This is a genomic window from Streptomyces sp. NPDC055962 (assembly GCF_042270185.1).
Lineage (GTDB): Bacteria > Actinomycetota > Actinomycetes > Streptomycetales > Streptomycetaceae > Streptomyces.
The window spans coordinates 507318-564988 of the sequence record NZ_JBHJYN010000004.1 but is presented as its reverse complement, the minus strand read 5'-3'; the positions used below and the strand labels follow the sequence as shown (position 1 = coordinate 564988).

39 protein-coding genes and 2 pseudogenes (2 of these 41 cut by a window edge) are annotated in these 57671 nt (G+C 71.3%); 14 read left to right on the top strand and 27 right to left on the bottom strand.

Annotated features, from left to right (window positions below):
- The 4 genes from ACFC51_RS16115 to ACFC51_RS16100 all read left to right on the top strand — a co-directional run.
- Positions 1–368, top strand: partial view of a cytochrome P450 gene (locus tag ACFC51_RS16115; RefSeq protein ID WP_376529211.1) — the 3' portion only. Its footprint begins 1000 nt before the window's first position; only the last 368 of its 1368 coding nucleotides appear in the window; its start codon lies beyond the left edge, outside the window; it ends in the stop codon at positions 366–368.
- A 95-nt stretch (positions 369–463) separates the two neighbouring features.
- Positions 464–2356, top strand: a complete 1893-nt coding sequence (locus ACFC51_RS16110; protein WP_376529208.1) for an ABC transporter ATP-binding protein — start codon at positions 464–466, stop codon at positions 2354–2356.
- Positions 2357–2420: 64 nt separating this feature from the next.
- On the top strand, positions 2421–2855 hold the full coding sequence (locus tag ACFC51_RS16105; RefSeq protein ID WP_376370174.1) for a VOC family protein: 435 nt from the start codon (positions 2421–2423) through the stop codon (positions 2853–2855).
- A 171-nt stretch (positions 2856–3026) separates the two neighbouring features.
- A complete protein-coding gene (locus ACFC51_RS16100) occupies positions 3027–4226 on the top strand; it encodes a low temperature requirement protein A (RefSeq protein ID WP_376529206.1) in 1200 nt (399 codons plus the stop codon).
- Between the two features lie 175 nt (positions 4227–4401).
- Here the strand turns inward: ACFC51_RS16100 and ACFC51_RS16095 are convergent, their stop codons facing one another.
- Complete coding sequence (locus ACFC51_RS16095) at positions 4402–6582, bottom strand: MMPL family transporter (RefSeq protein ID WP_376529205.1); 2181 nt, start codon at positions 6580–6582, stop codon at positions 4402–4404.
- A gap of 3 nt (positions 6583–6585) precedes the next feature.
- Positions 6586–6801 carry a hypothetical protein gene (locus tag ACFC51_RS16090; protein ID WP_376370169.1) on the bottom strand — a complete coding sequence of 72 codons (216 nt, stop codon included), beginning with the start codon at positions 6799–6801 and terminating at the stop codon, positions 6586–6588.
- A 180-nt stretch (positions 6802–6981) separates the two neighbouring features.
- Between ACFC51_RS16090 and ACFC51_RS16085 the strand changes: the two genes are divergently transcribed.
- Both ACFC51_RS16085 and ACFC51_RS16080 read left to right on the top strand, forming a co-directional pair.
- Positions 6982–8151, top strand: a complete 1170-nt coding sequence (locus ACFC51_RS16085; RefSeq protein WP_376529202.1) for a sensor histidine kinase — start codon at positions 6982–6984, stop codon at positions 8149–8151.
- A pseudogene (locus tag ACFC51_RS16080) lies at positions 8126–8793 on the top strand (response regulator). Before ACFC51_RS16085 ends, ACFC51_RS16080 begins: the two are co-directional and overlap by 26 nt.
- A 214-nt stretch (positions 8794–9007) precedes the next feature.
- On the opposite strand, the gene ACFC51_RS16075 reads toward ACFC51_RS16080, so the two are convergent.
- The 10 genes from ACFC51_RS16075 to ACFC51_RS16030 form a co-directional block, all read right to left on the bottom strand.
- Positions 9008–10342, bottom strand: a complete 1335-nt coding sequence (locus tag ACFC51_RS16075; RefSeq protein WP_376529200.1) for an FtsX-like permease family protein — start codon at positions 10340–10342, stop codon at positions 9008–9010.
- Positions 10332–11072 carry an ABC transporter ATP-binding protein gene (locus ACFC51_RS16070; RefSeq protein WP_376370164.1) on the bottom strand — a complete coding sequence of 247 codons (741 nt, stop codon included), beginning with the start codon at positions 11070–11072 and terminating at the stop codon, positions 10332–10334. The genes ACFC51_RS16075 and ACFC51_RS16070 overlap by 11 nt, the downstream gene beginning before the upstream one ends.
- A complete protein-coding gene (locus tag ACFC51_RS16065; RefSeq protein WP_376370163.1) occupies positions 11069–11638 on the bottom strand; it encodes a PadR family transcriptional regulator in 570 nt (189 codons plus the stop codon). The genes ACFC51_RS16070 and ACFC51_RS16065 overlap by 4 nt, the downstream gene beginning before the upstream one ends.
- Positions 11639–11811: 173 nt before the next feature.
- Complete coding sequence (locus ACFC51_RS16060) at positions 11812–12795, bottom strand: ABC transporter substrate-binding protein (RefSeq protein WP_376370161.1); 984 nt, start codon at positions 12793–12795, stop codon at positions 11812–11814.
- 1 nt (position 12796) lies between these two features.
- Complete coding sequence (locus ACFC51_RS16055; protein WP_376529197.1) at positions 12797–14779, bottom strand: ABC transporter permease; 1983 nt, start codon at positions 14777–14779, stop codon at positions 12797–12799.
- Positions 14779–15837, bottom strand: coding sequence for a glycine betaine/L-proline ABC transporter ATP-binding protein (locus tag ACFC51_RS16050; RefSeq protein WP_376370158.1), 1059 nt, complete (start codon positions 15835–15837; stop codon positions 14779–14781). Before ACFC51_RS16050 ends, ACFC51_RS16055 begins: the two co-directional genes overlap by 1 nt.
- Positions 15834–17405: a GMC family oxidoreductase gene (locus tag ACFC51_RS16045; protein WP_376370157.1), complete on the bottom strand. Its 1572-nt coding sequence runs from the start codon at positions 17403–17405 to the stop codon at positions 15834–15836. Before ACFC51_RS16045 ends, ACFC51_RS16050 begins: the two co-directional genes overlap by 4 nt.
- A gap of 77 nt (positions 17406–17482) precedes the next feature.
- Complete coding sequence (locus ACFC51_RS16040; RefSeq protein WP_376370156.1) at positions 17483–19015, bottom strand: aldehyde dehydrogenase family protein; 1533 nt, start codon at positions 19013–19015, stop codon at positions 17483–17485.
- A 951-nt stretch (positions 19016–19966) separates the two neighbouring features.
- Complete coding sequence (yicI, locus tag ACFC51_RS16035; RefSeq protein ID WP_376529194.1) at positions 19967–22231, bottom strand: alpha-xylosidase; 2265 nt, start codon at positions 22229–22231, stop codon at positions 19967–19969.
- Entirely contained in the window at positions 22228–25113 is a 2886-nt protein-coding gene (locus tag ACFC51_RS16030) for a glycoside hydrolase family 3 C-terminal domain-containing protein (RefSeq protein ID WP_376529191.1), read from the bottom strand. Before ACFC51_RS16030 ends, yicI begins: the two co-directional genes overlap by 4 nt.
- Positions 25114–25525: 412 nt before the next feature.
- On the opposite strand from ACFC51_RS16030, the gene ACFC51_RS16025 reads away from it, so the two are divergent.
- Genes ACFC51_RS16025 through ACFC51_RS15995 form a run of 7 tightly spaced genes read left to right on the top strand, consistent with a single transcriptional unit; the run spans position 25526 to position 36389 of the window.
- A complete protein-coding gene (locus tag ACFC51_RS16025; protein ID WP_376370151.1) occupies positions 25526–27199 on the top strand; it encodes an extracellular solute-binding protein in 1674 nt (557 codons plus the stop codon).
- Position 27200: 1 nt separating this feature from the next.
- On the top strand, positions 27201–28211 hold the full coding sequence (locus ACFC51_RS16020) for an ABC transporter permease (protein ID WP_376529188.1): 1011 nt from the start codon (positions 27201–27203) through the stop codon (positions 28209–28211).
- A complete protein-coding gene (locus ACFC51_RS16015) occupies positions 28208–29152 on the top strand; it encodes a carbohydrate ABC transporter permease (protein WP_376370147.1) in 945 nt (314 codons plus the stop codon). The genes ACFC51_RS16020 and ACFC51_RS16015 overlap by 4 nt, the downstream gene beginning before the upstream one ends.
- A 53-nt stretch (positions 29153–29205) precedes the next feature.
- On the top strand, positions 29206–31443 hold the full coding sequence (locus tag ACFC51_RS16010; protein ID WP_376529185.1) for a 1,4-beta-glucanase: 2238 nt from the start codon (positions 29206–29208) through the stop codon (positions 31441–31443).
- 15 nt (positions 31444–31458) lie between these two features.
- Complete coding sequence (locus tag ACFC51_RS16005; protein WP_376529182.1) at positions 31459–33435, top strand: beta-galactosidase; 1977 nt, start codon at positions 31459–31461, stop codon at positions 33433–33435.
- Entirely contained in the window at positions 33432–35651 is a 2220-nt protein-coding gene (locus ACFC51_RS16000) for a glycoside hydrolase N-terminal domain-containing protein (protein ID WP_376370142.1), read from the top strand. The genes ACFC51_RS16005 and ACFC51_RS16000 overlap by 4 nt, the downstream gene beginning before the upstream one ends.
- Before the next feature lie 33 nt (positions 35652–35684).
- Positions 35685–36389: a hypothetical protein gene (locus tag ACFC51_RS15995; protein ID WP_376370140.1), complete on the top strand. Its 705-nt coding sequence runs from the start codon at positions 35685–35687 to the stop codon at positions 36387–36389.
- A gap of 69 nt (positions 36390–36458) precedes the next feature.
- Here the strand turns inward: ACFC51_RS15995 and ACFC51_RS15990 are convergent, their stop codons facing one another.
- The 14 genes and pseudogenes from ACFC51_RS15990 to ACFC51_RS15925 all read right to left on the bottom strand — a co-directional run bounded on the left by ACFC51_RS15990 (position 36459) and on the right by ACFC51_RS15925 (position 56730).
- Positions 36459–38228: an HEXXH motif domain-containing protein gene (locus ACFC51_RS15990; RefSeq protein ID WP_376529179.1), complete on the bottom strand. Its 1770-nt coding sequence runs from the start codon at positions 38226–38228 to the stop codon at positions 36459–36461.
- 39 nt (positions 38229–38267) lie between these two features.
- On the bottom strand, positions 38268–38456 hold the full coding sequence (locus tag ACFC51_RS15985; RefSeq protein WP_376529177.1) for an aldo/keto reductase: 189 nt from the start codon (positions 38454–38456) through the stop codon (positions 38268–38270).
- 101 nt (positions 38457–38557) lie between these two features.
- Positions 38558–39664, bottom strand: coding sequence for a caspase family protein (locus ACFC51_RS15980; protein WP_376529174.1), 1107 nt, complete (start codon positions 39662–39664; stop codon positions 38558–38560).
- Entirely contained in the window at positions 39661–40827 is a 1167-nt protein-coding gene (locus tag ACFC51_RS15975) for a hypothetical protein (protein ID WP_376529172.1), read from the bottom strand. Before ACFC51_RS15975 ends, ACFC51_RS15980 begins: the two co-directional genes overlap by 4 nt.
- Before the next feature lie 80 nt (positions 40828–40907).
- Positions 40908–45230, bottom strand: coding sequence for an FxSxx-COOH system tetratricopeptide repeat protein (gene fxsT, locus ACFC51_RS15970; protein WP_376529169.1), 4323 nt, complete (start codon positions 45228–45230; stop codon positions 40908–40910).
- The gene (locus ACFC51_RS15965) at positions 45230–46279 is read right to left on the bottom strand and encodes an AAA family ATPase (RefSeq protein WP_376529167.1); all 1050 of its coding nucleotides are present in this window, start codon (positions 46277–46279) and stop codon (positions 45230–45232) included. The genes fxsT and ACFC51_RS15965 overlap by 1 nt, the downstream gene beginning before the upstream one ends.
- The gene (locus tag ACFC51_RS15960; RefSeq protein ID WP_376529166.1) at positions 46276–47733 is read right to left on the bottom strand and encodes a hypothetical protein; all 1458 of its coding nucleotides are present in this window, start codon (positions 47731–47733) and stop codon (positions 46276–46278) included. Before ACFC51_RS15960 ends, ACFC51_RS15965 begins: the two co-directional genes overlap by 4 nt.
- A 227-nt stretch (positions 47734–47960) precedes the next feature.
- Entirely contained in the window at positions 47961–48968 is a 1008-nt protein-coding gene (locus ACFC51_RS15955; RefSeq protein WP_376370125.1) for a LacI family DNA-binding transcriptional regulator, read from the bottom strand.
- 227 nt (positions 48969–49195) lie between these two features.
- Positions 49196–50167 (bottom strand): annotated as a pseudogene (locus ACFC51_RS15950) (pectinesterase family protein); the annotation flags it as partial.
- Between the two features lie 372 nt (positions 50168–50539).
- Positions 50540–51334: an ATP-grasp domain-containing protein gene (locus ACFC51_RS15945; protein ID WP_376529163.1), complete on the bottom strand. Its 795-nt coding sequence runs from the start codon at positions 51332–51334 to the stop codon at positions 50540–50542.
- A 162-nt stretch (positions 51335–51496) separates the two neighbouring features.
- Positions 51497–52951, bottom strand: coding sequence for a family 43 glycosylhydrolase (locus ACFC51_RS15940; protein ID WP_376529160.1), 1455 nt, complete (start codon positions 52949–52951; stop codon positions 51497–51499).
- On the bottom strand, positions 52933–53904 hold the full coding sequence (locus ACFC51_RS15935) for a family 43 glycosylhydrolase (RefSeq protein ID WP_376529157.1): 972 nt from the start codon (positions 53902–53904) through the stop codon (positions 52933–52935). The genes ACFC51_RS15940 and ACFC51_RS15935 overlap by 19 nt, the downstream gene beginning before the upstream one ends.
- 325 nt (positions 53905–54229) lie before the next feature.
- Positions 54230–55417: a cytochrome P450 gene (locus tag ACFC51_RS15930; protein WP_376370187.1), complete on the bottom strand. Its 1188-nt coding sequence runs from the start codon at positions 55415–55417 to the stop codon at positions 54230–54232.
- Positions 55418–55449: 32 nt separating this feature from the next.
- Entirely contained in the window at positions 55450–56730 is a 1281-nt protein-coding gene (locus tag ACFC51_RS15925) for a cytochrome P450 (RefSeq protein ID WP_376529155.1), read from the bottom strand.
- Between the two features lie 267 nt (positions 56731–56997).
- Between ACFC51_RS15925 and ACFC51_RS15920 the strand changes: the two genes are divergently transcribed.
- Positions 56998–57249, top strand: a complete 252-nt coding sequence (locus tag ACFC51_RS15920; protein WP_376370118.1) for a hypothetical protein — start codon at positions 56998–57000, stop codon at positions 57247–57249.
- Positions 57250–57480: 231 nt separating this feature from the next.
- Here ACFC51_RS15920 and ACFC51_RS15915 read toward each other — a convergent pair whose 3' ends face one another.
- Positions 57481–57671 carry the 3' end of a hypothetical protein gene (locus ACFC51_RS15915; RefSeq protein WP_376529152.1) on the bottom strand. The gene runs 505 nt beyond the window's last position, so only the last 191 of its 696 coding nucleotides appear in the window; its start codon lies off the right edge, out of view — the gene reads right to left on this strand; its stop codon occupies positions 57481–57483.

Sequence of the window (57671 nt, the reverse complement as noted above, 5' to 3'; positions counted from 1 at the left end):
TGGTCACGGGGATCGCCAAGGAGGGGGCCCGGCTCGGCGGGGTGCCGATACCGGAGGGCACGCGGGTGTGGAGCAGCCAGTGGGCGACGCACCGGGACGAGCGGTGGTTCCCCGAGCCCGAGGCGTTCCGCCCCGAGCGCTGGGACGAGGAGGACGGGGACGAGATCCCGGAGTACGCCTGGTACCCGTTCGGCGGTGGCCCCCGGGTCTGCCTGGGTACCCGCTTCGCGATGGTCGAGGCGGTGCTGATCCTGGCCGTCCTGGCGCGCCGCTTCGAGCTGGAGGTCGACCCGGGCACCGTCGATCCCGTGCCGACGCTGACCCTGCAGCCGGACCGGGAGGTCATGGCGACCGTTCGGGCACGCTGAACGCGCCGACGGGTGAAGCCGGCCGGGAACGTTTGACCTCAACTTCACTCGAGGTCCTAACGTTCCCCGCACACCGACCGACCCCGGAGGACCGCATGGACATGGAAGTCACGGCGTGGCACGCGCTGCACAGCACGGTGAACGCGCAGACGGACCGCAGGCCCTTCTCCAGAGCCACACTGCACCGCATCGGAGCCTTCGCCCGGCCGCACCGGGGCAGGATCGTCCGCTTCCTGCTCCTCAGCGTGGTCACCGCCCTCCTGGCGGTGGCCACGCCCGTACTGGCCGGCTGGGTCGTCGACGCGATCGTGGAGGGCCGGGACCCCGGCACGGTCGTCCGGTACGCCCTGCTCATCGCCCTGATCGCGCTGGCGGAGGCGGGGCTCGGCCTCCTCGTCCGATGGCTCTCCGCCACCCTCGGCGAGGGGCTGATCCTCGATCTGCGGACAGCCGTCTTCGACCACGTCCAGCGAATGCCCGTCGCCTTCTTCACCCGTACCAGGACCGGTGCACTGGTCAGCCGGCTCAACAACGATGTGATCGGCGCGCAGCGGGCGTTCAGCAACACGCTCTCCGGCGTCGTCTCCAACGTCGTCACCCTGCTGCTGACCCTGGCCGTGATGCTGACGATCTCGTGGCAGATCACGCTGCTCGCCCTGGTGCTGCTGCCGGTGTTCGTCGTCCCCGCCCGCCGCATGGGCACACGGATGGCCGACCTCCAGCGGGAGGCCGCCGGCCACAACGCCACCATGGGCACGCAGATGACCGAACGCTTCTCCGCGCCGGGCGCGACGCTCATCAAGCTCTTCGGCCGCCCCGCGGACGAGTCCGCCGCATTCGCGGCCCGCGCGGGACGGGTACGTGACATCGGCGTCCGCACGGCGATGTTGCAGTCCACCTTCATCACGGCACTCACCCTGGTGTCGGCCCTCGCCCTCGCCCTCGTCTACGGCCTCGGCGGTCACTACGCGCTGCGCGGCACCCTGGAACCCGGGGCCGTCGTCGCCCTGGCCCTGCTGCTCACCCGGCTCTACGCGCCCCTGACGGCCCTGGCCGGAGCCCGGGTCGAAGTGATGAGCGCCCTGGTCAGCTTCGAGCGGGTCTTCGAGATCCTCGACCTGAAACCGCTGATCGCGGAGAAGCCCGACGCCCGCCGGGTGCCGGACGGACCGGTGTCCGTCGAGTTCGACGGGGTCTCCTTCGGCTACCCGTCCGCCGACAAGGTCTCGCTCGCCTCCCTCGAAGAGGTCGCCACGCTCGATCGGGGCGACGGCTCGCAGGTGCTGCACGACGTCTCCTTCACGGCCGAACCCGGCCGCATGGTCGCCCTCGTGGGATCGTCCGGAGCCGGGAAGTCGACCATCGCGCAGCTGCTCCCCCGGCTGTACGACGCCGACGCCGGCACCGTACGGCTGAACGGCGTCGACGTACGCGACCTGACGTCCGACTCGATCCGGGAGACCCTCGGCATGGTCACCCAGGACGGGCACCTCTTCCACGAGTCGGTCCGCGCCAACCTGCTGCTCGCCGGCCCGCAGGCCACCGAGGAGGAGATCTGGGACGCGTTGCGCCGCTCCCGCCTGGACGGGCTGGTGGCCTCGCTCCCCGACGGGCTGGACACGGTGGTCGGCGAACGCGGCTACCGGCTCTCCGGAGGCGAACGCCAGCGGCTCACCATCGCCCGGCTGCTGCTGGCCCGTCAGCGCGTGGTGATCCTGGACGAGGCGACCGCGCACCTGGACTCCACCTCGGAGGCCGCCGTCCAGGAGGCGCTGGCCGAGGCCCTGGAAGGCCGCACGGCCGTGGTGATCGCCCACCGGCTCTCGACCGTGCGCTCCGCGGACCTCATCCTGGTCGTGGAGGGCGGGCGCATCGTCGAACGGGGCACGCACGAGGAGCTGCTGGCCGCCGGAGGACGGTACGAGGAGCTGCACCGCACCCAGTTCGAACGTCCGGAGGCGGACGAGGCGGCCCGGGCGACCGGTTGACCGTCTCCCGGCCTGGTCGCGGGCCCGGGGGACGGGCGCGGACCCCCGCCTCTACGATGGTCCGATGGCATCGATCAGGCAGGTCCAGATCACCTTCGACTGCGCGGAGCCCCGGCGCGTCGCCCGCTTCTGGTGCGAGGTGCTGGGGTACGTCCTCCAGCCGCCGCCGGAGGGCTTCGACACCTGGGAGGACTTCGACCGCGCGCAGCCGCCCGGGAACGGGGACGCCTGGGCCGTCTGCAAGGACCCCTCGGGTGCGGGCCCGCGCATGTACTTCCAGCGCGTCCCCGAGGGCAAGGCCGTCAAGAACCGGGTCCATCTCGACGTGCGGGTCGGCACCGGCCTCGTGGGCGAGGAGCGCCTCGCGGCACTGGAGGCCGAGTGCGCCCGGCTGCTGCCGCTCGGCGCGGTGCGCGGACAGCTGCTGCTCGCGGACGAGGAGAACGAGTCGTGCCTCAACATGCAGGACCCCGAGGGCAACGAGTTCTGTCTCGACTGAGCGCCCGCCGTGGCCTGTCGGCGTTGCACGTCCTCCGACGGCCCTCGTAACGTGACCGGTGTCCGTCGAGCCGACCGACCCGGCCGGTGGCCTGCACGGTCGGCGCCGGACGGCCCGGCCGCCTGGTACGGCCGGGCCGTGAGAGCCCTCCGACCGTGAAACCTGGTACGCATGAGTCAGTCACCGTCCGCCCTCGGGGCATGGCACCGGCCGATGGTCGCCCGTCTCGCGGGCGAGGAGAACCGCACGGCGACCGCGCTGGAGCTCTTCTTCGACCTGTGCTTCGTCACCGCCGTCGCCCAGGCGTCGGGAGCCTTCGAGCACGAACTCGCCGAGGGACACGTCGGGGACGGGGTCCTGGGCTACGCGATGGTGTTCTTCGCGATCTGGTGGGCCTGGATGAACTTCACCTGGTTCGCCTCCGCCTACGACACCGACGACGTCCCGTACCGGCTCCTCACCCTGGTCCAGATCACGGGTGCCCTGATCCTGGCCGCGGGCGCGGCGGACGCCCTCTCGCACGAGGACTTCACCGTCATCACCTGGGGATACGTCGTCATGCGGCTCGCCATGGCCACCCAGTGGCTGCGCGCCGCACGCTCCGACCCGGAACGCCGGCGCTCCTGCCTGCGCTACGCGGCCGGCATCCTGATCGTGCAGGTCGGCTGGGTCGCGAGGCTGGCGCTGCCGGAGGACTGGGGCCTGCCGCTGTTCGCGGTCCTGGTCCTGGCCGAGATCGCCGTCCCCGTCTGGGCCGAGAGCCCGGCGAAGACCACCTGGCATCCCCATCACATCGCCGAGCGGTACGGGCTGTTCACCCTCATCGTCCTCGGTGAGACCATCACCGCGGCCACCGCCGCCGTCCGCACCGCGCTCGACGGCGAGACGGCCCTCGGCGACATCGCGACCCTGGTCGTCGGCGGCGTACTGACGGTGTTCGCCCTGTGGTGGCTCTACTTCGCGCAGAACGCCCCCCAGCGGCTCACCGGCTTCAGGGCGGCGATCCTCTGGGGCTACGGCCACTACGCCGTCTTCGCCTCGGCCGCGGCGGTCGGCGCCGGACTGGCGGTCAACGTGGCCCACGCCGGCGGTCACGGTCACCTCTCGGACCGTGCCGCCGCAGCGGCGTTCACCATCCCGGTGGCCGTCTTCATCACCCTGGTGTGGCTGCTCCACCACCGGGCGGAGGAACTCCGCAGCCGCAACGACCTCATCCACCCCGTCGCCGTCCTCGCCGTCCTGGCCACGACGTTCCTCCCGGTCCCGGTGCTCGTCACCGGCATCCTCACCGCCGCACTCGTCGCGGCGACACTCGTCGTGGCGGCGCGCCCGGGCGGCGGGGCGGACACCGCCGAGGCGGGAACGGCATGACGCGGACCGAGGACCCTGGTAGTGCCTCGTCAGGTTCTGGGTCCGCTTCGGCTGCGGGCGGTTGCGGGTGGTGCAGGTGCCGGTCCAGCACTTCGGCAGGTCGTCGAGGAGGTCCCGGACCTGGTAGGGAACCAGGTCCTGGACCGCAGCCGACCAGGCTGAGCCGGGCCGCGGGTCAGTTCTGCCCGGGACTCTCGACCGACACCCTGGGCAGCTTTCGGTCCAGCCATGCGGGCAGCCACCAGGCCCGCTTGCCGAGCATCTGCATGACGGCGGGGACGATCAGGCAGCGGATGACCACTGCGTCGAGCAGGATCGCGACGGCCAGACCGAGACCGAACTGCTGGAGCATCCCGTCCGAGCTGAGGACGAACGCACCGAAGACGAACATCATGATGGCCGCGGCCGCGGTGATGACCTTGCCGGTCGAGGCCAGTCCCTCCCGCACGGACTGCGCCGGATCCTTGGTGCGCATCCATTCCTCGTGGATACGGGAGACGAGGAAGACCTCGTAGTCCATGGAGAGCCCGAAGACGATCGCGAAGATCAGCGCGGGAATGAACGCCTCGACGGGGCCCGGCTGTGCTCCGAACCAGCCGTGCTGGAACACCAGGGTGATCATGCCGAGTGCGGCGGAGATGGACAGCAGGTTCAGGACCGCCGCCTTGACGGGGATACAGATCGACCGGAAGACCAGCAGGAGCAGGAGCGAGGAGACGCCGACGACCACGGCGACGAACAGCGGCAGCCGGTCGGCGAGCGTCTCGGAGACGTCCTGGGAGGCAGCCGTGGCACCGCCGACCAGTACCTCGGCACCGGTGGCGTGTTCGAGGGGCGGGGCCATGTCGTCACGCAGGTGATGGACGAGGTCCACGGTTCCCACTGCCTGCGGGGAGGTCGTCGGGTAGACGAATACCGTGGACAGAGCACCGTCCGGCGAGGGCATCGCGGGACTGGCCTCGGCGACGCCGTCGGTGGTGGCGAGCTTCACCTGGACGGCCTTCCCGGCGCTCCGGTCGCCCTTCACCAGCACGATGAGCGGACCGTTGAAGCCGGGACCGAAGCCTTCGGCGAGCAGGTCGTACGCATGCCGGGCTGTCGAGCTCTTCGGGGCGTTGCCGGAGTCGGCGAAGCCCAGGCGCATGCCGAGAGCCGGTGCGGACAGGGCCAGGAGGGCGATCACACCGGCCAGCAGGGTCGGGAGGGGGCGGCGCTGCACGGCGCGGGCCATGGCGCGCCAGCGGTCGCCCTCGGTCCTGCCCTGCAGCCTGGCCCTGGCCTGCTGCTTGAGGACATGGCGCTGGATGCGCCCGCCGAACAGGGCGAGGAGGGCGGGCAGCAGTACCAGGGAAGCGGCCATCGTGACCAGGACGGTGATGGCCACCGCGAGGGCGATGCCCTGCAGGGAGCCGAGTCCGAGGGCGACCAGGCCGAGGAGGGCGACGATGACCGTGCATCCGGCGAAGAAGACGGTGCGGCCTGCGGAGTCGAGGGCCTTGCGGCCTGCCTCCGCAGACCGCACGCCGGCGAGGAGTTCGTGGCGGTAGCGGTAGAAGATCAGCAGGGCGTAGTCGACGCCGACGCCGAGACCTACGAGCATCAGGATGGGCGGGGTGAAGTCCGCGACGGTGAGGATGTGCGAGGCCAGGGCGATCAGGCCGACGGCGCCGCCCACCGCGAACAGCGCCGTGATCAGCGGCAGCGAGGCCGCGAGCAGCGAGCCGAAGAGCAGCACCAGGATGACCAGCGCGGCCACGATCCCGGCGAGTTCGGCGGTCGGCGGATCCCGGTCCTGCGCGTTGCGCGCGGCCTCGCCGCCCACCTCGACCTGGAGGTCGTCGGTGGCGATGTGCTGTGCGACATCGATCACCTGGGCGACGTCCTCCCAGGGAACCTCCTCGGTCCTGCCGTCGAGCGTGACGGACGCGTAGGCGATCGTTCCGTCCTTCGAGACCGCCGAGACGTCGGAGAAGGGGCTGCGCACGTCGGCGATGCCCGGCATCTGCTTCACCTCGGCCAGCATCGGCTCGATGCGGGCCTTCGCGCGCTCGACGCCTGCGGCGTCCTTGAAGACGATCTCGATGCTGTCGCCCGCCTGGTCGCTTCCGTGCTTCTTGAACAGGTCGGTGGCGCTCTGGGAATCGGTGCCGGGCAGCGTGAAGTCGTTCCTGTATGCGGATCCTGCCGCGGTGGAGCCCAGCGTGATGGCGGCGAGGACGGCCGCCCACAGGGCGAGAGCGGCCCAGCGATGACGTTGCGCCCAGCCCGCCAGGGCACCGAACCGGCCGACAGGCGCGGACGGCGTACCGGACGGGGGCGGAGCAAGGGACGCGGCGGAGCCGCGGGGGGAAGACATGTGCTACCTCGAATTCGAGCGAGTGCTGTCTGGAGCCGTCGCCATGCCCACGACCGCCCCGGCCGGTGCGAGGACACCGAGTGCGAGCCCGGCGAACACACCGCTGGCCGTGACCGAGAACGTTCCGGCGGCGGTGATCAGCAGAATTCCGGCCGCGGTACCCACCAGCGCGCCGACGAGGGCGGCACCGGTCCGGGTGGGAGCAATGGACGACGACATACCCTCGATCTTGCGCGGGCCCCCGGGACCCGGGCGTCGGCCCACGGCAGACACTTGGCCGCGACAGCTGTACCCCAGCGGATGTACATCCCGGACCGGCGCGTACTCCTCCGGCAGGCCCCCGTCTCGTGTCCGCACACAAGCCGTCGTGCGGCATCGCGCTCCGGGCAGAATGAAGCAGTGTTCCACCTCGATGCCACCCGCTTCCGTCTGCCCACAGGGCTCCACGCCGACCTGGCGCTCGCCGGGGTCGTGCTCGTGCTGTGCGGGGTGGCCGAGGGGCAGCGGCTCGGCGCGCAGTGGAACGCGACCGCCTCCCTGATCATCTCCTGGCTCCTGGCGGTGCTGGTGTGCGCGGCACTGCCGCTGCGTCGCCGTCATCCGGTGGCGGTGGGTGTGTGCACCGTGCTCGGCACCGGCGTCTACCACCTGCTGAGCACGGTCGACGGCCCGCTGGTCATCGTCCCGATCGCTGCGCTGTACGCGCTGGCGGCACGGGGACGGATCCAGGTGTCGGTCGCCCTGGCCGCGGTCATGGTCATCGGTGTGGGTGCGGGCGCGCTCGTCGGCACCGGCGATGTCACCGGCACGGCGGTCTTCATGCTGACCGGCTGGCTGATCGCGGTGCTGGCGTTGGGCGCGATGCGCCACGGCCGGCTCGCCTACGCCGAGGAACACGGCAGACTGCGCGCCACCCAGGAACGACTGCGTATCGCCCGCGAACTGCACGACGTCATCGGCCACACCATGTCGACGATCCATGTGCAGGCGTCCTCCACCCTGCACCGTTTGCCGAAGAACCCCGATCTGGCGAAGGAGGCGCTGACCGCCATCAAGCGGAGCAGCAAGGACGGCCTCCAGGAAGTGCGCGCCACCCTCGGTGTTCTACGTCAGGCCGACGAGGCAGCTCCGACCACCCCCTCACCGGGGCTCTCCCGGATCGGAGAGCTGATCTCCTCGGCGACTCGGGCGGGCCTGGATGTACACATCGAGCGCCACGGCACTCCCGCGCTGCTGCCCGCAGCGGTGGACCTCGCCGCCTACCGCATCGTGCAGGAGTCCCTGACCAACGCGGTCCGGCACAGCGGCGCCCGGCACGTCGTCGTCGACCTCCGCCATGGCGAGCGGGAAGTGACACTCCACGTCACCGACGACGGCCACGGCGCGGTCCGCCGGCCACCTGGCAGCGGCATCGCCGGCATGACGGAGCGAGCACGCGCCCTGGGCGGAACGCTGAGCGCCGGTGCCGGCCCTGCGGGCGGATTCACCGTCCGGGCACGGCTACCGTTCCCGGACCACCACGAGCCGATCGACGGAGCAGCTGATGATCCAGATTCTGCTGGCGGATGACCAGCGCCTCGTACGCGCGGGGATCCGCGGCATTCTCGACGACGAGGACGACCTGCACGTGGTTGCCGAAGCCTCCGACGGGCACACCGCCCTTGCCGCGTGCCGTGAACTGCTCCCCGACGTGGTCCTGATGGACATCCGCATGCCCGGCATGGACGGACTCGAAGCCGCCCGCCGCATCGCCGCCGATCAGCAGCTGTCGGCCGTGAAGGTGGTGATGCTGACCACGTTCGACCTCGACGAGTACGTGTACGGCGCGCTGCGCTCCGGCGCCACAGGCTTCCTCCTCAAGGACACCGAACCGGACGAACTCCTGCGCGCGGTCCGCGTCGCCGCGAGGGGCGAGGCACTCATCAGCCCCTCCGTCACCCGTCGCCTCATCGCGGAATTCGCCGACCGCCCCGTCAACGCCCGCGAACCCGACCAACGCCTCGATGCCCTGACCAGCCGCGAACGCGAGGTCATGCGGCTGATCGCCGCCGGCCGCACCAACGAGGAAATCGCCACGCGGCTGGTGGTCTCCCCGTTGACCGCGAAGACTCACGTCAGCCGCATCATGGCCAAACTCGGCGCCCGGGGTCCCAGGTCGTGGTCATGGCCTACGAATACCGCATGGTCAGCCCCGGCTGGCTGGAGGACTAGATCGACACCGGCAGCGGTCAGCGTGCTGCGGACGTGACGTGTCGCGACGGCTCGGAAGCGCTTCAGCCGGTTGCCGGCCCGTTCGGTGTTCCACTTCTTGTACCGCTACCGAGCGCGGGTCCTGGACCTCCTCCAGGACCCGCTGAAGAGCTGGACCGGCCCCTGCACCATCCGCGACCGCCCCTGCCCCGCAACCGAACCTGACGAAGCACCACTAGGTGAACCGGAGCTCCGACGGATGGGCCACGCGCCGCAGGAGCGGGAGGGACGTCGCGGCGGCAAGCAGACAGGCGGCTAGGACCAACGGCGGGACGAGCAGCGGCAGCAGCGGCACGAACCCGTTGTTCACGACGGCGGCATACCCCATGTACACCACCGTTCCTCCGGCCCCGGCGAGCAGGAGCGCGGGGGCCAGGGGGATCGCGGTCTCCAGAATCGTCGCCGCGGCGAGGACCCGGTACGGAACTCCGGCCGCCGCCTGGGCGGCCAGTCCCCTGCGACGGGTGGCGAGCGACTCGGCGGCGCCCACCGCGAGGCCGCAGAGACTGATGGCCAGGGCGACCAGCACGGCGGAACCGGCGAGGTCGATACCGGTGGTGTAGAAGGCCAGGCCCTCCGGTTCATGGCCGGGCCCCCGCAGCTCGGCGAGCAGGACACCGCGCACACCCACGAAGCCCACCCCGACGACGGTGACCAGCAGCAGCGCGGCATGCGTGCGCGCGGCGGCCCACGGATCGTGCGCGAGGCGGCTCGCGGCGATGAGCACCGCCGGGCGCTTGGCCCGGAGGGTGAGTCTGCGGCCCATGTACGCCGCCGATGCCTTCGCCACCCAGATCGCGCCCGCCCCGGTGAGGACCACCACGGCCAGGACCAGCGACACGAGCGGCGCAGCGCCCGCGCGCGCCGGGAACATCAGGAGCAGTGCCGACGAGGCGATCAGCACAGCCGCGAGCGCGAAGCCGAGCGCCCCCCTGCGTTGCGGGTCCGGCCCCGTCCTGCGCAGGTGGTCGAGGGGTGCTGCCAGCACGTTGCGCAGGACGAAGGCGCTCACGAGTGCCGCGACCACGGGAACGAGAAGGACGACCGCCGCGAAGCCCGCCCAGGCACCGGGTCCGGGTGAGTGCCCCACCACGGCGAGGAGCGCGACGAACGCGGCGGCTCCGGCCGTCGAACCGGCCAGGCAGACGAACCCGGACTCCACGGCGGCGATTCTCCGCACCTGGGCGGGGGACGCTCCGGCGAGCCGCATCCCGGCCATCCGCCGATGGCGGTGCACGGCGCCGATGCGGGCGCACTGGCCGAGGAAGCCCAGCACGGGGATCAGCAGGAGCACGAGCGCGAGCGCCACTCCCGCGCGCTGGCCGGGCTGGTTCAGCAACCCGTGTGCGTACGGGATCGACACCTGCCCCGGTACGGCGGCCGTGGTCACGGCCGCGAGGGAGAAGCCCGTGGCGAGCAGGGCGCCGAGGAGGGTGAGTGAGAGCCTCCACCACTCGCGGCGCTCCGAGCCCCGTGCGAGGATCCAGGCGATGCGGAGGTCAGTTCTCACGGCGGACCGCCCCCTGACCGGCGGCCTCGGCGGAGCCGGCGTCGAAGGCGCCGTCCCGCAGGGTGACCTCACGGTCCGCGTACGCGGCGATCTGCGCGTCATGGGTGATCAGGAGCACCGCCGTGGCGGTCTCCCGCGCGGTATGGACGAGAGCGGTCATCACCTGTTCCCCGGAGAGCGCGTCGAGCGCCCCGGTCGGCTCGTCCGCGAAGACCGCCCTGGGCTCGGTGACCAACGCCCGTGCCAGCGCGACCCGTTGGGACTGTCCGCCGCTCATGCCACCGGGACGGAGGTCGGCCTGGCCACGCACACCGAAGCGCTCAAGCCACTCCCCCGCCCGCCGGGCGGCGCGGTCGCGCGGGATCCCCGCCAGGAGCAGCGGCAGCGCCACGTTGTCGAGCGCGGTGAGTTCGGGGATCAGCTGCCCGAACTGGAACACCACGCCGAAGTCGTCGCGCCGCAGGCGGCTGAGCCGGTCCTCGGGGAGCCCGCCGAGCTCCTCGCCGCCGTACATCACGGTGCCTTCGTCGGGCCGGACAATCCCTGAAAGGCAGTGCAGCAGAGTCGACTTGCCGCTGCCGCTCGTGCCGGTGACGGCGAGGATCTCGCCCGCGTGGAGATCGAGGGAGGCGCCACGCAGCGCCTCGGTCCGTCCGTACGATTTCTTCAGACCGTGCGCCGAGATCAGCGCCGGGGCCTCCCGGGAGGCCTGTTCGTCCCGTGTGCTCATGCTGAGTTGACCTCCGCGGTCAAGGTGTCGATCCGGGCCGCGGTGGTGGCCATCCACCGTAGGTCGGCATCGAGATGGGCAAGGGCGTAGTCCGCCGAGAGCACCGTGCTGAGATCGGCTTCCGGCGTGGTCTTCAGTGCGGTGAGCTCGCGCATCCGCTCCATGTGGGCGGCGCGCTGGGCCCGCAGGTGGGCGGCCGCGTCCGGCGTCCGCCCGTCCCGGCCCGCCCGGTGGCCGGCCGCCTCGACGAGGATCGAGACCACGACCTTGGAGAAGATCTCGTTCGTCACGAAGGGGGCCGGCGGGGTGATCTCCTCGGCCCAGCGGTCGAGTTCGCGTGATCCCTCGTCCGTGGACCGGTAGAGGGTGCGTTCGGGGCCGCCGTCGGAGTCGGTGCCGTCGACCGCGGCCAGCCCGTCACGCACCAGGCGCTGGAGCGTCGTGTAGACCTGCCCGTAGGCGAGCGGGCGGGCCTGCGGGAAGCGTGCGTCGTACTGCCGCTTCAGGTCGTAGCCGTGGCAGGGACCCGCTGCGAGCAGGCCCAGGAGGACATGGCGGGTGCTCATGCGACCGACTCTACCCTCAGTACATGTACTGAGTGAATAGTGAGTTTCGGACGACCTCGGCCGGAAACAGCCGGAGCGGCCCGGAACGCCGTCAGCCGCCGCAGCTGATGCCGCGGCGGCTGACGGTGGGACGCGGGTCCGGGTCTGGTGGGACGGGTCCGGGCCCGGTCAGATCACCGGTCCAGCCACTTCTTCCAGGTGCCGGGGTGCTTCTCGATCCAGCGCTCCGCGGCCTCGTCGGGTGACAGCCGCTCGGAGGCGATCATCTCGGAGACCTCGTTCTGGTCCTTCTCCGACCAGTGGAACTTCTTCAGGAACGCGGCCGCGTCCCCGCCGCGCTTCGAGAAGTCCGCGTTGAGGTACTTCTGGAGCGGGGTCGTCGGGTACGCGCAGTCGATGTCCGCCGGGGCCTTCGCCGCGCAGGCGTCGGAGTGGGCGGGGAGCTTCACCTCGACCATCGGCACCTCGTTGAACAGCCACTGGGGCTGGTACCAGTAGCTGAGGAAGGGCTTCTTCTCCTTGGCGAACTGCTGCATCTGGGTGATCTGGGCGGCCTCGGAGCCGGCGAAGACGACCTTGTAGTCGAGGCCGAGATTCTTCACCAGCGCCTGGTCGTTGGTGACGTAGGACGGCGAACCGTCCATCAGCTGGCCCTTGTCACCGCTCTCGGCGGTGCGCAGTTCGTCGGCGTACTTGTCGAGGTTCTTCCAGTTCGTGACGTCGGGGTGCTCGTCCGCCCAGTACTTGGGGACGTACCAGCCGATGTGGCCGGTGACGCCGAGGTCGCCGCCGGGGACGATCGTCTTCTTGTCCTCGACGTACAGCTTCTCCTGGTCCGGGTGGCCCCAGTCCTCCAGCATGGCGTCCACGCGGCCCTGGCTGAGGGCGTCCCAGGCGGGCACCTCGTCGGTCTGCACGAGGTCGACGCGGTAGCCGAGCTCGTCCTGAAGGATCTTCTGGGCGACGGCCACGTTGGCCTGTGCACCGACCCAGGACTGGACGGACAGGGTGACGGTCTTGATGTCCGCCGGGGCTGCGAACGGGGACGCCTGCTTGGTCATGTCGGCCGCGCCGCAGCCGGTGACGGCCAGCAGGGCGCCGGCCGAGGCGACGATCGCGGACGTACGGAGGCGGGCACGGGTACGGGTGCGAGCCATGTCAGCTCTCCTTCCGCTGGCGACGGGCGGTGGGCTGGGTGACGCGGTCCAGCATCAGCCCCAGGCAGACGATGGCGGCGCCCGCGACGAGACCGGTGGCCAGATCGCCCTGCGCCAGGCCGAAGACGACCTCGTAACCGAGCGCCCCCGAGCCGACGAGGCCGCCGATGATGACCACGGCGAGGACCAGGACGACGCCCTGGTTGACGGCGAGCAGCAGCGCGGGCCTGGCCAGCGGGATCTGGACCTGGCGCAGTTGCTGGCCGCTGGTGGCGCCGAGGGAACGGGCGCACTCCATGGCGGCGGGGTCGACGCCGCGCAGCCCCTGGGTCGTGATGCGTACGACGGCGGGGAGCGCGTAGACGACGGCCGCCGCGGCGGCGGGGGCACGGCCGACGCCGAACAGGGCGACGACGGGGATGAGGTAGACGAACTGCGGCATCGTCTGGAAGACGTCAAGGACGGGGCGCAGCAGGCGTTCGAGCCGCCGGCTGCGGGCGGCGCCGACGGCGATGCCGAAGCCGAGGACCAGGGTGACGGCGACGGCCGCGATGACCTGGCTGAGCGTGTCCATCGACAGGTCCCAGACGCCGAGGACGCCGATGGCGGCCATGGCCAGGACGGCGGTGAGCGCGGTCCTCCAGGTGCCGATGGTCCAGGCGAGGGCGGCGACGATCAGCAGGACGGACCACCAGGGCAGGCCCTGGAGTCCGCTGCGGAGCGGGTTGAGGACCCAGCTGGTGAAGTGGGCGGCCCAGTCGGCGGTTCCGCCGATGACGGGGATGCCGGTGTAGAGGTGGTCGACCATCCAGTCCTTGGCGGTGTTGACCGGACCCGCGATGGCCACGATCCCGCCCTCGGGCCAGATGCGGCCGCCGGTGAAGCGGCCCACGACGGCGACCGCGGCGGCGGCCAGAGCGGCGAGGCCCCATCCGCGTGCTCCGCGCAGGGCGGCGGGACCGGTGGGCTCCGTGCCGATCTTCCGGCCGGCCGCCTCGGTCGTACGGTCCAGGACGACGGCCAGCAGCACGATCGGGATGCCCGCGGCGAGGGCCGCGCCGACGTCGACGGAGGAGAGCGCCTGGTAGACGCGGTCACCGAGGCCGCCTGCTCCGATGACGGAGGCGATGACGGCCATGGACAGCGCCATCATGATGGTCTGGTTGAGGCCGAGGAGCAGTTCCTTGCGGGCCAGCGGGAGCCGGGCGCTCAGGAGGCGCTGCCGGCCGGTCGCTCCGAGCGAGGCGACGGCCTCCATGACACCGGCGTCGGCGCCGCGCAGTCCGAGTGCGGTGAGCCGGGCCATCGGCGGCGCCGCGTAGACGACGGTGGCGAGGACCGCGCCGGGCACCCCGATGCCGAAGATCAGCACGACGGGCAGCAGGTAGGCGAAGGCGGGGAGCACCTGCATGGTGTCCAGGACGGGGCGCAGGACCCGGAAGACGCGGTCCGAGAGCCCGCCGGCCAGCCCGAGGAGCAGGCCCAGCACCACGGAGGCCAGGACCGCGACGACCATCAGGGCGAGGGTCTGCATGGTCGGCACCCACATGCCGAGCAGCCCGCAGACGAGGAAGGACGCTCCGGCGGTCAGCGCGAGGCGCCACCCGGCCGTGCGCCAGGCGACGAGCGCGGCAAGGGCGGTGACACCGGCCCAGCCGAGGGCGAGCAGCGCCAGGTAGACGCCGCGCACGGAGAGGACGACGGCGTTGCTGATGTGGCCGAAGAAGTAGAGGAACAGCGGGTGGCTGTCGCGGTTTCCGATGATCCAGTCGTTGACGTCGCCGAGCGGCCCGCTCAGGTCGACGGTCAGGGCGCCGGGCCAGACCCCGCCGCCCCAGCGCGCGTGCACGAGGGGGACGGCGACGGCGGCGATCACGAGCAGCGAGAGGATCTTGGCGAGGGCGGGCCGTGCGCGCAGCGCGGCGAGCGGGGCGCCGCCCGGGGGTCCGGAGGCCGTACGGGTGGCGGCCTGGGCGGTGGCCATCAGACGGTCACCTCACGGGCTCCGGTGCCCGCCCCCGCCACGACCTCGAGCAGGCAGGCGTGGTCGACGACCCCGAGCAGCCGGCCGTTCTCCATCACCCGGGCGACCGGGTCACCGGAGCGGGCGACGGCCTCGATGGCTTCGGAGACGGTGGCGCCGGGGCGGACGGCCGGGCCGTCGGTGCTCTCACCGGGGGCCGGGGGACGCATGGCGGTGGCGACGGTGAGGACCTGCTCGCGCGGCACGTCCTGGACGAACTCGCGGACGTAGTCGTCGGCCGGCGCGCCGACGATCTCCTCGGGGGTGCCCAGCTGGACGATGCCGCCGTCACGCATCAGTGCGATGCGGGTGCCCAGGCGGAGCGCCTCGCTGAGGTCGTGGGTGATGAAGACCATGGTGCGGCCCTCCTCGCGGTGGAGCCGGACCACCTCGTCCTGCATCTCGCGCCGGATCAGCGGGTCGAGCGCGCTGAACGGCTCGTCGAAGAGGAGGACGGACGGGTCGACGGCGAGCGCGCGGGCCAGGCCGACGCGCTGCTGCTGACCGCCGGAGAGCTGGGCGGGGCGGCGGTCCTCGAGGCCGGCGAGGCCGACCTTCTCGACCAGTTCGGCCGCCTTGGCGCGCCGTTCGGCCTTGCCGAGGCCCTGGATCTCCAGGCCGTAGGCGACGTTGTCGAGGACGGTGCGGTGCGGGAGCAGCCCGAAGTGCTGGAAGACCATCGCGGCCCGGTGGCGGCGCAGTTCGCGCAGACGGGTGGTGTCCATGGCCAGGACGTCCTCGCCGTCGATGGCGAGGGTGCCGCTGGTGGGCTCGATGAGCCGGGTCAGACAGCGGACCAGGGTGGACTTGCCGGAGCCCGACAGGCCCATGACGACGAAGACTTCGCCCTTCTCCACGTCGAAGGACACGTCCCGCACGGCGGCGGTGCACCCGGTGCGCTCGCGCAGTTCCGCCGGAGGCAGGGCGGCGAACTCGCTCCCGGGGACGCGGTCGGCCTTGGGCCCGAAGACCTTCCACAGGTTCCGGACGCTGAAAACAGGGGTACCGGCTTCACTCATCGGACATCGCCTCCGGTGGTCGGGGTCGCTCGGAGCAGTTCGGCGCACTTCTCGCCCACCATCAGGACACCGATCATGGGGTTCACGGCGGGCATGGTCGGGAAGACGGAGGCGTCGGCGATGCGGATGCCCTCCAGGCCCTGGATCCGCAGCTGCGGGTCCACGACCGCCATCGGGTCGCCGGCCGCCCCCATCCGGCAGGTGCCCGCCGGGTGGTAGACCGTGTGGGCGACCTTGCGGGCGTACTCGCTGATGTCCTCGTCGGACGTGACCTCGGGTCCGGGGCACACCTCGCGCTTGAGCCAGTGGGCCAGCGGCTCGGTCCTCGCTATCTCGCGGGCGAGCTTGATGCCGTCGACGAGGGTGCGGCCGTCGTAGTCGTCCTCGTCGGTGAAGTAGCGGAAGTCCAGGGCCGGTTTGACCTCGGGGTCGGCGCTGGTGAGGGAGAGCCGGCCGCGGCTGCGCGGCTTGGGGATGTTCGGGGTCATCGACACGCCGTGCTCGGGCCTCTCGTAGCCGAGGCGCTCCGGGTTGTCGGTGAAGGGGATCTGGTAGAAGTGGAACATCAGGTCGGGGCCCCGGGATCCGGGGTCGCGGCGTACGAAGAGGCCCGCGTCGGAGTCCATCGCGGAGTTCTCCGGGATGGGCCCGTCGGTCTCCCAGACGATGACCGACTCGGGGTGGTCGAGCAGGTTCTCGCCGACGCCCGGGGCGTCGTGGACGACGGGGATGCCGAGCGCGGTGAGGTCCTCCGCCGGTCCGACGCCCGAGTGCATCAGCAGCCGGGGGGTGTCCACCGCTCCCGCGCAGACGATGACCTCACGGGCGGCGCGCAGGAGGATCTCCTCGCCGTCCTTCGTCCGGACGTGCACCCCGGTGGCCCGGTCGCCCTCGAACTCCAGGCGGTACGCCCATGTCTCCAGCAGGATCGACAGGTTGGGGCGGTCGCCCGCCTCGATGTGCGGGTGGAGGTAGGCGACGGACGCGGAGGAGCGCTTGTTGTTCTCCGGGTGGTACGCCAGGTCGAAGAAGCCGGCGCCCTCGTGGAAGGGCTTCTTGTTGAAGCTGTCGACACGGGGGACTCCGGCGGCCGCCTGGGCGGCGTCGACGAAGTCGCGGGCGATGGCGTTCCGGTCCTTCTCGTCGACCGGCACGATGTGGTTGCGCAGCCGGGCGAAGTACGGGTCCATGGCGGCGGCGTCCCAGCCGTCGGCCCCGGCCTCGGCCCATTCGTCCCAGTCACCGGGCAGCGGCTTGAAGCTGATCAGCGTGTTGTGCGACGAGCAGCCGCCGAGGACGCGGGCACGGCTGTGCCGGATGTGGGAGTTGCCCCGGGGCTGCTCGGTGGTGGGGTAGTCGTAGTCCAGGTCGCCGCCGAGGAGGCCGAGCCACCGGCGAAGCGTGAGGACGTCCTCGCGGTCGATGTCGGTGGGCCCGCCCTCGACGACGGTGACGGTGACACCGGCGTCCTCGGTGAGGCGGGAGGCGATGACCGAGCCGGCGGTGCCGCCTCCGACGATCACGTAGTCAACCGGTTCGGGGCGTGCGGTGCTGGGGGACGGGGGCATCGGTCACTGCTCCTTCTGCAAGGTTCTGACGTGTGCGTGGTACTGCGAACAGCCGGGCGGGAAGGTGCCGGTCGTCCTCAGCCGGCGAACCAGCGCTGCGGGCGCGGGTTGAGGTTCTGGTAGATGTGCTTGGACTCGCGGTACTCGGCGAGCCCGGTCGGACCGAGTTCACGGCCCGTGCCGGACTTTCCGAAGCCTCCCCATTCGGCCTGCGGTAGGTAGGGGTGGTAGTCGTTGATCCAGACGGTGCCGTGCCGGAGCCGGCCCGCGACGCGCCGGGCCCGGCCCGCGTCGGTGGTCCACACGGCGCCCGCGAGGCCGTAGTCCGTGTCGTTGGCCAGGGTGACGGCCTCCTCCTCGGTGCGGAAGGTCTCCACGGTGAGGATCGGGCCGAAGGTCTCCTCACGGACCACCTTCATCTCCCGGTGGCAGCCGTCCAGGACGGTCGGCCGGTAGAAGTAGCCGCTCGCGGGCCGGATGTCGGTGGGCTCGGGGCGGGCGCCGCCGGAGCGGACCACCGCACCCTCCTCGCGGGCGGACGCCACGTACGCCTCGACCTTGGCGAGCTGCTGCGCGGAGACGAGCGGGCCGCATTCGACGCCGTCCACGGTGCCCCGGCCGAGCCGGATCGCGTCGGCGCGCCGGGCGAGCTCGGTGACGAAGCGCTCGCTGACGCACTCCTCGACGATGAGGCGGGCACCGGCGGAGCAGACCTGGCCGCTGTGGAAGAACGCGGCGTTCAGGGCCTGGTCGACGGCGGTGTCGAAGCCGTCGTCGGTGGCGCAGGCGTCGGCGAACACGACGTTGGGGTTCTTGCCGCCGAGCTCCAGGGCGACCTTCTTGACGGTGGGGGCGGCGGCCCGGGCGACCTTCGTGCCGCTGGCGAGTCCGCCGGTGAAGGAGACCAGGTCGACGTCCGGGTGCTCGGAGAGCCGGGCACCGACGGGGTCGCCCGCGCCCGTGACGAGGTTGGCGGCGCCGTCGGGGAGTCCGGCCTCCGCGAGCAGGCGGATCAGGTGCACGGTGGAGAGCGGGGTGACCTCGCTGGGCTTGAGCACGAAGGTGTTGCCAGCGGCGAGGGCCGGAGCGATCTTCCAGCTGGCCTGGAGCAGCGGGTAGTTCCACGGGGCGATCAGGGCGCAGACGCCGACCGGCTCGTGCACGACGACGCTGTGCACGTCGGGGTCGCCGGCGTCGACGACCCGGCCGCCGCTCTCGTTCATGACGAGGTCGGCGAAGTAGCGGAAGGCGTTGGTGACGTCGTCGACGTCGACGCGGCCCTCCTCCAGGGTCTTGCCGGTGTCGCGGCTCTCGATGATCGCGATCTCCTCGCGGTCCCGCTGGAGGAGCCCGGCGACCCGGCGCAGCAGCTCGGCTCGCTCGCCGACCGGGCGGTGCGGCCAGGGGCCGTCGTCGAAGGCGCGGCGCGCGGCGGCCACGGCCGCGTCGGTGTCCTCGGTGCCGCCCTCGGCGACGAGCGCCAGGACGGTGGCGTCGGCGGGGTCGAGGACCTCGCGTGTCGCGCCCGAGGCGGCCGCCTTCCACACGCCGTCGATGTGGAGGGTGTCCAGGGCGGCCGTGGAGGGGGCCGACGAGGGGTGAGCCGACATGTAGTGGTCTGCCTTCCGTGCCTGAATTGCTCCGCACCGGTCCGGCCGAGCACTGTTCCGCGCCGGTGGACCGGGATGGGGGCACACCAGCAGCCCGGACACCTCTCCGGTCCGGCGGAATGTATGCCGAAGAATTCACCCTGGGTGACATGACTCACTGGTGGGTCCGCCACGGGACGCAGCGGCAGGCTCCCGCACCGTTCGATCTTCATGCAGACGACCGGCCGGCGGATGGCCGCTCGGGCGGAAACGGGCCCTACGCCCCGGGCCCGCCCTGGACGGAAACGGCCGGACGGCGCCCCGTGCCGCCGCCCGGCCCGGCCCTCGACGGCGTACACGTGCCGACCACCACCGGGGGCGTCCGCAGGCGGCCCGGCCGGGACCGGCCGGTGGACCGGGACGGCGAACACCTGGGGACCGATCCGGTGATCACCGGCCGGGGGCGCCGGCCCGCTCCCCGGTGCCTCGGCCGACGGTCGCCAGGGGCGCGCCCGGACCGGAGCCGCCGACGGACGGCTCTCCGCTCCCACCGGGGCAGCGGGCCGGAAGGAGGTCATCCGTCCTCCGAGGCGGCCGGCAGCGGCCGTGTAGATGGCGCCCGGCCGCCCGTCACAGGCGTACGGGTACAGCGGCGACCACAGCATCTCCGCCGCACCGCCCGCACCTGCGGCGCGCACGGCTCGCAGCAGGTCCTGGGCCCGCGAGAACCGCGCCGGCCCGCCGGTGCGGCGCCTGCCGGCGCTCCGGCCCTTCAGAGCCGGCACCTGCTGATGACGGGCGGCGCGACGATCGCCTCCTGGCGGGTGCGGGCACCGGGAGCCGTGCTCCCTCGCCGAATGCACAGGGCCAGGAGGCGGTGACCACTCCGCCCCCTGACCCCTGGGCCGGGCGACGGTGACCACTCCGCCCCCCGGCCTGGGCGACGGTGACCACTCCGTCGCCCGGTGCGGGTCAGACGACGACCGCTCCCGTCCCCTCACCCGCGGAACCGGACTCCTCGACCGTCACCCGGTACGGCCGGTCCGTGCCCTCCGCCGTGACGTGGACCCCGTCCGGGTGCCGTACGACGCGGAACACGGCAGCCGGGCTGCCGGTCAGGTCCGGCACGGTGACGGTCCGCTCGCCGGTGTCCGATCCGAACACCCGCAGGGTGAGCCCGTCGAGCCAGTCGCCGTCCGGACGCTGGTCGTCGGCGCCCCACGGGAGGACGGCGCCGTCCCTGACCAGCAGGGGCAGGCTGTCGAAGTCGTGCGTCTCGTGCCGCCAGCCGGGGCCGGTGACGCGCTCGCCGGTGAGCAGCGAGGTCCAGGTGCCCTCGGGCACGTAGTACTCGACCGCGCCGTCCTCCGTGAAGACCGGGGCGACCAGCAGGTCCGGGCCGAGCATGTACTGCCGGTCCAGGGTGCGCGAGGCGGGGTCTCCGGGGAACTCCGCCAGCATCGGCCGCATCATCGGGACACCCGTACGGTGCGCCTCGGCGGCCACCCCGTAGAGGTAGGGCATGAGCCGGTGCTTGAGCAGGGTGAACGTCCGCGCGACGTCGACGGCTTCCTCACCGAACTCCCACGGGACCCGGTAGGAGACGTTGCCGTGGAGCCGGCTGTGCGAGGAGAGCAGTCCGAAGGCGAGCCAGCGCTTGAAGACCGCCGGGTCGGGGGTGCCCTCGAAGCCGCCGATGTCGTGGCTCCAGAAGCCGAAGCCGGACAGGGACAGCGATAGGCCGCCGCGCAGGGACTCCGCCATCGCCGTGAACGAGGCGAAGCAGTCGCCGCCCCAGTGCACCGGGAACTGCTGCCCGCCGGCCGTCGCGGAGCGGGCGAAGAGCACCGCCTCCCCGGTGCCGCGCTCCTTCTCCAGGAGGTCGAAGACGGTGCGGTTGTAGATCTGTGCGTAGTAGTTGTGCATGCGCTGCGGGTCGGAGCCGTCGTGCCAGACGACGTCCGTGGGGATGCGCTCGCCGAAGTCGGTCTTGAAGCAGTCGACCCCCTGGTCGAGCAGGACGCGCAGCTTGTCGTCGTACCAGGCGCGGGCGGCCGGGTTGGTGAAGTCGACCAGCGCCATACCGGGCTGCCACAGGTCCCACTGCCAGATGTCGCCGTTGGGCCGGCGCACCAGGTAGCCGTGCTCGGCGCCCTCCGCGAACAGGGACGACTTCTGGGCGATGTAGGGGTTGATCCACATGCTGATGCGGAGGCCGCGCTCCTTGAGGCGGGCCAGCATGCCCTCCGGGTCGGGGAAGACCTCGGGGTCCCAGAGGAAGTCCGACCACTGGTACTCGCGCATCCAGAAGCAGTCGAAGTGGAAGACGCTCAACGGGATCCCCCGCTCGGCCATGCCGTCGACGAAGGAGGTGACGGTGGCCTCGTCGTACGAGGTGCAGAACGAGGTGGTCAGCCAGAGGCCGAACGACCAGGCCGGGGGCAGCGCGGGGCGGCCGGTGAGGGCCGTGTACCGGGACAGGACGTCCTTCGGGGTCGGGCCCGCGACGATGTAGTACTCCAGCGACTGGTCCTCGACGCTGAACTGCACCTGTCCGACGGACTCCGAGCCGACCTCGAAGGAGACCTTGCCGGGGTGGTTGACGAAGACGCCGTAGCCGCGCGAGGAGAGGTAGAAGGGGATGTTCTTGTAGGCCAGTTCGCTGCTGGTGCCGCCGTCGGCCTGCCAGATGTCGACGGTCTGGCCGTTCTTCACGAACGGGGTGAAGCGCTCGCCGAGGCCGTAGACGTTCTCTCCCACCTCCAGGGCGAGCTGGGCGATCATGTGGTGGGCCCCGTCGGGCGTGGAGGCGAAGGCCGTCCCCTTCGGGTCCACCCCGGTGAGCCGCCGGCCCTCGCCGTCGAGGAAGGTGATCCCCCAGGGGCCGTCCCCGTCCATGCGCAACGTCAGGGGACCGCTGGTGAGTTCGGTGACCGCGCCGTCCCGGCGGGTACGGGCGGTGGGGGCCGCGGTGTCGTCCGCGAGGATCGTGAAGTCCGGCCCCCGCCGGGCCCTGCCCGCGTGATGGGTGGTGCGGACGCCGATGACGCCCTCGGCCGGGGAGAAGCATTCGACCGTGATCAGCGGGGTGTTGAGCGTGTCGCCGCGTGCCGCGACGCGCTTGACCGCCGCGTACGCGGTGAAGCGGTCGGCTTCCACACGCAGGTCACGGATCTCGGTCGCGTAGGAGGCGCGGACGCCTTCACGCATGAGCCAGAAGCCGTCGGTGAACTTCATGCGGACTCCTTGCCGGTGACGACGTCGATGCGGGCGAGACGCACGGACCCGTTGAGCCCGATGTGCAGGTCCTGCACGCCGCCGAGGCCGAGCGTGGCCTCGACGGTGCGGTAGTCGTAGGGACCGTCGGTGCCGGGGAGCAGGACCTCCAGGCTGTGCCCGTCCACACCCACGACGATGCTTCCCTTCCCCGACACCAGCAGAGCCAGCCCGTCCACGCCGTCCCCGAAGTCACACGCGGTGTAAAGGAGTCGCCCTTCCACTCCGGAGGCGGCGGGCGCGACGGCGTCACCGTCGGCCTTCGCGCGGTCGACGATCTCCGTGTCGCGCTGGCTGTCGAAGTCGGCCGCCTCCAGGCCCCGCGCCGCCACCGGGCGCGGTCCCGCCGCCTCCCCGTCGACCACCGCCGTGGCGGTGAGCCGGATGTCGGCGCTGGACGCGCCCGCGAGGATCTCGTACGCACCCGGCTCGACGGTCCACCGGCCGTGCGCCACGTTCCAGTGGCCCAGTTCCGCCACGGGAACGAAGAACTCGACACGCTCCGCGGCGCCCGGAGCGAGGTGCAGCCTGCGGTGCCCGACCAGCTTGCGCCGCGGCAGGTCCGGGGTCTCGTCCGGCCCGGCCGCGCGGACGTAGAGCTGGGTCACCTCGTCGGCTGCGGTCCCGCCCTCGTTGGCCACGGTCCAGGACACGCGTAGCCGCTGCCCCTCCCTCTCCGTGCGCAGCCCGGTGTAGGTGAAGTCGGCGTAGGCCAGGCCGTGTCCGAACGGGAAGAGCGGAGTGCCGTCGAAATAGAGGTAGGTCTGCCGTGAGCCGATGATGTCGTAGTCGAAGAGGCCGGGAAGGTCGTCGTCGCCCGCGTACCAGGTCTGCGGGAGCCGGCCGGCCGGGGACACGTCGCCGGCGAGCACCCGTGCCAGCGCCGCGCCCGTGGCCTGGCCGCCGTGCGCCGTCCACAGCAGGGCCGGCAGGCTGTCCGCCGCGTCGCCGACGGCGTACGGGTAGGCCGAGGCCAGGACCAGGACGGTACGCGGGTTGGCGGCGTGCGCGGCGCGCCACAGCCGGTCCTGCTGGGCCGGCAGGGCGAGGGTCGTGCGGTCCTCGGTCTCGCGCCCGTTGATGTGGGGGTCGTTCCCGGCGACGACGATCACGGTGTCGGCCGCCGCGGCGGCCCTGGCCACGGCGTCGGCGCCGTGCTCGACGGTCTCCAGCGCGAAGACGGTGGCGTCGTCGCCGGAGATCTTCTCACCGGAGACGGCAACCTTCGCGCCGTCGGCGGCGACAGACACGTATCCACCCGTCCCGATGTGCAGAAGGCGGTGCCCGCCGTCGTGTCCCTCCACCGCTTCCAGGCGGAACGTCTCCTGGACGACCCAGCCGCCCGGCTCGTCGGCGGACGCCCTGACGTATCCGTCGTCGGCGACCGAGAGGTACAGCCCCTCGTCGGTCCGCAGGGTGAGGACGCCGTCGCCCCAGTCGACGAGGGCCAGTTCGGTGGCTTCCCCGCCGCAGGTCAGCGGAGGCAGATCGGTGCGGCCGGCCAGGAGCGCCGGGTCGAGGGCACCCTCGGCGCCGCGGGCCCCACCGCCCGCCGCACTCCCGGCCTCGGGCACCCGGAGCCAGCCGTCGGAGCTCTTCAGCCGGATCCGGTCCACGCCCTCCGCGTACAGGACGGCGTCCGCTCCGTAGCGTTCGCGGATCCCGTCGAGCGGCGTCGAGCGGTGCATGAGCGTGCCGCTGTACCAGTCGAGCTTGCAGGCGTCGCCGAGAAGTCCGACCACCGCGACGGTGCGCCCGCTCCTCGGCTCCAGCGGCAGCAGGCCGTCGTTCTTCAGCAGGACGACGGCCTGTTCGGCGGCCTCCAGGGCGAGTGCGCGGTGCTCCTCGGTGTCCAGGGCCTCCACCCCCGCGTACGGATCGAGCCCGGGGTCGAACTCGCCGAGCGCGAGGCGCATGGAGAGCAGCCGGTGGACCGCTGTGTCGATGTCGCTCTCTTCGACGAGGCCCTTCGCGAGCGCGTCGCGGATGCGGCCGGTCATGATGCCGGAGTCCGTGCCGTGGTCGGTGAAGCTGTCGACCCCCGCCTTCAGGGAGGCGGCGGTGGCCTCCTCGTGGGTGTCGAAGTAATGCTCGGAGTCGACCAGGTTGGAGGGCGCGCCCGCGTCCGAGCAGACGACGAGCGGCTGGTCGGTCCAGCTCCGCAGGTGCTGCTCCAGGAGCGGGGAGACGTGGTTCGGACGGCCGTTGACGAGGTTGTAGGCGGGCATGACCCCGGCCACCGCTCCCGCGCTCACGGCGTCACGGAAGGCGCGCAGGTCGTACTCGTGGAGGACCCGCGGCCGGACCGAGGAGGACGCGGTGTCCCGGTCGGTCTCGTTGTTGTGCGCGAGCCAGTGCTTGAGCACGGGGGCGGTGCGCCAGTACTGCGGGTGGTCGCCGCGCAGCCCCCGGGTGTAGGCGACGGCGATGGCAGAGGTCAGCGCCGGGTCCTCGGAGTACCCCTCCTCGCCGCGGCCCCACAGCGGGTGGCGCAGCAGATTGACCGTCGGGGCCCAGACGTTGAGTCCGACGCGGTCGTCCTGGGCGCGCTTGGCCCGCACCTCGTTGCCGACGGCCTCGCCGATGCGGCGGACGAGGTCGTCGTTCCAGGTGGCGCCGAGCCCGACGGCCTGCGGGAAGACGGTGGCGGGCCCCATCCAGGCGACCCCGTGGAGAGCCTCCTGCCCGGTACGGAACGGGCCGACGCCCAGCCGCTCCACCGCGGGGGCGAACTGATGCAGCATCGCGATCCGCTCGTCGAGCGTGAGCCGCCCGAGCAGATCGTCGGCGCGCAGGGAGAAGGACAGCTGCGGGTCGCGAAAGGGAAACGGATGGTCCGTCACGTGCGGGTCCCCTTGGAGAGGTGGGAGGTCTTCCGGGTCTGCGGGAGTCGAAGAGTTCCTCGATGTGAGGCGATGATCCTTCGAAGCGCTTCGATGCTCTGCGGCCAACCCCGCACGTGTCAAGGGTGCTACCGCCTCAAAGGCGCCCTTACGGACGCATCAAAGCCGTTTCACACCAGGAAACGGTTCGGAAACAGGTCGGAGGAATATCGAAACGAACTCTTGTGTGACCGGAACCGTTCACTTAATCTCGCTGCAACATCGAAGCGCTTCGACGAGGCAGCCCGTTGACCGCTTCAGCTCAGCCGGCGCAGTGCCGCCGGCTCGGCCGGTAACGCCCCTACCTCAGACACAGGGCCGAGCGGCAGTCGCCGCCGCGGGCCGTCCTGTTGCACCACGAAGGGTTGACGCAATGACGCCGAACTCCCCCTCCGCTCCCAGCCGGAGACGATTCCTCGCCTCCTCCGTGGTCGTCGCGGCAGCCGTGGGCGGCGGGATGCCGCTCCTCGCCGCCTGCGGCGGTGGTTCCGGCGGTTCGAAGAACGAGGGCACGACCACGGGCAAGAAGCTGAAGGACATCCTTCCGGCCTTCGTGCCGTCCAAGGCTGTCACCGGGGACATCCCCGCGAAGAACGGCTCCGCCGTCGGCTTCACCACCGCGCTCCCGGCCGCTCAACTGGCCGTGTCCGTACCCAAGAAGCTGGGCAAGGGCAGCGAGCTGAGCATCATGGCGCCGCTGTGGGGCACCTCGCCCGGCGAGGGCAACCCGTACTGGACCGCCATGGACGAGGCGGTCGGCGTCAAGGTCACGTGGCAGAACCAGGACGGCAACGTCTACGGCCAGAAGCTCGGCGCGGTGCTCGCCTCCAGCAGCATCCCGGACGCCGTCGTCATCCCCGGCTGGGAGCTGGGCGGCAAGATCCCCAGCGCCATCGCCAACAAGTTCGCCGACCTCGGCCCCTACCTCTCGGGCGACAAGGTCAAGGACTACCCGAACCTCGCGGCCATCCCCACGGGCGCCTGGCAGCGCGGCGTCTTCGCCGAGAAACTGCGCGGCCTGCCCATGCCCGCCGAGTCGACGCCCAACATCACCCCCTTCTACCGCGCGGACATCTTCGAGGAGAAGGGGTACGAGGTCCCGACCACCACGCAGGAGTTCTACGACCTCTGCAAGGAGATCAACGCCCCGAAGAGCAAGGTGTGGGCGTGCAGCGACATGACGTGGTCGGCCTTCGTCTTCTTCGGGGTGCTGCCGGAGAAGCCGTACTACTGGAAGCTCGTCGACGGCAAGCTGGTCAACCGCTACGAGACCCCGGAGTACCTCGAGGCGCTGGAGTGGTCGCGTTCGCTGTACTCGGCGGGCTTCGTCCACCCGGACGCCAAGGCCGAGACGGGTGACATGCGCACCACGTTCTCCTCCGGCAACGCCCTCATGTACAACGCGGACATCTCCGACTGGTACGCCGCGACCGCGATCCAGCGGCTGGACAAGCCGGAGTTCCGGATGGGCGCGATGGACTTCTTCGCCCACGACGGCGGCGACCCGGTGATCTACGAGGCCGCGCCCTCGAACATCTGGTGCTTCGTCAACAAGAACGCGGACAAGAAGACGATCGAGGACATCCTCGCCCTCGCCAACTACACCGCGGCCCCGTACGGCACCAAGGAGCAGCGTCTGAAGGCGTACGGGATCGAGGGCACCCACCACACCCTCAAGGACGGCGTCCTCGTCAAGACGGAGCAGGGCAACAACCAGGTCTTCGCCACCTACGAGTACGTGGCCTCCCCCGCCCCCTTCCGCGCCTACCCCGACCACCCGGACGTGGTGAAGGGCGTCATCGAATGGCAGCAGCGCCAGGGCGCGCACCTGAGGAAGCCGCTCTTCCACGGCATGCAGATCCAGGAGCCCACCCGCTACACCGAGCTCAACGCGCAGTTCGAGGACCTGGAGAAGGACATCGTGCGCGGCCGCAAGAAGGTGAGCGACATGCAGCAGGCGGTCTCCGACTGGAAGACCAAGGGCGGCGACAGGCTTCGCGACTGGTACGAGAAGCTGCTCGACGAGACCGGTGAGTCGGCCTCCTGACATGTCACTGAGCACAGACGACCGGCGCGTGCAGGAGACGCCGCCGGTCACGACACGGGCGGGCGGCGGACGGCCGGTGACCGCGCGCATGCCGCTGCGCCACCGGCTGCGCCGGGACCGCACCCTCCTGCTGATGACGCTGCCGGCGATGCTGCTGCTGCTGGTCTTCGCGTACATCCCGCTGGCCGGCAACGTCGTCGCCTTCCAGGACTACGACCCGTACGTCGCGGACAACGCCTTCGACGCGATCGCGCAGAGTCCCTGGGTCGGGTTCGAGTGGTTCCAGCAGATGGTGAACGACCGGCTGTTCTGGTCGGCGCTGCGGAACACACTGACGATCTTCCTCCTCCAGCTGACGCTGTTCTTCCCGGTGCCGGTCCTGCTCGCGCTGTTCATCAACAGCTTCGTGCGTCCCCGGGTGCGGGCGGTGGCGCAGGCGATCCTCTACCTGCCCCACTTCTTCTCCTGGGTCCTGGTCGTCACCGTGTTCCAGCAGATGTTCGGCGGGGCCGGACTCATCGCGCAGACCCTGCGGGAGAACGGCCATGAGGGCTTCGACCTCATGACCGACCCCGGTCTGTTCAAGTTCCTGATCACCTTCGAGATGATCTGGAAGGACGCCGGCTGGGGCGTCATCGTCTTCCTCGCCGCCCTGGCGGCGGTCAGCCCGGACCTCTACGAGGCGAGCGCCATGGACGGCGCGAACCGCTGGCGCCGCATGTGGCACATCACACTGCCCGCCCTGCGCCCCGTCGTGGCGCTGCTGCTGGTGCTGCAGGTGGGCAATGCCCTGACCGTCGGCTTCGAGCAGATCCTGCTCCAGCGCACGGCGGTCGGTCCGGGTGCCTCCGAGGTGCTCGACACGTACGTCTGGAACGTCGGTATCACCAACGGCGGGTTCAGTTACGCGGCGGCCGTCGGGATCGTCAAGGGAATCTTCGGTCTGCTGCTGGTCCTCGGGGCCAACAAGGTCGCCCATCTCATGGGTGAGCAGGGGGTGTACAAGAAATGAGCAGCCTGCTCTCCGGCCTGACCGGCTTGGGCGGCGTGAAGCCGGGAACCCGCGGACGTCTGCGACCGGTGTGGGAGGAGGAGCCGTCGAGAACGGGACTCGCCTCCAAGGGCGTGTTCCTGGTCGGGGTCTGCCTCGCCGTGCTGTTCCCCCTGTGGGTCGTGGTCGTCACCAGCCTGTCCTCGGTGAGGACCATCACCGAGGCCGGCGGACTGGTGGTGATCCCCCGGGGCATCACGTTCGTCGCCTACCAGGAGCTCCTGGGCGGCGGCCAGGTCACGCGTGCCACCGTGATCAGCCTCTGTGTGACCCTCGTCGGGACGCTCTTCAGCATGACCGTGTCGGTCCTGTGCGCCTACGGCCTGTCCCGTACGGGTTCGGTGCTGCACCGGCCGCTGCTGGTGTTCATGCTCGCCACGATGTTCTTCGGCGCCGGACTCATCCCCACCTATCTGGTGGTGCAGGGTCTCGGCCTCACGGACTCCTATCTGGCGCTGATCCTCCCGAGCGCGCTGAACGTCTTCAACATCCTGGTGCTGCGCGCCTTCTTCATGAGCACGGCCCAGGAGCTCATCGAGAGTGCCCGGATCGACGGGGCCGGCGACTTCCGCATCCTCTGGCAGATCGTCATGCCACTGTCCCGTGCGGTCATCGCCGTGATCACGCTGTTCTACGCGGTCGGTTACTGGAGCGCCTGGTTCAACGCCTCCCTCTACATCAGCGATCCGGAGATGCTGCCGCTCCAGAACGTGATGAACCAGCTCGTGCTCAAGCAGGAGCGGCCCACCGGCCTCGCCCAGGTCATCAACACGGGCCACCTGTCGCCGCTGGCCATCCAGATGGCGGTCATGGTGCTCGCGCTGATCCCTGTCGCGTTCCTGTCACCGTTCGTCCAGAAGCACTTCAAGGAAGGCATGCTCACCGGCGCCGTCAAGGGCTGAGCCCGTCCCCTTCCCGCAGTCACCCGTCACTCCCCCACCGGAGGGTCCTCGCCATGCCTGCTTCGTCCGTCCCTCAGCCGGATCCCGTCCCGCACCCCCGGCGCCGCACCGTGCTGGCCGGTGCGGCGGTGGTCGCGGCCTCGGCCTCGGTGCTTCCGGCGGCGGGCCGGGCAGCAGCCGTCCGGCGGCCGGCGAGGACCCAGCCGCACCGCTGGCGCACCGCGGCGATCGGCGGGACGGGGTTCGTGACGGGCATCCTGTTCCACCCGGCCGTACGCGGTCTCGCCTACGCCCGCACGGACATCGGCGGCGCCTACCGGTGGGACGGCCAAAGATCCCGCTGGACGCCGCTCACCGACCACCTCGGCTGGGACGACTGGAACCTGCTGGGTGTCGAGGCGATGGCCGTCGACCCGGCGCACCCGGACCGGCTCTACCTGGCCCTCGGCACGTACGCGCAGCCCTGGGCGTCCCCCGGCGCGGTGCTCAGGTCCGAGGACCGGGGAGCGACCTGGGCCCGTGCGGATCTCACGGTCCGTCTGGGGGCCAACGAGGACGGCCGGGGCTGCGGAGAGCGGCTGCTGGTCGATCCGCGCGACAGCGAGACGCTCTGGCTCGGCACCCGTCACGACGGACTGCTGCGCTCCACGGACCGCGGTGCCACCTGGACGGCCGACGCCTCCTTCCCCGCCACCCCTTCGGCGACCGGCCAGGGTGTCACGGTGCTGGTGGCGGCCGGCCGGACGGTGTACGCGGGGTGGGGGGACGGCCCCACGGCGCTCTACCGTACGGACTCCTCCGGCGGGTGGGAGGCGGTCCCCGGGCAGCCGTCGGGCGGGGCGGCGACGCGGGTGCCGGTCCGCGCGGCGTACGACGCGGGAGGGCGGACGCTGTACGTGACCTACGCGGACGGACCCGGCCCCAACAACCAGAGCGACGGCTCCGTGCACCGCCTCGACACGGTGAAGGGGACCTGGACGGACGTCACCCCCGTGGCACCGGGCGCCGGCGACGCGTTCGGCTACGGCGGGGTGGCCGTCGACGCGGCCCGCCCCGGCACGGTCGTGGTCTCCACGAACAACAGGTGGAGCGCGGTGGACACCGTGTTCCGCTCCACGGACGGCGGGTCCACCTGGGCGTCGCTCAAGGACACGGCAGTGCTGGACGTGTCGGAGACCCCGTACCTGGAGTGGGGCGGGGAGCCCAAGTTCGGCTGGTGGATCCAGGCCGTGGCCGTCGACCCGTACGACTCCCGGCACGTCCTGTACGGGACCGGCGCCACGGTCTTCGGGACACGCGACCTGGTGCACTGGGCCCCGGAGATCCGGGGACTGGAGGAGTCGGCGGTCCGCCAGCTGATCGCACCTCCCTCGGGGGCCCGGCTGCTCAGCGGCCTGGGGGACATCGGAGTGATGTACCACGACTCCCTGACAGCCTCCCCGTCGCGCGGGATGGCGTCGAACCCCGTGTTCGGCACGGCGACGGGGCTCGCCCTGGCCGCCCTGAAGCCGTCGTACGTGGTGCGGACCGGCTGGCCGTCGGGCTCCGACTCGGCCGGTGCGTACTCCCGGGACGGCGGGGCGAGCTGGCAGCCGTTCGCCGCGCAGCCGGAGATCGCGCCCTCGGCCCCGGGGCCGGTGGCCGTCTCGGCCGACGGATCGGTGCTCCTGTGGTCGTTCGTCCACTGGGACGGCACCAAGTACGCCGCGCACCGCTCCACGGACGGCGGCGCGACCTGGGCGGAGGTGACCACGTTCCCCAAGGGCGGTACACCGGTGGCCGACCCGCTCGACCCGGGGCGTTTCTACGTGTACGACACGGACACCGGCACGGTGTTCCGGTCCACGGACCAAGGCGCGACCTTCACCGCGGGCGCGACGGGACTCCCCTCGGGCGACGTCCAGTTCCGCATCGCGGCGGCTCCCGGGCGCTCGGGCGATCTGTGGCTGTCCGCCAAGGACAACGGGCTCCTGCGCTCCACGGACGGCGGCCGCACCTTCGCCCCGGTGGCCGGCTGCCAGGCCTCGCACGCCCTCGGCTTCGGGAGGGCGGCCCCGGCGAAGGGGCGGGGCGGGTACCCGGCGGTGTTCCAGACCGGCCGCGTCTCCGCGACGTACGACGGTGTGGCCGTCCTCCGCTCGGACGACGCGGGTGCGACCTGGGTCCGCATCAACGACGACGCCCACCGGTGGGGATGGACCGGCGAGGTGATCACCGGTGACCCCCGCGTCCACGGCCGTGTCTACCTGGGCACCAACGGCCGCGGCATCCAGTACGCAGACCCCCACTAGAGGAACGAGACGTCCATGCCGTCCCTGCACGACGCCACCCGTGGCCGCCTCCTCTTCGGCGGCGACTACAACCCCGAGCAGTGGCCCGAGGAGGTGTGGGCCGATGACGTCCGGCTGATGAAGGAGGCGGGGGTGAACTCCGTCACCGTCGGCGTCTTCTCCTGGGCGATGATCGAACCGCGCCCAGGAGCAAGGGAGTTCGGCTGGCTGGACCGGCTGATGGACCTCGTCCACGCCCACGGCATCGGAGTCGTCCTCGCGACCCCTACGTCCTCCCCGCCGCCGTGGATGGGCTCCCTGCACCCGGAGACCCTGCCCCGCGCCGAGGACGGCTCGCTCGTCAACTACGGTTCCCGGCAGCACTTCTGTCCGAGCTCCCCGGTCTACCGGCGGTACGCCGCGGCGCTCACCGAGGACCTCGCGGCGCGGTACGCGGACCATCCGGCGCTCACCGTGTGGCACATCAACAACGAGTACTGCACGCACTGCTGGTGCGACGAGACCGCAGCCCACTTCCGCCGCTGGCTGGCTTCCAGGTACACCACCCTGGAGGCGCTCGACGACGCCTGGGGGACGGCCTTCTGGAGCCAGCGCTACGGCACCTGGGCGGAGGTCCTGCCGCCCAGAAGCGCGCAGTACATGCGAAATCCGGCGCAGGAGCTGGACTTCAGGCGCTTCACCTCGGACGCGCTGATGGAGTGCTACACCGCCGAACGGGACATCGTCGCGCGGCACACCCCGCACATCCCCGTGACGACGAACTTCATGCCGCTGTGGTCGGGCCAGGACGCCTGGGCGTGGTCGGAGCAGGAGGACATCGTCTCCGTCGACGTCTATCCGGACCCGGCCGACCCGCGGGCCGGGCAGTACAACGCGATGCTCGCCGACATGACCCGCTCGCAGGCCGGCGGGCCGTGGATGGTGATGGAGCAGGCCGCCGGCAGCGTCAACTGGCGGCCCGTCAACCACCCCAAGCCGAAGGGGCTGAACCGGCTCTGGTCGCTCCAGTCCGTGGCCAGGGGCGCGGACGCCCTCTGCTACTTCCAGTGGCGGCAGTCCCGGCAGGGAGCGGAGAAGTTCCACTCCGCGATGCTCGGCCACGCGGGTGAGCACGGCAGGACCTTCCAGGAGGTCAAGCGCATCGGCGCCGAACTCGCCCTGCTCGCGCCGGAGGTGAGCGGCACCCGCGTCACCGCCGAGGTCGCCGTGCTGCACGACTGGGACGCCTGGTGGTCGAGCGCCCAGGGCGGCCGGCCGTCCTCCCTCGTCTCCTACACCGAGCTGGTCCAGGCCTGGCACCGCGCACTGTGGGAGAGCGGCATCGGCGCGGAGTTCGCCCGGCCCGGAACGGATCTGAGCGGGTTCCGCATGGTCCTCGTACCCCAGCTCCAGCTCCTCGCCGACGCGGCGGTCGACAACCTCGTCGCGTACGTGCGGGGCGGGGGCACCCTCGTGTGCGGGTTCTTCACCGGTGTCACCGATGTGGACGACCGGATCAGGCCGGGCGGCATGGACGCCCGGCTGCGTGAGCTGTTCGGCATCCGCACGGTGCACGAGTGGTGGCCGCTGGACGCCGGAGCGACGGTCGGGTGCGACGGCTTCCGCGGCACCCTGTGGTCGGAGGAGCTGGAGCCCGACGGCAGCGCGGAGACGGTGGCCTCGTACCGCGGCGGCGAGCTGGACGGGCTCCCCGCGGTGCTCCGCAAGGGTACGGCCTGGTACGTGTCGACCCTGCCCGAGCCGGAATCGCTGCGCGCCCTGCTCGGCCGTGCCGCGGACGGCGCGGGCGTGCGGCCCGTGGTGGAGGGACTGCCCGCCGGGGTCGAGGCCGTACGGCGCGGGGAACTGCTCTTCCTGCTGAACCACGGCCGGGCCCCGGCCTCGGTGAAGCTGCCGGGCCGCCACCTCGACCTCCTCACGGACACCGGAACCGAGGGCCGCGTGGAGCTGGGCCGCTACGGCGTGGCCGTGCTCAGAGACGTCTCCGCATGATCGACGGCACGTGGGAGCCCTCCCCCGCCTCCCGCTGGGAGGACGCGTTCCTCAGCGGCAACGGCCGCCACGGGGCGATGGTGTTCGGCGACCCGGCGGACGACCGGGTCGTCGTCAACCACCACACCCTGGTACGGCCGAACGGCAGCGAGGACCTCCGGCCGCCGGAGCTCGCCGACGGGCTGGGCCGCCTCAAGGACGCGCTCCTGTCCGGGGACGCGACGGCGGCGGAGGACTTCGGCGCCGGACGCCCGCTGGCGTGGGTGCAGCCCTTCCACCCGGCGTTCCGTACGCTCGTGCGCCGCAACCGGGGGCTGCACGAGGCGGTCTCCGGATACCGGCGCGAGGTCGACTACACGACGGGCGAGGTGACCGCGGCCTACGAGGCGTGGCGCAGCGGCGTCTTCGTGTCGCGTGCCGACGACGTGGTCGTGCAGCACGTCACCGACCCCGGGCTCACCGCCGACGTCCTCCTGGACCCCGCCCTGCCGGGTGCGCCGGCGCTGCTGGCGGTCGGCCGCTCCACCGTGCTCACCTCCGGGGGTGCGCGGCTGGCTCTGCGGGTGGGCTACCCGGGCAGCGCTCTCGGGTACACGGGCGTCACCGTGGCGCGTGTGGACGGCGGGCAGGTGTCCGTGGCGGGTGAGGGCGTCCGGATCGAGGGGGCGCGGAGCCTCACCCTGACGACGCGGGTCGTCCGCACGGCCGGCCGGCCCGACCTCGGGGAGCTGTGGGAGGACCTGCCTCCCGAGGACTACGCGACGCTGCTGGACCGCCACCGGCCGCTGCACCGGGAGGCGTACGGGCGCGCCTCCCTCACGCTGCGGGACGCCGCGGCGGGGCGTGAGCTGTCCGGGAGCGAGCTGCTGCGCGACCCGCGGAGCCCCGCGCTGCTGGAGCGGCTCTTCGCGGCCGGCCGCTACCACCTGCTCTCCTCCTCGGGGATGCTGCCGCCCCGGCTGACCGGCCTCTGGACCGGGGACTGGGACACCGCCTGGTCCGGCGCCTTCACCACGAACGCCAACCTCAACCTCCAGATCGCCTCCGCCTCGGCGGCGGCCCTCCCGGAGGTCATCGACGCCCACACGGCGCTGGTCCAGGGACAGTTGCCGGACTGGCGGGACAACGCCACGGCGCTCTTCGGGGCCCGGGGCATCGTCGCGCCGTCCCACACCGACGGTGCGTCGGGCCACACCCGGCACTTCCAGCGCGCCTATCCGCTGCATCTGTGGACGGCGGGGGCCGACTGGCTGCTGCACCCGCTCCTGGAGCACGCCGAGGCCGCGACCGGCGCCCCGGACCACGCGCTGACCGCCGCGCTCGTCGAAACGGCCCTGTTCTACGAGGACTTCCTCGACCGCGAGGACCCGGACGGGAATCTGGCGGTCGTCCCCTCCTACTCCCCGGAGAACCGGCCGGCCAACGCGAGCTGGGGCACGGTGAACGCCACGATGGACATCGCCGCCGCCCGCCACGCCCTGACCACGGCCGCAGAGCATGCCCCCGGGCACCCGTCGGCCGCCCTCTGGCGGTCGCTCGCGGCGCGGCTCCCGGCGTATCTGGTGAACGAGGACGGGGCGCTCGCCGAGTGGGCGTGGCCGGGCCTCATGGAGACGTACGACCACCGCCACCTCAGCCACCTCTACCCGGTGTGGCCGCTGGACGAGATCAATCCGTACGACACCCCGGAGCTGGCCGCGGCCGCTCACCGTGCGCTGGAGCTGCGCGGGGCGGAGAACGACTCGGCCCACGGGCATCTGCACCACGCCCTGATCGCCGCCCGGCTGCGGGACCCGTCCCGGGTGTCGGCGGCGCTGGACGCGGTGCTGGGCGGGGACTTCTTCCACGACTCGCTGATGAGCGCCCACTACCCGTCCCGCGACGTCTACAACGCCGACGCCGCCCACGCCCTGCCGGCCGCCGTGATCGAGTCGCTCGTCCAGTCGACACCGGACCGCCTGATCCTGCTGCCCGCCGTCCCGGCCGCGTATCCGGCGGGTGAACTCCGCGGCGTACGGACCCGGTTCGGCGCGCGGCTGGACCTGCGATGGGCGGACGGCGGCGCGACCGCCGTGCTCCGTCCCACCCGCGACGCCCGTGTCGATCTGCGTACGGGCGACGGGCTCGCCCTCACCGAGACCTCCGCCGGAAGTCCCGCGGCTCCTCTGGAGCTGACGGCCGGCGTGGACCGCGTCCTCACCCTGGAGCCGCGGTAGCAGTCCTCCATCCCCACATGGAAGGAACACCCCATGGCACGATCCACCCTGACCCGGCTGCTGGCCCCGGCGGCGGCCGTGGCCGCACTGATCGGATTCGCGGCGGCACCCGCCCACGCCGCGATCTGGACCTCCTCGGAGCAGTGGGGCAACTACACCACGTCCGACGGCTACATCCTCTACAACAACATCTGGGGCTCCGGGGCGGGCACCCAGAGCATCTGGGCCAACTCGTCGAGCAACTGGGGCGTGACGGCGAACCACCCGAACACCGGCGGCATCAAGTCGTACCCGAACGCCAAGAAGGTCGTCAACAAGCCGATCTCCTCCCTGTCGTCGCTGACCAGCGGCTACAACGTGACCGTCCCGTCGTCCGGCGCGTACAACACGTCGTACGACATCTGGGACACGGACTACGACTACGAGGTCATGCTCTGGGTGAACTACAACGGGGCCGTCGGCCCCCTCGGCACCTCCCAGGGCAACGTCACCCTCGGCGGCCACACCTGGACCGTCTACAAGGGGAACAACGGGGCCAACGAGGTCTTCTCCTTCCTGCGGACCTCCGACTCGTCGTCGGGCACCGTGAACATCCTGCCGATCCTCAAGTGGATCAAGGACACCAAGGGCTGGTGGGGCAACGAGACCATCGGTGACGTCCAGTTCGGCTACGAGATCACCTCGTCGTCGGGCGGGCTGAACTTCACGACCAACGGGTTCAACGTCTCGTCGAGCTGATCCCGGCGGGACACGGGCCGGGAGGACGCTCCCGGCCCGGCGTCAGGACGGGGCGGAGCTGCCTGCCCGTCAGGCCCGGACGGAGTCACCCGCCAGCCAGTGCGCGGTCCCCGTCCAGCGGCCGGGCGGGGACACCTCCAGCAGCGCCGCGAACCGCTCGGGGCGGGCCAGCAGCCGGCGCTCGCGCGGGTGCAGTTGCGTGTGCGCCAGCAGCCAGCCGGACAGCGCGTGCGGGTCGGGCGGACCGGGCTCGCGCAGTCGCTCGGTGTACAGGGCCCGCGCCGCCTCCGGATCACCCCCGACGAGCAGCTCGTCGGCCGTGGGCGCCCGGCCTGCCCTGAACTCCCGCTGCTGGTAGAGCCGTACGCGGTCGTCGTGCCAGTACCCACGACCCGGTTCGGGCGCGACCAGGGGCTCACCGGTCCGCACCGGAGCCGCGCCGGCGCGCAGGGCTTTGACGAGCGTGCCCCGGTCGTCCTCGCCGCAGCGCAGGTTGCGCAGGCGCCACTCCACCCGGTGGCTGACGGCGGAGGCCCGCGCCTTGGCCACGGTCGCGGGGTCCAGGGGCTCCCTCAACCAGCCGTCGACCGTCCCGGAGAGCCGGGTGACCAGCCGGCGCCCGGGTCCGGTGAGCGCGGCCCGTGTCGCCAGGGTGCGCAGGACCATCCGGGTCTGGAGACGGCGGAGCGCGAAGAGGAACGGCGCCCGGCCGTCCCGGTCGGCAGCCGGGTCCCCGATCCGCTCCCGCCAGAATCCGGTGACGCCGACGAACGCGTACGCGCCGTGCAGGAGGCCGGGCAGGTGTCGGGGGTCCGCGCGCCAGGGCGCGTAGTGGCGCTCGGACCGGTCGTCCTCGATGAGGGGGAACAGATGGAGCAGGGCACCGAGCTTGCTGTGCTGGAACTCGTGCACGAGGGTCTCCGCGAGCGCGAGACCGTCGCGCGGACGGGCGACCACCATGGAGCCGAAGGCGTCGCCGGTGGAGGCGCTGAGCCCCTCGGCCGGCACGGGGAGGGCCCTCTCGTCCTCCTTTGCGTGCCAGGGCACGATGCGGCTGATCTCCTGGGGCCGCAGCCCGCCGGGCCCGCTGCCGCCTCGGCTCAGGAGGGCCACTGCGTCCCGGAACAGGGCCTGCCAGTGCTGGAGTTCGCCGGGATCGAGGCGGCGCGGGGCGATCGGCTCGTCGAGGTCGCGGTAGGGGTCCAGGTCGTCGAGCTGCACGGCACGCCCGCCGGTACCGGTGTCCAGCCGGTGCACGGGCAGCCAGCGCTCCGACTCCGGCTCGGTGAGGGGGCGTACGACGACATCGGGACCGCGCCTGGTACGGACGGTGAGGGCCCCGCCGGAGATCAGCGCCCGTACCGCGTGGAACACGTCGCCGTCCGGCCCGGGCAGCCGGACCAGCCCCAGGGCGGGCAGGCTGACGGCCGCGCCCCGGGCGGGCAGGAGGAGGTCGGCGGCCGTCCCCGCGTGGAGGGCCGCCGCGGCGGCGACAGCGGCGATCTGGCCGGCGTCCGCCCACAGGGGCGGGCCGGAGGCCGTGCCGTGCAGCCGGCGGAGCGTGTGGGCGAGCCAGCTGCCGACCTGGGGGGTCAGCAGCAGGCCGTCGACCTGCTCGGGCGCGCGGGCGGCCGCCGCCTCCAGGGTGGGCCAGAGCGTCGCCGCGTCCAGGGGGCCGAGGATGCCGGGGTCGGCCTCGAAGGCGTCGAGGAGTTCACGCAGCAGCAGCAGACGGCGCGTACGCTCGCCCCGCACCAGGAACGCCACGGCCTCGGGCGATCCGCCGCCCGCGGCGATCTCGTCGAACAGGTGGCCGGGCATGCGGATCGGGGCGTACATCTCGCTCCCTGTCGTGGACGGATTGCTCGCGGCGGACGGTCACTCGGCCCGGCCCGGTTCGCCACCGCCCATCGCGTTGGTGCGTGCACGCCGGAGTTCGGCAAGGAGCCGTGCGGTCCCGTCCGGAGCGGGCAGGCGCCTCAGATCGGTGACGCCCAGGAAGGTCAGGTCCATGACGTCGGACTCGATGTGATCGGGTGTGCCGTCGGCGGGCACCGGCTGGTACAAGACGCGCTCCCCCTTCGCGAGCGGTGGCACAGGATGCCACCGTTTACTCCATCATGACGACTGAGACCCCTTCCCGAAACCCGTGTGATCACGCCAGCAGCTCACATGGCAGCGCCCGGACCGCCCAGCAAATCCTCCACGGAGGAGCTGAGTTCCGCTGCACGATCGGGATCGTCGTCGATCAGCGTGACGGCTTCGTACAGCTTCCACAGGCCCTGCGGGCTCGCTCGCAGCGCACGGACCATACCGATCACGTCGGTTCGAGGCATGGCGTGCCTCGGCATCCGGGCGACCACCGTGGAAGGCAGCTCGTTGACCAGGACCTGCCTCTCGTCCCGGTCGTTCATCAGCGGATACGCCATGAGCGCCGCGATGATCCGGGCAGTCGGGGCTCCGTTCCGTCCGGTGGCCGGGCTCGCGTCCGGCGGCAGTGCCTGGGGAACGCGCTCGCTGTACCCCGGCGTCTCCAGACGGAGGCAGGGGACCTGAGCGGTGTGGCCTGCCGCGCGCAGGGCGCTCATGCGCGCCTTCACGGCATCGAAGAGAGGCAGGGGCTCCGGCATCGGATCGGCTGAAAGCTCACACAGAACGATGTCCGAGAACAAGCCGAGTCGCCGGTCCGGATCGTTGCCCGCCCGCTGTCCGCGGCCGGCCGCGAACATCAGCGTCTGCCGGTGCTCGGCGATCCGCGCCCCGGTGGGGAAGCGCTCGCTGGACAGCGTCTGGGGGAAGCCGTGCTGCTCGTCGAAGGTGCGGCACGCGTCGACCATCCACATCTGCACCCCGAGACCCGGCGTCGCGTCGCTCCGCAGCCGGGTGAGCGCGGATTCGACATGGATCGCGCGGCGGTCCGACAGGGTGGCATCGGAGGTGTAGAGCGCCATGCTCTCGTCCGTGTCCAGCACGCCGTGTCCGCCCCACCACACCCACAGAGCCTCGTCCCTGCGGTCGGTGACGTCCTTGACGAAGGCGCGCCTGAGGGAGTCGTGGTCGGCCGGACGGAACGGGAGGTCGGGTACGGCACCGGGCAGCGGCGCGAGATGGAGCTGGATGTTGGCGTCGGGGACTCCACGGGCCAGCAGCCAGGAGCGGAAGCGCAAGGCGTCCCGCGCGGGTCCCGGAAGGTCCCAGTCGGGACCGGCGGCGTACCGCTCGATCCCCACGACCAAGGCGAAGACGCGGTCCGGCGGGACCTGTCCGTGGTTCACGGCAGCTGCTCCCCGATCGCACGGTAGACGGCCGGATCGGTCCAGTAGGCACTGTGCGCCACGGGGAAGGGCTGCCTGCTGTCGGTGGCGACGTCCCGGGCCCGGCCGGGGAAGAGGGGCTCTGCGGCGTACCCGAGGAGGTCCCGGCGGTCGTAGAGATTGAGCCACGGCGGGACGTGGGCGGGGAGCGGGTCCGGGTGGACGAGCGAGGGCAGCGCACCCGTCTCGTAGAGGAAGGGCCCCTGGGAGCCGACGGTCATCAGGACCTCCACCCCGGGCAACGGACCGGATATGAGGGTGTCGAGCGCGATGATGCCGCCGAGGCTGTGCCCGAGCAGGACGACGGGCGGCTCCAGCGTCGCCACCAGCTCCCGCAGGCCCTGGCGCATACCCTCTCCCCGGGCCAGGTACTTGAGGATGTCTCCTGCCGCCGGATGTGCGGCGTCGGTGAGGGCGCGGCGGCGCCGTACGGCGTAGCGGGAGCCGAGGTGCACGAGCGGCCTCCCCGCGAGCCGCAGCAAGGGACCTCGACCGGTGCCGGACGGGACGGCTCCCAGGTACGCGGCGAGCACCGCCACGGTCGCGTCCCTCTCGTCGCCGACGCTCTGCAGGGGGTTGTCCGCCGCCAGTTGCTGCGCGGTCACCGTCGCCGTCAGAGCCCGGGCGAGAACCCATGCCAGGGCCTCCTGGCCCAGGGCGTCGGAGGCGGGGCCCAGCAGCGGACTGCGCGCCAGGCCGGCGGCCGCCTCGGCCAGTCCGGGGACCGGCCGGCCGTCCCCGGCCGTTCCGCGCGCCGCGAGGCCGTGGAGCAACGCCCTCGGGCGCTCGCCGGGGAGGGCCGCGCCGGGTGGCGTCACACGCCGGGCGGCACCTGTGGCCGCTGCGGCGAGCTCGGCCGAGGGGTCGTCGTACAGCCGGGCCCACACCTCCGCCTCGTCACCCTCTGAGGAGATCTCTGTGTTCCGGCCGGTACCCGCCCCCGGGGCGGCCGGGATGCTGGCGCCGGACGCGGCCAGCGCCGCGCCATGGCACCCGCCCCAGTCGTACACCGTCAGTCGCACGCCGGGGGCGGTCGTCGCGAGTCCCGAGACGATCCGCCCGGACAACGTCGTGAGGTGCGGTTCACGTACGCCCGTGCCATGGATGAAAACCACTGCGGTCATGTGTCCGCCCCCGTCGCCCTGTCGCGAGGCCCCGTCCGTCGCCGTGGACGGGGCCCGCGTGTCCTAGGTGGTCCTCCGCGTCACATGGGAAGCGGTGTGATGTCGCATTCGATGCGCTGATGCAACCTGGCAGCGGTGTGCCAGGGGTGATTGGCCCCGAGCACCCGCGCGAAGCCCTCGACGGCGACCCGGTTGAGCCGGTCTGCCTCATCCGACTCGCCGAGCCCTCGCCGGTCGAGCCCCAGATTCGCCGTGCACGCGAGCGTCACCGGATGCTCGGAACCGGCCGTCTCGGTGAGCCTGGGGAGCAGGTCCGCGTCGACGGCCATGGCCTGCGCGAAGTCCAGCCGGGCGTAGTGGTCGTTCGCCCGGCACATGGCCGCGGTCAGCGTGTTGATGTGCTTGGCGCCGAGGACGGCTTCCAGACCCTCCAGTGCCTGGGCGTCCAGTGCCTCCGCCCGGTCGGTGTCCCCCTGCGCCCTCAGCGTCGCCGCGAGGTTCACCCTGGCGAACTGCGTGTACGGGTGGTGGTCCCCGAGCACCTTCCGATAGGCCGCCAGAGTCTGCTCGCCCAGTTCCCGGGAACCCACCAGGTCGCCGTTCAGCCGCCGCTCTACCGTGGCGTGGACCGCGGCACCGAGCGCATCGGTGTTGTTCAGACCGTAGCGGGTGGTGAAGCGCTCGAGGGTCAGCTCGGCGAGGTCGGACCCTCCTTCGACCACACCGGCCCTGCGTCGGCACACCGCGAGGTTCAGCGCGGCACGGATGGTCGCCGCGTTGGTCTCGCCGAAGTGGGTCACGTAGGGCAGGTAGTTGGACTCCTGCAGTGCGCGAGCGCCCAGGTAGTCGCCTGCCTCACGCATGTCGATGGCCAGTCCGTTGAGGGTGTTGAGTGTGAGCCCGTTCACCGGTCCGTAGAGCAGTTCCCTCTGCCGTGCGGTCTCCTCGTCGAGCTCCCGCGCGAGCGTGAAACTGCCGTTCAGCCTCAGGGTCACGCCGTAGTCATGTGCCGCGCTCAGGGTCGTGGGGTCCTCGGGACCGAAGAGATCGCTCGCCCGGGTGAACGCCTCCTCGGCCAGCTCCTTCGCCTTGAGGAAGTCGCCCCGGTGGCGCAGCGCACCGGCCATCTGCCACATGGAGTCGATGAGTTCCTCATCGGGGATCTGCGCGCCCCGCGAGATCGCCAGAGCCCTCTCGTTGTGTGCGACCGCTTCGTCGGAGCGCCCGAGCAGCCGGAGGTAGAAGCCGAGCAGCTTGGTGATCCTGATGACGTGCAGGTCCTCGTCACCGGACTGGGCACGCCAGGCGGACCAGGCCAGTCGTGCCTGGGCCGCTCCGGACTCGTGGGCACCCCAGTAGTAGAGGAAGAAGACCATGTCGTAGACGAGGTCGCGGACCCATGCGTCGGAGCTCTCCACCGCTCCGGACGCGATGACGTGCGGGAGGATCGCCTGGTAGGCGGGCCACTGGTCCGGCGAGGCGGGAGCCCCGGGCTTCGCCGTCGTCAGCAGCAGGTGGGCCGCCCGGGTCATCCGGGTCCGCTCCTCGGGGTCCATCCTGGCCACGATCACGTTCTGCATCAGCCGGTGCATCTGCAGGGTCGAGGTCTTGTGGTCCAGCCTCACGAGCGACAGCTTGCTCAGGTCCCTGGTGGCGCGGGCCAGCAGCAGGGGGTCACGCAGGACGGGGTCCAGCTCAGGGGTGACCTGGACGTTGCGTCCGCCCCTGAAGAGGTTGAGAGGAATGGGTTCAGGCGCCATGCAGGCGCAGATCTCCAGGAGTTGACGTGCGGCCGGATTGTCCTGCGAGAGGCGTCCGAGGGAGATGTCCCAGACCGCCGCGACCGGCAGCGGATAGTCGGGGGACGGATCGAGATCGAGGATCTCGGGCCGGCGTGCCTCCAGCAGGTCGAGGTACTCGTCCACCGGCATGCCGGTGGCCGCGTGCCATGCGCCCGCCTGCTCGACCGCGAGGGGCAGGTCGCCGAGTGCTGCGGCGAGCCGGTCGGCGTCACCGGAACTCAGGCCACGTGCGCGGCGCTGGAGGAGCGCGATGCTCTCGTCCCGGTCGAACACGTCGACGCTGAGGGGCGTGGCGACACGTTCCCACTCGCGGTTGCGCGAGGTGACGATGATCTTCCCCGGACCGCCGTTGGGGAAGTAGTTCCGGACGACTTCGATGTCCTCGGCATTGTCGAAGACCAGCAGCCAGTTGTCGAAAGGCTTGCCCGTGCGGAGGGCCTCACGCACGGCGGGCACCGCCGCGTTGGCCTGCGGTCCGACTTCCAGGCCGAGGCTGCGGGCCAGGTCGGCGAGAGCGCCCAGGATCAGGTTCTCCTGTTCCGCGGGAATCCACCAGATGACGTTGAACTCGCCGCTGTGGCGGTACACGTACTCCACGGCGATCTGCGACTTCCCCACGCCGCCCATGCCGTGGAGAGCGTGCGGAAGGACCGCCGTGGTCTCGTCCTCCCGCAACTGCCGCTCCACCGCCTCCAGAAGGATCTCCCGCCCGGTGAAGTTCGGGTTCTTCGGCGGCACGTTGCCCATGATCTTCGGCTGGCCCGTGCGGACGAACCGAAGCTCCGGTGCTGTGACGTGCGTGCGCTCGTCGACCCGATCCTGCTCGGTGTCTACGGGTGGTGTCGTCGGCGACACAGATCCTCCTGAGGGAACCGTCGGATGCGACGGGGAAGCGGGGCCGTTCTTATTCACATCAGGTGCCTCTTTATCATCTCTTGTACCCTCAGTCGGCCCCACCTCGCCGGTCCGCATCGCACCGTTCAGGCGTGATGCCCGATTCCGGTACGGGAGTCCTCCCAGCGCACGCAGGACGGCCAGTTCGATGCGCAGCCAGGCCGGTCCGCCCTCTCCACCCGGCAGCTTCGACCGCGCCGGGTCGCGCAACGCCGCACGCAGTCGCACTCCTTGCGTGCCGCCCGCTCGGGACTCCGCCAGAAGACCCACGGCCCGGGCGAGTTGCGTTCGATTTCCGGTCGCGAGCAAGGCTTCACGAATGCCGTCGGCGAAGTCGGGCCCGTCTGCGCCGTCCCGTTCCCAGTCGATCAATCCGCCCATCATCACCTCGGCCAGGTGCTCGGGCTGCGCCTCCGGGAAGGCCCGGTCGCGCAGTTCCTCGATGATGTCGAATCTCATCGGAGCGACGGCCAGCAGGACGGCGAGTTGCCGTGCGAGCGGGCTGGCCAGCGAGAAGAATCGGCGCACGGCGTCGGCTGCCGCGCGTGGGCCGTCGATTCCGGGGGCCCGCAGCCCGGCCGCAGCGACGCCCTTGGCCATGGCTCCGGCCAGAACGACCGGCAGTGTCCGCCGCACGCCGCGTTCGCCGGTGACCAGATCCGCCCACGCACGGAACGACCCTGGACGCAGGCTGAGGACCGGCACGGCCACGGACCCGTCCCCCGCGTCGGGCAGAAGGTGCGCGTGTTCGGGTACGCCCTGCGGCGGATGACACATGAAGTGCCTGTTGAGCGCTCCGAACCCCGCGGCGTCCAGCCGGGCCCGGAACGGGTAGACCGAGGACCTGTGGCGCAGGTACGGGGGGAGCAGGTGGACGAGGGCCGTGGGCCCGGACGCCGCGAGTCTCCCCAGCAGTTCGTCGGCACCGCCCTCGGCCCAGCCCGGCGCCAGGCCGTCGGTCACGACGAGGAACAGCCGCGAGCCTCGCCCGTCCAGCAGCTCGGCAGGGTCGGCCCGCCGGTTGCCGGGCCAGCGCAGGACGGGCGCCTCCCCGCCGGGCAGGGACACGTCGACCGTACGGACGTCCCGGAAGGCCCCGCTGCGCACGGCCTCGTCGGACAACTGGCGTAAGGAGCTGTCCCACACGGGCATGGTGGGCGCCGTGTCGACGAGCAGCATCAGGTCGAAGGCGCGCTCCTGGACCGGGTCGAGGTACGGAATCCACAGTCCGTCGATGACGCCGTTCTCCGCGGTGCGCGCCTCGTCGAGGCGGCTCTCATGGCGCGAGGGCACCAGACGGCCGAGTCCACGCAGGGCCTTGGCCAGATGCAGCGGCCCCACGCGGCGGGCGGTGCGCGGCTCGTGCGGCAGGACCGCCTCAGGCCGGCCGTACCGGTGCACGTCCACGCCCTGGACGACCGTCGTCCGGGGGTCCACCATGCTGCTCCCGGCAGGCACCGTCTCCGACGGCCCCGGGTCGAAGGGGGTGGCCGGCGCATCGGGAGGGAACTCCGTCACGTCGTCAGGTGGGGGCGTCGGCCCGGATGCCTCCCCGGACGCCGCGCGGTCCGCCCGATGCCAGGCCGCCGCGAGCCAGACACTGTCGGCGAGGTCCTGCCAGCTCGCCTCGCCGTCCGTTTCGTCGTGGGGGCCCTTGGCCTTCGCGGACGCCGTGTCCGGAGCGCGCTCCCTCGGCGAGCCGTTCATCAGCGGCCCTTCGAGAGATCGCGGAGGAGCATCTCGAGCAGATTGCGCCCGTCGCCGTCCGCCCGGAATCCGTCAGCGGTGGTGAGCTGCACGGCATTGAGCAACTGATCGACGGACTGCGTACCCCCGCCGTCGAGACGTCTGACGAAGTCGTTCACGAGTTCCTCGATGCCTTCAGGACGCCGCCCGAGGTGGCTGACCACGATGGAGACGAGCTGCTCGCGGCTGGGGGGACGCATCTCCAGCGGCAGACAGCGGCGCCGGAAGGCGGCCGGGAACTCACGTTCGCCGTTGCTCGTGATCACGACGACGGGGAACTCCGCGCATTCGACCCGTCCGGCTTCGATGACCGCTCGCTTCTGGGGGTCGTCGGTGAAGACGGAGACCGCGCTCACGTCGGCGCGCACCAGTTCCGGAATCTCGTAGCTGCCGTTCTCCAGGACATGCAGAAGGTCGTTGGGAAGATCGATGTCGCTCTTGTCCAGCTCGTCGACGAGCAGCACCCTGGGACGCTCGTACGCCAGCAGGGCCGTCCCCAGCGGGCCGAGCGTGACGAAGTCCCCCAGGTCGGGGACGTTCTCCGTGCCGTTTCCCTCCGTGGCTCCACTCGCACGCCAGGCGGCGATGGCCTGCGCACGGCCGATGGCGTCGTACTCGTACAGACCGCCTCGCAGCGTGGTCCGGCTGACGATGCTCCACGGCAGTACGCGCCCGAGCCCCAGTTCCCGGGCGATCAGATAGGCGAGGGTGGACTTGCCGACGCCCGGCGGTCCGGTGATCAGCAGGGGGCGGCGCAGCAGGAGGGCGGCGTTGACCGCGTTGATCTCCTCCTCGCGTAACTGAGGCCCTTCCTGGACCGTTCCGAGTCGCCGCAGCGCCGACTGGGCGTCCTCGGGCGGATCCTGTTGCAGCGGGCTTCCCGAGAACACCCGCCAGGGCGGTGGCTGCGGCAGCGCGGGAGGGAGCCCGGCCGGGGGCTTCCCTGTTGCGTGGAACACCCTCCAGGAAGGGGGCGTGACGGACTGCGCTGCCGAGGCCTGCTCGGTCATGCTGTCAACTCCTCGCAGTCGATCAGGCGATTGGGGTCATCCCATAAAAGGGCCAGATGTTTCCCGAGGGACCAGTTGTCACGGTTCATCCCTTCGGCCTTCTTGCGCAGCGCGCTGACCTTCGAGGGGATTTGCGCGGGAGGGTGAGCCAGCAAGAGCGTCAGCACCTCGCCCGACAGATCAGGGCTGTCCGTTCTCCGGTCCCAGGCTGCAAGGCCCACCCCCTGAGCGATCGCGGTGACGAGTGCTTCCAGGCCGTGACCGGGCAGTGCGGGAACATCGAGGATGACAGCGGTCAGGTCCGGGTTCGCTATCAGCGTGGCACGCCAGCGGTCGAGCCGCTCACCCTCCTCGCCGTGCCAGCGATACGACTCGGCCACACCGGCGTTCCTGAGCTGAGTCCAGCGTTCCCGCCACAGAGGCAGATATCCATCCCTGTGCGCCGCCCTCATACGTTCGAGGGACCTGAGATGGACATGGAAGCGGAGGCTGATCGGCAGCGGGTCACCACTCCAGGTACCCATTTCCAAACGGGCCATGTCATGGTTGAGCAGCGTGAACGGGAGGACGAACTCGACCTGCGCAGGCGGCTCGTTCTCCATCACCGGGAGACGGGCCCAGCGTTCCTGCCCCCGCCCGATGGCACGCTCCACCTCACCCGCCAGGTGGTCGAGCGTCGTGGGGCGCACGTCCCCTGCCACAGGCTCCCAGTAACCTGGCGCGGCATTGACCCAGTGGCGTACGTAGATATCGGCCGAACTGTCGTCCGCAGGCTCCACCATCACGACGAGACAACGTGCGACGTCGGGATCAGCCGTCGGCAGAGCCTCGATCGCGCGCCTGCGCTCGTCCAGGGCGTGCACCGCCTCCGGGCCGGCCTCTCCGGCCCAAGCGTCCGACCACTCACGGAGCCGCTCACGGAGTACAGGTCCCTCCAGGAGGGCGGTGACCTCGACGAGCACCAGGGCCGGAGGCAGCCCGTCGGCCTGGGTGTTGGACCCGCGCAGGTAGTCGAAGCGCTGGGCGGGGGTCTGGCCGTACGGCACGGCGACCCCCAGCTCATGGTTGAGCACGGCGTGGAGTCGGCCGTCGTCGAAGCGCCGCACGTCCGCGAAGAGCCGATGGATCTCCCGCACCGCGCTGTCGGTGAACTCCGGGGCGACCCCGATCACGGGTACGTCGAACCCGGCATCCTTCGCGAGCAGGGTCAGCTGCGCCTCGCATTCGGGTCCCGCGATGACGCCGGCAGCGAAGATGAGCGCCGAGAGGCCCATGGGGTCCTTCAGGACGTCCCTGACGAAGGACAGCATGTCGACCCGCGGATTCTGCCGCCTGTAGGTGATCTTCACGCCGATCTGCTCCCCGGCGAAGTCGACGAACTGAGCACACTGGTCCCGGTCGGTCACGAAGTCCTGTACGCACAGGTACTCGACCAGCACGCCGACCAGCTTCACCCTCGCCCCGTCCGGCTCATCCGCCCCGGGCAGCCCGTGCACCACCACCGACCACCCCCGTCGAGTCGGTAACGCCTCTATGACAGACCGTGAAGTTATCACGTCGGATCTTCAGCAACCAGCTTCACTTCAGGGCCTGTTGACCACCTGTGACACATGTTCCCGAGCCGCACGGCAAGGCCCCCGGGACACACTCCACCCGAACGGGTGAGCCCCGTTCGCGCGCTTCATACCGGAGCGGGTCCGGAGCTCGCACGCACCGTCAGGACGGGCTCCAGCAGCTGCACTTCGTCCGTACCCCGGCCGCCGAGCTTCGCGACCACCTGCTCCACCGCGCGGCGCCCCATCTCCTGGGCCGGGATGGCCACGGAGGTCAGTCTCACCGAGGCCTGGGTGGCGACCTGTTCGGGACAGACGGCGACGACGGACACGTCCTCCGGCACCGCGCGGCCCTGCTGCTGGAGCAGGTTGAGCAGCGGCTCGACGGCGGCCTCGTTCTGGACGATGAAGCCGGTCGTCCCCGGCCGTTCGTCGAAGATCCGGCCCAGGGTCCCGGCCATCGCGGCGTACCCGCCCTCGCAGGGCCGGTGCAGGATGCGCATCCCCGCCTCCTGCGCCTTGGCCCGGATGCCGTCGACGGTCCGCTCGGCGAAGCCGGTGTGGCGTTCGTAGACGGCGGCGGCCTCGCCGATGACCGCCACCTCGCGGTGTCCCAGGCCGGCGAGGTGGTCCACGCACAGCGCCCCGGTGGCCTCGAAGTCGAGGTCCACGCAGGTCACCCCTGAGGTGTCGGCGGGCAGCCCGATCAGGACGGCGGTCCGGCCGGAGTCGCGGAGCAACGGGAGCCGTTCGTCGTGGAGTTCGACGTCCATGAGGATGATCGCGTCCGCCAGCGAGCTTCCCGCGATCCGGCGGACGGCAGCCGGGCCCTCCTCGCCGGTGAGCAGCAGGACGTCGTAGCCGTGCGTGCGGGCGCTCGTGGCGACGGCGATCGCGATCTCCATCATCACCGGCACGTACATGTCCGTGCGCAGCGGCACCATGAGCGCGATGATGTTGGACCTGCTGCTGGCCAGGGCGCGCGCACCGGCGTTGGGGTGGTAGCCGAGCTGCTGGATACTGTGCTCCACCCGTTCCCGGGTGGAGGCCGAGATCGACCGCTTGCCGCTCAGGACGTAGCTCACCGTGCTCGCGGAGACTCCGGCGTGCTGGGCGACCTCGGCAAGCGTGACCATTCGGCTTCTCCCCTACAGATGGTGACCGCAAGGGAGAGCGGGTGAAGCGCTTCGACAGCGCCTTGCTGTGCTCCCCTTCGCACTCTGACATGCACAGACACCGAGGAGCCTAGACTCGCTCACAGGTAGTGTCCAGAGTGGAGTCGAAGCGCTTCGATCGGCTACTGCCGACAGAGGTCCTGCCAGGACCGGCGCGCACCGGCAGGGGCTCTGCCACTCACCGTGACTCAGGACGCCGACGGTGTCCAGCCTGCCAGCCAGTCGGCGGTCTCCTGGTCCGCGGCCTGGGAATCGGTGAGCTGCGGGCGGTTGCTGCTCGCGGCCCCCGATCCGGCTCCGGTGTTCTTGTACTCGGCGAAGCGGTCGTCCTTCCAGGAGAAGCCGCTCATGTCGGTCCAGGGGGCCGGCTTGATCGCCGAACTGAGCGTCGTGCCGCGGAAGGTGGCCATCGGGTCGAGCGAGGCGTCACCGCCCGCGTGCCACGGACGGCCCAGGTGGAAGGAGGACGCCGAGACGTCACCGTTGACGGTCGAGCCGGTGATCAGGAAGCCCTTGCGGTCGGCCGCCGTGCTGGGCGCGGCGATGTAGCCGGCGGAGCTGCCGTCCCACCGCTTCTTCAGCGTGATGACCGACTTGTCGATCACCGCGGTGGCCCGTACGAAGATGAAGTCGACGTTGCCGACGACGTAGGAGTTGGTCATGTAGACGCGGCCGAGGGTCGCCTTGGAGGCGGTGTCGAGCAGCAGGGTGTCCTGATCGCCCGTGACGATGACGGAGTCCAGGAAGACCTTGTCCGCGGCGGTGCGCAGAGCGACCGCCTGGAGGCCGCTCATGTTCTGGTTCGCGCCCTCGTCGAAGTCGTTGGAGATCGTGAGGTTGCGTGCCTGGAAGCCGTTGGCCTCGGCCGCGACGGTCGCGCTGCCACCGGTCCCGTAGGGGCCCGATCCGTCGGGCTTCTGGGTTCCGGAGGCGTTGTTGTAGACGATGACGGTGTCGTTGCGGCTGGAACCACTGCCCTGGAGGGTGACGTTCTGCTTGGTGGAGGGGATCTTCACCAGCTCGCGGTAGGTCCCCGGCTTGATGGAGACGACGACCCGTGCCGTGTTGCCCGCAGGGATGGCGTTGACCGCCGCCTGGACGGTGGAGTACTGCCCACTGCCGTCCTTGGCGACGGTGAGCATGGTCGCCGCTTCCGCCCCGGACGCCGCCCCGGACGTCCAGACGGCGGCGACGGCCAGAAGCGCCGCCGCCCCCGCGGTGGCTGCCCCGCGCGGTCCGGGGAGGAGGGCGGGGCGTCGTCGATCGGCTGCCATGACCAGATTCCGTTCGTCGGGAATTCGTCGCGAATCCGTCGGGAAGAGGTGGGGTTCCGGGCAGTAGTCGCCGCAGCCGTCCCAAAGGTTGCCGGGTGCTCGGGCTCCGTCGTTGCCGCAGCTCTTCCGCCACCGATGCCAGAGCCCTTGTGCCGCAGCCCTGCCGCCACCGATGCCGCGGTCCTGCGCCGGTCTGGGGCCGAGGCTCAGGCGCCTCGGCTGCCGGGACCGCGGCCACGGGCCTCCGGGACCCCGCCGTCACGGTCGCAGGAACGGTGCGTCCTGCTGCCGTACGCCGCTGCCGGGGCCGGCCGAGCGGAGGACCACGTCGAGGGCGCGGGCGGGGTCGGCGGCGTACACGTTGCTGAACCAGGCCATGTTCGCCTCGACCACCGCCCACTGCTCGCTGCCGTGGTCGTCGCCCCTGCGCATCAGTCCGACGTCGAGCACCACGCCGCTGGGCAGGGTGTCCGCACACGCCGCGGCCGGCCCCCGGAGGAAGGCGCGAACGGCGGGCTCGTCCGTGTGGCCGGTGAGCGGCGCGGGATCGAGCCGCCCGAACGTGGCGTACTGCGAGCCGGTCCGTATCTCCCCGTCCAGCAGATGGAGCCTGAACTCCTTGATCCAGGTGACCACTTCGCTGACCTGGACGAGGGGGTCGACCCGGCCGCCCGCGGGGGCGCGCAAGGCCGTGCCGTCCGCGTACACCGCGGCGGGGAAGCTCTTGTCGGTGGGCGGTTTGACGAAGAGCGGGCCCGGTGTGCCGCGGGCCTCGCTGAGCGGTACGCACCGGACGTGGCGCCCCGTGACCGCGTACGGCAGGGTGTCCAGCCAGCCTTCGGCCGGTTCGAGCAGGGCGATGCCGAGCCGGCCGACGACCGAGGCGGCGAAGCGCGGTCCCCCGTAGTAGTGCGCGCCGGCACCCGGCGGGAGCCGGCCGGGAAGCCCGTCGCGCGGCAGGATCGTCACCTCCATCCCGCGTTCCCGCGCCGCGCCGGCCAGCAGGGCGGCTGTGGAGGATCGCTGCGGGGCGAGGGCGAGGAGGTCGGCCATGCCGCCGCAGCATACGGGCCGGGACCCGTGAGCTGCGGCGGCCCTCAGGAGGCCGGGATCACGAGACCGGCGTCGCGAGGTCCGGATCACGGGACCGGGGACACCGGGCCCCGGGCGAGTCCGGGACCACGAAATCCGGCCACGCGCCCGAAGAACGCGTCCTCAGGACACCGGGACGAGCTTGAACTGCTGGCAGGTGTTGTTCAGCCAGGTCCACTGCCGTACGTCGGCGCCGTCCGCCGTCGAGCAGTCCGCCACGTCGGCGACCTTCCCGGTGGCCTGATTGACGATGCGCACCCAGCCACCGGCCTCCGTGGTGACGAACCGGAAGCGCTGGCAGGTGTTGTCGAGCCACGACCACTGGCGCAGGTCGGCGCCGTCGGCCGCCGAGCAGTCCGCCGTGTCGAGCACCTTGCCCGTCGCGGCGTTCACCAGCCTGCTCGTGTCGTCGCCCCGGTCCTCGACGCGCCACCGCTGCTTGGCGGTGCCGTCGCACGTCCACTGCCGGACGTCGGCTCCGTCGGCGGTCGACGCCCCGCTGACGTCGAGGCACTTACCGGTGGCCCGGCTGACCACGGTGTAGCCGACCGGGGTCGCGGCCGACTCGCCGGAGGGCCCGGCCGATGTCCTGCCGAGGGCGACGGGCGTCCCGAGGTCCGGGGTGCCGTCGGAGTTCCAGCCGATCTTCTGCGCCCGCGCCGTACGGCCGTTGTCACAGCCGTCGGACGCCGAGTCGTTGGCGTGGTAGACGATCCAGTTCTCCGTGCCGTCGGGCGAGGTGAAGAAGCCGTTGTGTCCCGGCCCGTAGACCCCGGCGGCGTCGTTCCGCTGGAAGACCGGGGTGGACTTCTTCGTCCAGGACGACGCGGAGAGCGGGTCGGAGCCGGTCAGGGTGAGCTGGCCCAGCTTGTAGTCGGGGGTCCAGCAGCCGCTGGCGGAGTAGACGATGAACGTCTTCCCACCCCGCTGGAGGACCTCGGCCCCCTCGTTGACGGTGCCGCCCGACTTCTCCCATCCATAGGCGGGCGTCGAGATCGTGGAGAAGGAGCCGCTGAGGGTGTACGGGTTCGACATCGGCGCGATGACGAGGTTCTGCGTACCGCCGCCGCTCGCGCTGCCCAGGAGGTACATGGACCCGTTGAGCGTGAGCACGCTCGGGTCGAGCATCCAGGTGCTGCCGAGCTGGTTCTTGTACGTGTAGGGCCCCATCGGGTCGGAGCCCGCGCTCTGCAGCACATGGGTGCGCTGTGTGGGGTTGTAGTCGGTGATGTTCTGCCCGGCCACGTAGTACAGGTACCAGCGGCCGCCCGAGTAGTGCAGTTCGGGCGCCCAGATGTTGCAGCACCGGGAGGCGGCGTCGCCCTGCCAGACCTGCACGCTCGGCGCGGTGGAGAGCCCGGCCAGTGTCGGCGACTTCCGCATGGTGATGACGTCGGTCCAGCTCGTCGACACCAGGTAGTAGGAGCCGTCGTGGTACGAGATCCAGGGATCGGCGCCCTTCTGCGCCTTGACGGGATTGGTGTACGGGCGCCCTTCGGCCGCGGAGGCCGACGTGGGCTGTCCCAGTGCGAGCGCCAGCAGGAGGGCGCTCAGGAGACTCAGTAGGCGACGGGCCATCCGCTGCTCCAGTTCAGAAGGTTGACGCCGAGCTTCGGGGTGCCGTTGTCCTGGCCGTCGTAGTAGTGGTAGACGAGCAGGTCGCCGTCGGAGTCCGCCAGGATCGACTGACCGCCGGGTCCGATGTAGCGGCCGTGCGACTCCATGACGGGCGTCCCGCCGTTGCTGAGCATGCTGACGCCGTTCTTGTCCTTGTAGGGACCGGTGACGCTGGTCGCCCGGCCCACCTTGATCTTGTAGGTCGAACTGGTGCCGGCGCAGCAGGTGTCGTACGAGGCGAAGAGGTAGTAGTAGCCGTTGCGCTTCACGACGGAGGGGGCCTCGACGGCCTTGGTCCCGGTCGGCCGGGAGGCGAGGGAACGGCGGGCGGTGTCCCCCGCGTACTGCTTGCCGGTCGACGGGTCGATCCGGATCATCTTGATCCCGGTCCACCAGGATCCGAAGGAGAGCCACCACTTCCCGTCGTCGTCGACGAACAGGTTGGGGTCGATGGCGTTGTAGTCGCTCGACGCGTTCGACGTGTAGACGATCCCGTAGTCGCTCCAGCTCCCGGCCTGGCCGGTGGTGGAGGCCGCCAGGCCGATGGCCGAGGTGTTGGAACCGAACGACGAGACGGCGTAGTACATCAGGTACGTGCCGCCCCGGTAGGAGATGTCCGGGGCCCAGGGGTCGGATGCCGAGGAGTAGTTCTTCCACCAGGAGGGCTTGGTGGTGAAGGCGTTTCCGGAGCGGCCGAAGGCGGTGCGGTCGGTGGAGGTGCGGAGCTGGAGGCCCTCACCGGTCGAGTAGAGCAGGTACTGGCCGGACGTGCTGCGGACCATGCTGGGGTCGTGGACGACGATGTCGCCGTTGACGACACCCGGGTTGGGGTACGCGGACGCGCTGCCCGGCACGAGGGCCATCAGCAGCGCGGCGGGGAGGACGGCGAGGGTTCTCCTCAGAGTGCGGCTCATGAGGGGACCTCCTTGAGGTCGGGGGTGGGGAGTGCACCCCGCAGTCGCCGCCGGTACGCGATGGGTTGCCGTGGAGCGGCTACTTCCTCCGAGGAATCGGACGGCGTCCGAGATCTCGGACGAACGAGTCCGGGAGCGGTGTCCCGGAAGCAGTGCCGCCGAAAGCGTCGCCGGTACGGAAGCGGTGCCGCTGACGCATCGCAGGACCGTGGAAGCGATGCCGCCTGGAGCGCCGCGGCAACGGGGAAGCCGTGCCGCCATGGACGGGGCCCTTCGCCCGGGCCCGCTCCGGTCCGTGGCGACACCCCCGGCCGCCCCGCACCCCTCAGCCGCGCAGCAGCACCGGGAAGGCCTCCATGTCGTTCTGCGTCATCACCGGCAGCTTGCGGATCTCGTCGTCGGCGATCGCGAGCTTCAGCTCGGGGAAGCGTGCGAACAGCGCGGGCAGCGCGATGCCGGCCTCGACCCGGGACAGCGCGGCCCCGGGGCAGATGTGGGGCCCGTGGCCGAAGGTCATGTGCCGGATCGGCGTCGGGCGGGTGATGTCGAAGGCGCCGGCGCCCTCGCCGTGCTGGACGACGTCGCGTCCGATGGCCCGGTAGGAGATCACCACGCCCTCCCCCTTGACGATCACCTGGTCGCCGATCTGGATGTCCTCGGTGGCGAACCGCATCAGCAGGTGTGTGGTGGGCGTGTCCCAGCGCAGCGTCTCCTCGATCACCGTCTCCCACGGGATCTCCCCGTCCAGCACCATCCGCAGCTGGTCGGGGTGGGCGAGCAGGGCGCGTACGGCGTTGAGGATGAGCCCGATGGTCGTCTCGTGCCCCGCTGCCACCATCGCCTTGAGGTTGCCGACGACCTCCTCCTCGGTGAGCGGCCTCCCGCCCTCCTCGGCGAGGATCAGCGCGCTGGTGAGGTCGTCGGTGGGGTGGGCGGTCTTCTCCCGCACCAGTTCGGCGTAGAAGACGTCGAGCTCGGCCAGCAGGGCCATCCGGTCCTCCTGCGGGGTGAGCATGGAGAAGAAGGCCTTGTACTGCCTGGTCAGCATGGGGTGCAACGCCTCGTCCACCCCCATCAGGAGGCCGACCACCTTCATCGGGAGCGGCTGGGCGAACAGGGCCTTCAGGTCGACGGCCCCGTCCTCACCCTGTGCGGCCAGCGCGTCCAGCAGTTCCTCGGTGAACTTCTCGATGTCCGGCCGGATCGCCTCCAGCCGGCGCGGGGTGAGCGCCTGGGAGGTCTTCGTCCGCAGCCGGCGGTGCTCCTCGCCGTCCACGGTGAACATGGAGCGCCCGGCGTCGATCATGCCGATCAACGGCCAGGCATGGGTGACCTCCCCGCTCTGCCAGAGACCCCAGGAGTCCAGATCCTTCACCAGGCGTGTGTCGACGAGGAGTTGGCGGGCCTCTGCATGGCTGGTGACGGTCCAGGCGGGGACCCCGAGCAGCTCGATGCGGGCGAGCGGGGCGGAGGCGCGCAGCTTCTCGGTCTCCCCGTCGAGGTCCTGGACCATGGGATCGACGACCACGGTCGCGTAGGGGCAGGTCACAGCAGGTCTCCTGTCGTGTGTGCGGGAGCGAACCGGACGGGAAGGGAGTTCATCCCGCGCAGGAAGGCGGACGGCCGCCGCACCAGGTCCTGGGCGGGTACGGCGAGTTCGAGGTCGGGCAGCCGGTCGAGGATGACCTCGATGGCGGTACGGGCGATCGTCTCCGCGATCTCCTGCGCCGGGAAGGGGCAGCGGTACTCCCCGTGGCTGAATGCCAGGTGCGCCCCGTTCCCCGAGTGGTGCCCCGTGCCCGCCGCACTCATCTCCTGGCGTATCAGCGGGTCGGTGTTGGCCGCCCCCAGGCCGAGCAGGAGCATGTCCCCCGCGCGGATGGTCCGGCCGCCGAGCTGCGTGTCGCGGACCGCCCACCTCCCGGCGAGGATCTGGGTGGGGCTCTCCTCCCAGAGGACTTCGTTCATCGCGTCGCCGACACTGCGGTGCCCTCCCGCGAGGGAGTCGGCGAACTGGTCCTCGGTGAGCATCAGCCGGAGCGAGTTGCTGATCCAGTCGGCGGTGGTGAGGTGCCCGGCGGCGGTGACGGCCATGAGATCGAGGGCGTACTCCTCGTCGGTGAAGGGCTCCGGGTCGGCGAGCATCCGGGAGGTGACGTCGTCGCCGGGTGCGGCCCGCTTGGTGGCCACCAGCCGTTGCATGTGCTCCCCGAAGCGGCCGTAAGCCTCCTGGGCGCCGGGCCCTCCGTCGGCCAGGTCCTTCAGGACCCGGGCGATGTCCGCGCCCTCGTCGTCCGGGAATCCGACGAGGCGGGCGAGGACGAGCACGGGCAGCGGCTCGGCGAACTCCGCGACGAGGTCGGCGGTCCCCCGGGCGCAGATGGCGTCGACGAGGCGGTCGGCCAGCTGCTCGCAGTGCTCCCGGATCTCGAAGGGATCCGCGGCCTCGAGTGCGGGTACGACCATCTCGGAGTGCCGCCGGTGCTCGGCACCTGCGGTGAAGTAGATGGAGGGCATCGGCCGTCCGACCATGGGGAGCAGCGGCCAGTCCTCCGGTATGTGCTCCCACTGGTTCCACAGGCCGACGTCGCGGGGGAACAACTCACCGTCGCTCGTGACCTGGTGGAGCTCGCGGTATCCGATGACCAGCCAGGCCGGGAAGCCGCCCGGGAGCTCGACGGGCACGACGGGCCCGTAGGAGTGGCGCATGGACCGGTAAAGGGCCTGCGGCTCCGTGTGGAACTCGGGCCCGCTGAGCGGCACGGCAGCGTGCGCGGGGCAGCCTCCGACGGGTGCGGGCGTGGCTGATAAGGAGGGGGTCGTCATCGTACGGACTCCTGGGAGACGGCTTCGGGCGTTGCGGCCATACGATCAACGCGCCCCCACTATAGGGAGGTTGCGTGAAGCTTTGGGTACCGATCGGAAGGTCGTCCGGCGCCCGGCCTTCACGGTCGTCCGGTGCCGCGCGCTCCCGGTGGGCGACTCCCCGGCGGGCGCCCGCACGGCCGCCGGCCACCGCCGCCGCGGGACTTCGGGCGGGAGCAGGACGGACGGACCTTGCGGAGACAGGCCGACACCGCCAGGCTGGACACCGTGCCAGGACAGAGGAAGCGCAAGCGCGGGAACGCCCGCGGGCGGGCTTGGGAGGCGGACCGGTCAGGCCACTGGGACGTCGTGCTGGAGACCCAGGACCAGGCCGTTTTCCAGCACCACGTACGACGGTTGCGGGCAGACCCGCACCTGGGGGATCCGTCGGAGCTGCGCATCGACGTCCTGTGCGGACGCCTGACCCACCCGACGACCTACCGGCTGAGCAGATTCGTGCCGTCGGACGCGGAGCACTGACCACCGGCCCGTGAACGGGACCTCGGCCGGGGAATCCGGTCCTGCTGGGGAATCCGGTCCTGCCGGGGACCGGGGCCACCGAGGACGGCCCCTTCCCCGCCCATCCGCCGGGTGCCGCCGATTCCTGTGGTGGCCGGAACCACACATAGGACATGGCCCGCGCGCGGCCCGGCCTCAGGATGAGGAAAAAGCCAACTCATCGGCACGGGCGCGGCGGCGGCGACCCCCGCGTCACCTCGGTGGTGTGACCGCTTCGGCCTGCGGAGTCCGCCGCTCCTGCCGGGGCAGGGGCAGGAGCTTCCGGACGGTCAGCAGCAGCCCGATGCCGAGTACGACCTCTCCCGCGTTGCCGAGCACCGGTACCACAGCGGCCGCCCCTGAGACCGCGACCATCACGGCGGCGGTGAGCGCCAGCCGCCCGA

Coding starts and splice junctions, on each gene's coding strand:
- ACFC51_RS16110 (WP_376529208.1), top strand. CDS start 464: ATGGACATGGAAGTCACGGCGTGGCACGCGCTGCACAGCACGGTGAAC.
- ACFC51_RS16105 (WP_376370174.1), top strand. CDS start 2,421: ATGGCATCGATCAGGCAGGTCCAGATCACCTTCGACTGCGCGGAGCCC.
- ACFC51_RS16100 (WP_376529206.1), top strand. CDS start 3,027: ATGAGTCAGTCACCGTCCGCCCTCGGGGCATGGCACCGGCCGATGGTC.
- ACFC51_RS16095 (WP_376529205.1), bottom strand. CDS start 6,582: ATGTCTTCCCCCCGCGGCTCCGCCGCGTCCCTTGCTCCGCCCCCGTCC.
- ACFC51_RS16090 (WP_376370169.1), bottom strand. CDS start 6,801: ATGTCGTCGTCCATTGCTCCCACCCGGACCGGTGCCGCCCTCGTCGGC.
- ACFC51_RS16070 (WP_376370164.1), bottom strand. CDS start 11,072: ATGAGCACACGGGACGAACAGGCCTCCCGGGAGGCCCCGGCGCTGATC.
- ACFC51_RS16065 (WP_376370163.1), bottom strand. CDS start 11,638: ATGAGCACCCGCCATGTCCTCCTGGGCCTGCTCGCAGCGGGTCCCTGC.
- ACFC51_RS16060 (WP_376370161.1), bottom strand. CDS start 12,795: ATGGCTCGCACCCGTACCCGTGCCCGCCTCCGTACGTCCGCGATCGTC.
- ACFC51_RS16055 (WP_376529197.1), bottom strand. CDS start 14,779: ATGGCCACCGCCCAGGCCGCCACCCGTACGGCCTCCGGACCCCCGGGC.
- ACFC51_RS16050 (WP_376370158.1), bottom strand. CDS start 15,837: ATGAGTGAAGCCGGTACCCCTGTTTTCAGCGTCCGGAACCTGTGGAAG.
- ACFC51_RS16045 (WP_376370157.1), bottom strand. CDS start 17,405: ATGCCCCCGTCCCCCAGCACCGCACGCCCCGAACCGGTTGACTACGTG.
- ACFC51_RS16040 (WP_376370156.1), bottom strand. CDS start 19,015: ATGTCGGCTCACCCCTCGTCGGCCCCCTCCACGGCCGCCCTGGACACC.
- yicI (WP_376529194.1), bottom strand. CDS start 22,231: ATGAAGTTCACCGACGGCTTCTGGCTCATGCGTGAAGGCGTCCGCGCC.
- ACFC51_RS16025 (WP_376370151.1), top strand. CDS start 25,526: ATGACGCCGAACTCCCCCTCCGCTCCCAGCCGGAGACGATTCCTCGCC.
- ACFC51_RS16020 (WP_376529188.1), top strand. CDS start 27,201: ATGTCACTGAGCACAGACGACCGGCGCGTGCAGGAGACGCCGCCGGTC.
- ACFC51_RS16015 (WP_376370147.1), top strand. CDS start 28,208: ATGAGCAGCCTGCTCTCCGGCCTGACCGGCTTGGGCGGCGTGAAGCCG.
- ACFC51_RS16010 (WP_376529185.1), top strand. CDS start 29,206: ATGCCTGCTTCGTCCGTCCCTCAGCCGGATCCCGTCCCGCACCCCCGG.
- ACFC51_RS16005 (WP_376529182.1), top strand. CDS start 31,459: ATGCCGTCCCTGCACGACGCCACCCGTGGCCGCCTCCTCTTCGGCGGC.
- ACFC51_RS16000 (WP_376370142.1), top strand. CDS start 33,432: ATGATCGACGGCACGTGGGAGCCCTCCCCCGCCTCCCGCTGGGAGGAC.
- ACFC51_RS15995 (WP_376370140.1), top strand. CDS start 35,685: ATGGCACGATCCACCCTGACCCGGCTGCTGGCCCCGGCGGCGGCCGTG.
- ACFC51_RS15990 (WP_376529179.1), bottom strand. CDS start 38,228: ATGTACGCCCCGATCCGCATGCCCGGCCACCTGTTCGACGAGATCGCC.
- ACFC51_RS15975 (WP_376529172.1), bottom strand. CDS start 40,827: ATGACCGCAGTGGTTTTCATCCATGGCACGGGCGTACGTGAACCGCAC.
- fxsT (WP_376529169.1), bottom strand. CDS start 45,230: ATGAACGGCTCGCCGAGGGAGCGCGCTCCGGACACGGCGTCCGCGAAG.
- ACFC51_RS15965 (WP_376529167.1), bottom strand. CDS start 46,279: ATGACCGAGCAGGCCTCGGCAGCGCAGTCCGTCACGCCCCCTTCCTGG.
- ACFC51_RS15955 (WP_376370125.1), bottom strand. CDS start 48,968: ATGGTCACGCTTGCCGAGGTCGCCCAGCACGCCGGAGTCTCCGCGAGC.
- ACFC51_RS15945 (WP_376529163.1), bottom strand. CDS start 51,334: ATGGCCGACCTCCTCGCCCTCGCCCCGCAGCGATCCTCCACAGCCGCC.
- ACFC51_RS15940 (WP_376529160.1), bottom strand. CDS start 52,951: ATGGCCCGTCGCCTACTGAGTCTCCTGAGCGCCCTCCTGCTGGCGCTC.
- ACFC51_RS15935 (WP_376529157.1), bottom strand. CDS start 53,904: ATGAGCCGCACTCTGAGGAGAACCCTCGCCGTCCTCCCCGCCGCGCTG.
- ACFC51_RS15930 (WP_376370187.1), bottom strand. CDS start 55,417: ATGGTCCAGGACCTCGACGGGGAGACCGAGAAGCTGCGCGCCTCCGCC.
- ACFC51_RS15925 (WP_376529155.1), bottom strand. CDS start 56,730: ATGACGACCCCCTCCTTATCAGCCACGCCCGCACCCGTCGGAGGCTGC.